49 protein-coding genes (2 of these 49 running past the window's edge) are annotated in these 57671 nt (G+C 29.3%); 5 read left to right on the forward strand and 44 right to left on the reverse strand.

Going from position 1 to position 57671, the window contains the following annotated elements:
- A protein-coding gene (locus FMG_RS09170) for a Spy0128 family protein (protein ID WP_012289938.1) crosses the window boundary here: on the reverse strand, positions 1–2788 show its start. It extends 6740 nt beyond the left edge of the window; 2788 of the gene's 9528 nt are visible here — the first part of the coding sequence; it begins with the start codon at positions 2786–2788; its stop codon lies off the left edge, out of view.
- Between the two features lie 360 nt (positions 2789–3148).
- Between FMG_RS09170 and FMG_RS09510 the strand changes: the two genes are divergently transcribed.
- The 3 genes from FMG_RS09510 (at position 3149) to FMG_RS09185 (ending at position 5981) form a co-directional block, all read left to right on the forward strand.
- Positions 3149–4945, forward strand: a complete 1797-nt coding sequence (locus FMG_RS09510; protein WP_050716648.1) for a thermonuclease family protein — start codon at positions 3149–3151, stop codon at positions 4943–4945.
- Positions 4946–5127: 182 nt separating this feature from the next.
- Positions 5128–5598: a hypothetical protein gene (locus tag FMG_RS09180; protein WP_012289941.1), complete on the forward strand. Its 471-nt coding sequence runs from the start codon at positions 5128–5130 to the stop codon at positions 5596–5598.
- A gap of 98 nt (positions 5599–5696) precedes the next feature.
- A complete protein-coding gene (locus tag FMG_RS09185) occupies positions 5697–5981 on the forward strand; it encodes a hypothetical protein (RefSeq protein ID WP_012289942.1) in 285 nt (94 codons plus the stop codon).
- A 143-nt stretch (positions 5982–6124) separates the two neighbouring features.
- Here FMG_RS09185 and FMG_RS09190 read toward each other — a convergent pair whose 3' ends face one another.
- The 4 genes from FMG_RS09190 to FMG_RS09205 are packed head-to-tail and all read right to left on the reverse strand — an operon-like array spanning position 6125 to position 8296.
- Positions 6125–6826 (reverse strand): hypothetical protein, encoded by a 702-nt coding sequence (locus FMG_RS09190; protein ID WP_012289943.1) that lies wholly within the window; start codon positions 6824–6826, stop codon positions 6125–6127.
- A gap of 3 nt (positions 6827–6829) precedes the next feature.
- Positions 6830–7327 (reverse strand): signal peptidase I, encoded by a 498-nt coding sequence (gene lepB, locus FMG_RS09195; RefSeq protein WP_012289944.1) that lies wholly within the window; start codon positions 7325–7327, stop codon positions 6830–6832.
- Between the two features lie 5 nt (positions 7328–7332).
- Entirely contained in the window at positions 7333–7938 is a 606-nt protein-coding gene (locus tag FMG_RS09200) for a hypothetical protein (protein ID WP_012289945.1), read from the reverse strand.
- A gap of 10 nt (positions 7939–7948) precedes the next feature.
- A complete protein-coding gene (locus FMG_RS09205) occupies positions 7949–8296 on the reverse strand; it encodes a hypothetical protein (protein WP_012289946.1) in 348 nt (115 codons plus the stop codon).
- A gap of 167 nt (positions 8297–8463) precedes the next feature.
- Here FMG_RS09205 and FMG_RS09210 point away from each other — a divergent pair, with 167 nt between their 5' ends.
- Complete coding sequence (locus tag FMG_RS09210) at positions 8464–8904, forward strand: hypothetical protein (protein WP_012289947.1); 441 nt, start codon at positions 8464–8466, stop codon at positions 8902–8904.
- Positions 8905–9054: 150 nt separating this feature from the next.
- On the opposite strand, the gene FMG_RS09215 is transcribed toward FMG_RS09210, so the two are convergent.
- The 16 genes from FMG_RS09215 to FMG_RS09290 all read right to left on the reverse strand — a co-directional run bounded on the left by FMG_RS09215 (position 9055) and on the right by FMG_RS09290 (position 34619).
- Positions 9055–10305, reverse strand: a complete 1251-nt coding sequence (locus tag FMG_RS09215) for an RNA-guided endonuclease InsQ/TnpB family protein (RefSeq protein ID WP_012289948.1) — start codon at positions 10303–10305, stop codon at positions 9055–9057.
- Between the two features lie 310 nt (positions 10306–10615).
- Positions 10616–12157: an AAA family ATPase gene (locus FMG_RS09515; RefSeq protein ID WP_012289949.1), complete on the reverse strand. Its 1542-nt coding sequence runs from the start codon at positions 12155–12157 to the stop codon at positions 10616–10618.
- 227 nt (positions 12158–12384) lie between these two features.
- Entirely contained in the window at positions 12385–15078 is a 2694-nt protein-coding gene (locus FMG_RS09225) for a hypothetical protein (RefSeq protein ID WP_012289950.1), read from the reverse strand.
- 255 nt (positions 15079–15333) lie between these two features.
- The gene (locus tag FMG_RS09230; protein WP_012289951.1) at positions 15334–15612 is read right to left on the reverse strand and encodes a hypothetical protein; all 279 of its coding nucleotides are present in this window, start codon (positions 15610–15612) and stop codon (positions 15334–15336) included.
- A gap of 2 nt (positions 15613–15614) precedes the next feature.
- Positions 15615–16151: a hypothetical protein gene (locus tag FMG_RS09235; RefSeq protein ID WP_012289952.1), complete on the reverse strand. Its 537-nt coding sequence runs from the start codon at positions 16149–16151 to the stop codon at positions 15615–15617.
- Between the two features lie 168 nt (positions 16152–16319).
- Positions 16320–17483: an RNA-guided endonuclease InsQ/TnpB family protein gene (locus tag FMG_RS09240; protein ID WP_012289953.1), complete on the reverse strand. Its 1164-nt coding sequence runs from the start codon at positions 17481–17483 to the stop codon at positions 16320–16322.
- Positions 17484–17542: 59 nt separating this feature from the next.
- A complete protein-coding gene (locus FMG_RS09245) occupies positions 17543–18433 on the reverse strand; it encodes a hypothetical protein (RefSeq protein ID WP_012289954.1) in 891 nt (296 codons plus the stop codon).
- A 115-nt stretch (positions 18434–18548) separates the two neighbouring features.
- Positions 18549–19547 (reverse strand): DNA cytosine methyltransferase, encoded by a 999-nt coding sequence (locus FMG_RS09250; protein ID WP_012289955.1) that lies wholly within the window; start codon positions 19545–19547, stop codon positions 18549–18551.
- A 60-nt stretch (positions 19548–19607) separates the two neighbouring features.
- Positions 19608–20759 (reverse strand): restriction endonuclease PLD domain-containing protein, encoded by a 1152-nt coding sequence (locus FMG_RS09255; RefSeq protein ID WP_012289956.1) that lies wholly within the window; start codon positions 20757–20759, stop codon positions 19608–19610.
- A 124-nt stretch (positions 20760–20883) separates the two neighbouring features.
- Complete coding sequence (locus FMG_RS09260) at positions 20884–23589, reverse strand: G5 domain-containing protein (protein ID WP_012289957.1); 2706 nt, start codon at positions 23587–23589, stop codon at positions 20884–20886.
- A 138-nt stretch (positions 23590–23727) separates the two neighbouring features.
- Positions 23728–29922 carry a SpaA isopeptide-forming pilin-related protein gene (locus FMG_RS09265; RefSeq protein ID WP_012289958.1) on the reverse strand — a complete coding sequence of 2065 codons (6195 nt, stop codon included), beginning with the start codon at positions 29920–29922 and terminating at the stop codon, positions 23728–23730.
- Positions 29922–30530, reverse strand: coding sequence for a SpaA isopeptide-forming pilin-related protein (locus tag FMG_RS09270; RefSeq protein ID WP_012289959.1), 609 nt, complete (start codon positions 30528–30530; stop codon positions 29922–29924). Before FMG_RS09270 ends, FMG_RS09265 begins: the two co-directional genes overlap by 1 nt.
- 1 nt (position 30531) lies before the next feature.
- Positions 30532–31371 (reverse strand): sortase, encoded by an 840-nt coding sequence (locus FMG_RS09275; RefSeq protein WP_041250688.1) that lies wholly within the window; start codon positions 31369–31371, stop codon positions 30532–30534.
- A 74-nt stretch (positions 31372–31445) separates the two neighbouring features.
- Positions 31446–33236, reverse strand: a complete 1791-nt coding sequence (locus tag FMG_RS09280; protein WP_012289961.1) for a SpaH/EbpB family LPXTG-anchored major pilin — start codon at positions 33234–33236, stop codon at positions 31446–31448.
- Positions 33237–33330: 94 nt separating this feature from the next.
- A complete protein-coding gene (locus FMG_RS09285; protein ID WP_012289962.1) occupies positions 33331–34119 on the reverse strand; it encodes a class B sortase in 789 nt (262 codons plus the stop codon).
- 2 nt (positions 34120–34121) lie between these two features.
- The gene (locus FMG_RS09290) at positions 34122–34619 is read right to left on the reverse strand and encodes a hypothetical protein (protein WP_158297421.1); all 498 of its coding nucleotides are present in this window, start codon (positions 34617–34619) and stop codon (positions 34122–34124) included.
- Positions 34620–34788: 169 nt separating this feature from the next.
- Between FMG_RS09290 and FMG_RS09295 the strand changes: the two genes are divergently transcribed.
- Positions 34789–35544 carry a hypothetical protein gene (locus tag FMG_RS09295; protein WP_012289964.1) on the forward strand — a complete coding sequence of 252 codons (756 nt, stop codon included), beginning with the start codon at positions 34789–34791 and terminating at the stop codon, positions 35542–35544.
- Between the two features lie 366 nt (positions 35545–35910).
- Here the strand turns inward: FMG_RS09295 and FMG_RS09300 are convergent, their stop codons facing one another.
- The 23 genes from FMG_RS09300 to FMG_RS09415 all read right to left on the reverse strand — a co-directional run.
- Positions 35911–37047, reverse strand: a complete 1137-nt coding sequence (locus tag FMG_RS09300; protein WP_012289965.1) for an RNA-guided endonuclease InsQ/TnpB family protein — start codon at positions 37045–37047, stop codon at positions 35911–35913.
- A 133-nt stretch (positions 37048–37180) separates the two neighbouring features.
- A complete protein-coding gene (locus FMG_RS09885) occupies positions 37181–37861 on the reverse strand; it encodes a transposase (RefSeq protein WP_041250690.1) in 681 nt (226 codons plus the stop codon).
- The gene (locus tag FMG_RS09890) at positions 37815–38792 is read right to left on the reverse strand and encodes a transposase (protein ID WP_012289967.1); all 978 of its coding nucleotides are present in this window, start codon (positions 38790–38792) and stop codon (positions 37815–37817) included. The genes FMG_RS09885 and FMG_RS09890 overlap by 47 nt, the downstream gene beginning before the upstream one ends.
- Before the next feature lie 70 nt (positions 38793–38862).
- Positions 38863–39717: an IS3 family transposase gene (locus tag FMG_RS09315; protein ID WP_148161039.1), complete on the reverse strand. Its 855-nt coding sequence runs from the start codon at positions 39715–39717 to the stop codon at positions 38863–38865.
- The gene (locus FMG_RS09320; RefSeq protein WP_012289969.1) at positions 39681–40247 is read right to left on the reverse strand and encodes a helix-turn-helix domain-containing protein; all 567 of its coding nucleotides are present in this window, start codon (positions 40245–40247) and stop codon (positions 39681–39683) included. The genes FMG_RS09315 and FMG_RS09320 overlap by 37 nt, the downstream gene beginning before the upstream one ends.
- A gap of 134 nt (positions 40248–40381) precedes the next feature.
- Positions 40382–41008, reverse strand: a complete 627-nt coding sequence (locus tag FMG_RS09325) for a nuclease-related domain-containing protein (RefSeq protein ID WP_012289970.1) — start codon at positions 41006–41008, stop codon at positions 40382–40384.
- A 33-nt stretch (positions 41009–41041) separates the two neighbouring features.
- Positions 41042–41764, reverse strand: a complete 723-nt coding sequence (locus FMG_RS09330) for a hypothetical protein (protein WP_012289971.1) — start codon at positions 41762–41764, stop codon at positions 41042–41044.
- A 23-nt stretch (positions 41765–41787) separates the two neighbouring features.
- On the reverse strand, positions 41788–43506 hold the full coding sequence (locus FMG_RS09335) for a SpaA isopeptide-forming pilin-related protein (protein WP_012289972.1): 1719 nt from the start codon (positions 43504–43506) through the stop codon (positions 41788–41790).
- Between the two features lie 215 nt (positions 43507–43721).
- On the reverse strand, positions 43722–45362 hold the full coding sequence (locus FMG_RS09525; protein WP_012289973.1) for a cell wall-binding repeat-containing protein: 1641 nt from the start codon (positions 45360–45362) through the stop codon (positions 43722–43724).
- Between the two features lie 34 nt (positions 45363–45396).
- Positions 45397–45894 carry a restriction endonuclease gene (locus FMG_RS09350; protein ID WP_012289974.1) on the reverse strand — a complete coding sequence of 166 codons (498 nt, stop codon included), beginning with the start codon at positions 45892–45894 and terminating at the stop codon, positions 45397–45399.
- The gene (locus FMG_RS09355) at positions 45881–48004 is read right to left on the reverse strand and encodes a primase C-terminal domain-containing protein (protein WP_012289975.1); all 2124 of its coding nucleotides are present in this window, start codon (positions 48002–48004) and stop codon (positions 45881–45883) included. Before FMG_RS09355 ends, FMG_RS09350 begins: the two co-directional genes overlap by 14 nt.
- Positions 47994–48722 (reverse strand): hypothetical protein, encoded by a 729-nt coding sequence (locus FMG_RS09360; RefSeq protein ID WP_012289976.1) that lies wholly within the window; start codon positions 48720–48722, stop codon positions 47994–47996. The genes FMG_RS09355 and FMG_RS09360 overlap by 11 nt, the downstream gene beginning before the upstream one ends.
- Before the next feature lie 17 nt (positions 48723–48739).
- Complete coding sequence (locus FMG_RS09725; RefSeq protein WP_148161040.1) at positions 48740–49072, reverse strand: hypothetical protein; 333 nt, start codon at positions 49070–49072, stop codon at positions 48740–48742.
- A 253-nt stretch (positions 49073–49325) separates the two neighbouring features.
- Complete coding sequence (locus FMG_RS09370; RefSeq protein WP_012289978.1) at positions 49326–49844, reverse strand: hypothetical protein; 519 nt, start codon at positions 49842–49844, stop codon at positions 49326–49328.
- 12 nt (positions 49845–49856) lie between these two features.
- Positions 49857–50165 (reverse strand): hypothetical protein, encoded by a 309-nt coding sequence (locus FMG_RS09375; protein ID WP_012289979.1) that lies wholly within the window; start codon positions 50163–50165, stop codon positions 49857–49859.
- 11 nt (positions 50166–50176) lie between these two features.
- Positions 50177–52195 carry a DNA topoisomerase gene (locus FMG_RS09380; protein WP_012289980.1) on the reverse strand — a complete coding sequence of 673 codons (2019 nt, stop codon included), beginning with the start codon at positions 52193–52195 and terminating at the stop codon, positions 50177–50179.
- 12 nt (positions 52196–52207) lie between these two features.
- The gene (locus tag FMG_RS09385; protein WP_148161041.1) at positions 52208–52960 is read right to left on the reverse strand and encodes a hypothetical protein; all 753 of its coding nucleotides are present in this window, start codon (positions 52958–52960) and stop codon (positions 52208–52210) included.
- 58 nt (positions 52961–53018) lie between these two features.
- Positions 53019–54251 (reverse strand): RNA-guided endonuclease IscB, encoded by a 1233-nt coding sequence (gene iscB / locus FMG_RS09390; protein WP_012289982.1) that lies wholly within the window; start codon positions 54249–54251, stop codon positions 53019–53021.
- Positions 54252–54514: 263 nt separating this feature from the next.
- A complete protein-coding gene (locus tag FMG_RS09395; RefSeq protein ID WP_012289983.1) occupies positions 54515–54739 on the reverse strand; it encodes a hypothetical protein in 225 nt (74 codons plus the stop codon).
- A 154-nt stretch (positions 54740–54893) separates the two neighbouring features.
- Positions 54894–55112 carry a type II toxin-antitoxin system RelB family antitoxin gene (gene relB, locus FMG_RS09400; protein WP_012289984.1) on the reverse strand — a complete coding sequence of 73 codons (219 nt, stop codon included), beginning with the start codon at positions 55110–55112 and terminating at the stop codon, positions 54894–54896.
- Positions 55113–55149: 37 nt separating this feature from the next.
- The gene (locus FMG_RS09405) at positions 55150–55776 is read right to left on the reverse strand and encodes a nuclease-related domain-containing protein (RefSeq protein WP_012289985.1); all 627 of its coding nucleotides are present in this window, start codon (positions 55774–55776) and stop codon (positions 55150–55152) included.
- 27 nt (positions 55777–55803) lie between these two features.
- The gene (locus tag FMG_RS09410) at positions 55804–56877 is read right to left on the reverse strand and encodes a hypothetical protein (protein ID WP_012289986.1); all 1074 of its coding nucleotides are present in this window, start codon (positions 56875–56877) and stop codon (positions 55804–55806) included.
- Positions 56871–57671: the 3' portion of a hypothetical protein gene (locus tag FMG_RS09415; protein WP_012289987.1), read on the reverse strand. The gene runs 429 nt beyond the window's last position; only the last 801 of its 1230 coding nucleotides appear in the window; its start codon lies beyond the right edge, outside the window; the stop codon is at positions 56871–56873. Before FMG_RS09415 ends, FMG_RS09410 begins: the two co-directional genes overlap by 7 nt.

Consider the following 57671-nt stretch of genomic DNA (forward strand, 5'->3'; position numbering starts at 1 on the left):
CAAAAACACCTTCTTCGTTAACGTCAACATCTTTTCTGAGTGATGTTTTGGCAATTGTATTAACAATTAAATCAGTATAATCATGTGAATACAAGAAAACAGGATTATTATGATCTTTATTTAAATTAGTCATAATATCGGCTACATTAGATACACCTGATTTACTTGTATGGTTATTTTCAGCTAATGGATTATCAGGTTCACCTTTATAACCTTTAATGTTACCAACATTTTCGCTTAAAGATTCAAAAGCAACTACATTATCTACCTTTTTACCATAATCACCTAAAGACTCCCAAGTGTATTTTGCATCATAAGTTAAAACTTGTTTAGCGTTATAACCTTCATAACCTGTAAAGTTTTCTTTAGAACTATAATTGTACTTAGGTTCAACTTTAGTTTTAACTATCATTAAAGTTCTATCAGTATTCTTATAGTTTTCGATTAATTTAACATCAAGAATAGTTCCATTATTAATTTTTAAACTTCTTGTATTCGGAACAACACCTTTAGGTAACAAGTCGTACCAAATAGCCTCTTTCTGTTCAGGATATAAACCAGACTTTATAACCTCATTCAAATCATTTTTAGATTGAATATTTGTTTGGTTAGTCATAGTGATAGAATACTTCAAATCAACAAATCTATCCCTAATGTTATTTTCTTTACTACCGTCATAAACAAGCTTTTTATCTAAAATAGATCCATGAGCAAACGCTGAAATCATATCATAATGAGCTTCAGTGTTAATAAAACTCATTTGCTTATATAATTTAACATCCATTCTAGCCCTATTCCATACATAATTTGTAGGGGTATCAGTAGATTCAAGTTGCTTATTTATATGGTTTTTAATGTTTTCTGAAGATTTTAATTTTATAAAAGGTTTCATTTCGAATATTACTGCTGGATTTAAAGTTTCATATTCTACTCTAAAATCTACTACATTTTTAGGAAAATCTATTGTTTCACTATTTAAACCCTTACCATCTTTTTTAGTTATTATACATTTACCGGTTTTATAAGAAACTGTCGCATAATCTTCAAAAGTTTTTCCATCATAAGATATTTTTAAATTCAAATCAGGGATTTTAGAATCATCCTTGTCTTGAATATATCCATAATATCCTTGTAATATCTCGCCATATTCAATAGCGTTTCTTTCGTTTTCAAAATATCCACGACCGTCTTGTTGATATTTTTGATAATCATAAACAACAGGCTTTTTGAAAGTTAATTTAGTGAATTCGAAATCATCTTTATCTAAAGATGTTTTATATCCGTCATATCTGACGTTTTCATCTGTTGTTATAACTTTATAAGGAACTTTCTTGTAATTATTAATATCATCACGATTTTTTCCTTGTTCGATAGTCCACTTATAACCAAAAGCACGAGGTCTAACCCAATACTCTAATTCTACATCTTCGCCTTTTTGAAGCTTATTTAAAGCATAGTTGTATTGATGATCTCCTCTTTTATCTACCCAGAAATGACCTTCAGGTGCTAAGAATTGTATCTTACGATATTCTTTGTAATCGCTTGCCGAAGATTTTGTTTGTTCCTTATCATCAACTGATGTCATCACAAAATCAACATTATTAGATAACTTATAATCAACACCATAGTCCATATTCTTATTAGGATATGCTACATAAACTGTCGCATAAAAGTTATAACCGGTAGTAAATCCACTAAAATTATTAGGATCTGTCAAAGTATCGGTATTATTGCCTTTAACAATCTTTCCATCACTTTTCTTATATCCTAAAACTATCGGATTACCTTTAGCTGTCATTGAAGACTTATCCACAACCTTTAAACTAAATGGTTGAGAACCATTAGCTTTCGCATGAATGTCATATGTCATATAAACATAATCTTTATCATTTGAAGGTTTTAATTCACTAGGATAATCTTTAGACCACATTTCACGAGGTCTATAATAAGCTCTTTTACTAGCTTCACTAACCCACGCTCTTGTATCAACTACTGCATTTATTTTGTTAGATGATAAAGACAATTCTTGATTGTTTTTAGTTTGAACTTTGATATTCGCACTAAAATCATCAGTCTTATAGCCTGTAACCTTGTCCTTAATAGTATGAGGTCTTAGGTCTTCAAAGCTCATTTCCATATAGCCTTGAGTTGCTGCTGATAATTTCTTAGTGTTTATAAAAACATAAGAATCTTCCCTTTCAACATAAGCAAAATCTCCTGATTTATCAGGTGCTTCTAATACAGCAAGCTTCGTAATTCCTGTTAGATTACCGTCTCTGTCTCTAAAAATTTTCTTAGGAACAGAAATTTGAATAGATCCTGCTGGATAATCATATCCCCCAGATAACGCATAGTTAATTCTCAATTGAACTTTTTGTAAACCATCATCGTGCCATTTAACATTTAATTGAGAATCGTTGTTATCTTTTACAGCATCTTCTGTAACCCAATCAACTGAAAGTGATTCGATTTTAGAACCATCAGCCTCAACTGCACCTACAGGCTTAAAATCAAATTCTTCAGAAACTTCCGGAACTACTTCGTCTTCACCAGAAAAACTAGACTTAAGTTTTGTTTCATCTAATTTCACAGGTTCGACTAACTTAGGCGGTGCCTTGTTTGAATCTTTAGAAATTTTTTCATTTCCTTGTATAACATTTGTGCTATTTTTTATTACACCTTTTTCTTCCTCGTGATATGCAAGAGATGTAATCGCCGGCATCGAGAACTGAAAAAGCATCATAAACGCTAAAAGAAACGAAAAAATTCTCGTAATTCTTCTGTTCAAATTATTTCTCCTTTCCGTATATTTTTTTGTGAGATTAATGTCTGTTTGTATTGATTAAGAAGTATCTAGAATATTCAGATTATATATAACCATAATATACTCTCCTTTCGATATGTATTTGCATTATTAACTTTTAGTTTTACGCAGTTTCTTGTTTCATCATTGTTATACCCACACAAACCTACATCTGTTAGAAATCTAAAAATACCGCAAACCATATGACAGAAAAACTATCACTAATGATATATTTTTAGCGTTCTTCTCAAAAAAATTCTAAATCATGCAAAATCGTGGGTATAACAATAACGAAATAATAAGGAAAGGAGATTTGGGATTAATTTACCCATATCAATTGAATTTATGAAGAAAAATAAGAGAAATGAAAGAATGTTGAAGTTATTAGCTTGCTGTTTAATTGCAGGAAGCGTATTTCCTATCAACGTATTAGCTGATAACGAAAACCCTATAAAGCTTGAACAAAAAGCTGAAATTAAAGAACAAAGTGACAAAGATATTAAACTAAAAGCTGTTAATCTAGTCAAAGTAAAAGTATTACGAGTTGTTGATGGCGATACATTTAAGTGTATAATTGACGGGAAAGAACAAACCGTAAGGCTAATTGGCGTTGATACACCTGAATCAGTTAATCCAAATAAGGAAAAAAATACCGTTGAAGGAAAAATCGCCTCTGAATATACGAAAAGATACTTAGAAAATCGTGATGTTGAATTAGAATACGATATCCAAAAAACAGATAAGTACGGAAGAGTTCTAGCGTATGTATGGAATGGAGACACGTTATTTAACTTTAAATTAATACGAGACGGTATTGCAAAACCAATGACTATCGCACCAAACGTTAAATATTCAGAAATAATTAAAAACATGGAAAAAACAGCTGTAGAAAACAACAAAGGATTCTTTAACAAAGATTATAAAGAAAAAGACATACTAGACAAAATCACAGTTGAAAGAACAAAGGAAGAATTATTAGAAAAAGATTCTAAAAAATCTGAACAAACATTAGAATATGATTTTAGTACAACTAAATATAATTCTGACAATAGCGTTGAATTTAAAGTCTACAATAAAAATAATAATAAGTTTTTAAAAGATTTTGTATTCACAATTAAAGAAAAAGATAATGAAAACATATTAAAAGAAGAAAAAAGCGATGAAAATGGTAATATTAAATTTACTAATCTTGATCCTAAAAAAGAATATGAAATTTCTTTAAAATCTGTTACAGATGGATATAAAAATCAAGAAAACAAAATATCAGTTAAATTTCCAAAAATATCAGACAAACAAGAAGATACAAACAAAGGATTTGAAGCAACATTAAATGTAGTTATAAAAGACAGCGATGGTAAGTTGATCGGACACATGACAAAATCATCTCCTGATGGTTCTGATATAGTTATTGATTGTAACGAGCCTATCACTTTAGAAAACGGTAAATATACTATCGTTAAATCTACTACCCCTACTGGCGTAACATTAGATAAAGAAAAAAATAAGATCAATGTTTCCTTTGAAAAGGATAATAACATTATTGAAATCTTCTTAACAGTTAAAGAAGTTAAAAATGACAATGTAAAAGAAGATGACAAAACATCAAACAAAGAAAATACTAGAGCAAAACCTAGAGTTACTATTGAAGATACTAAAAAAGGATCACAAAAACACGAAAAAGAAACTCCTGGTATATATGTAAAAAACGAGTATAAAAATAAACCAATTATTGTAAACCAAGGTCAAAAAATAAAATGGGATTCTATATTCGGTTGCAATGATAACTACTCTATTATTGGTGGAAAGTTCTATAATATCGATGCCAATAAAATCGGAAAATATAAAAACATATCTGGTGAAGTATATTGGAAAAACAATACTACAAATGTAAGCGGAAAAACACCAATAAATGATTTTACTGTTGAAGTTGTAGCACATGATGGAGCAACCCCTGATGTTGCCAAAGGTAAAAACAAAGATGCTGATAATTCTAAAAAGGGAAATTCCCCTCAAACAGGCGAAAAATCAAATAAAAATCTACTAATTTCTATGTTTAGTATATCTCTTGCGAGTCTTCTAGGCTATCTATATGTTGAACGTGAAAAGATTAAAAAACTATTAAAAGGTATAAAAGTTAAGTAGTCATATAACCACCACAAAAATAATCGTGCGTTAATCGTGCGATTATTTTTTTATACATATTCTCTCTTGCGATGATTTACCTTTTTTCTTATCTATCTTTCGAAAATAATCGTGAGTAATTCATTATACCTGTTGACAAGTTGACACGTTAGCGTGTATTATATAACTATAAGGAGGATCTTATGTATTTAAATAATGAATTAAATAAATTAAAAGAAAGTTTAGACAAAGAAAACAAAAGGGCAAACGGGAAATCTACTATTAGTTTTACCATTGAAAATAACCTTAAAGATGAATTCAAAGATATATGTGAAAGAAATAATAGCGATATGAAAAACGAAATAATATCATTCATAAAGACAACCGTAGAAAAGGAGAAACAAAAAATGATCGATAACAATAATAAATTAAAAAATATTGCAGAAGAAATTACTGAAAAATTTAAAAAATTAGATAAGGACAGCCAACAATATATTATTAACAGAATAAGTATTTGTAGGCCAACAGAAAAAGGTGATAACGACTTTTTGGAAATCATAAAAGATGTGTTTAATGCTAATAATATAGATATTTCGGAAAAAATCAATTCTGTAGAAGACAAAGCAATGTTTGTGACGTTCTTAAAAATGTTTATGTATAATGCTAGTCTATAACTCTTGAGCTTATCTCCCCATCGTTAATCGACAATATCTCTAATAACGGATATAATATAATTGTATAGCAAATATTATATAATGTTAAGGAGAAGGTTATGGAAAAAAAGCCAATTAGATTTACGGAACTAAGCAAAGAAATTAACAATGAGTTTTCAAAATTAGATAAACAATCACAAGAAAAAATTATCGAAGAATTATCTAAGACTTTGTTAAACGATGCAGATTATGAAACTTTTTTCAAACAATTGATTAATAATTTTCAAAAACATGATATCGACTTTTCTGAACAAATCCAAAACGTTGATCAAAAAGATAGACATGCTTTTTATGTTGCTATTGCATTGCAACTACAAACCACATTCAAAAGACAAAACAAGTAAAAAAACAACCTCGTATAATTGATTATACGAGGTTGTTTTAATGTTAGCTATATAATTATATGGCTATTTGGTAAAACGCTTATATAAAGTCTGTTATTAAGTTGTATGGAGAAAAACCCTATTTTAAGGGGTTTTCTATCAAGTTATCTTAACAAATTAGTATTTTGATCTATATCTATTAATAACGACACTCTATCTTTGCCTTCTTTAATTTCTTCTCTTAATTTATTTACAGAATTTTCGTCAAACCCTATGTTTCGATATCTTTTTAGAAAATTTATATAACCCATTCCATCATCTTTGTCTAATTCTTCTATTGTTTCGAGCAGCATTAGATTTCTATAATATGGAAGTATTATGTTGTATTGAATGACCTTTGTGCCAAAAAGCGTAGATAACCCTAGAAAAAACATCACGCTCATAACAACAAGTAATATAATAAGTTTCACATTTTGTGCCAAACTAATCTTTATATTTAAAATTTGTGTAATTCTTATGAAAAGGGCTATAGTGATAATAAATGAAGTCAATTTTGCAAGCTTTCCACCTTGGTTTGTCACCAACTTTTCAAGCTTTTCATCAACCTTATAACCACTTTTTCGTATAAGTTTAATGAACATTTTGTCTTCATTTGTTATAGTAATCTGTTTCCCTTTGTATGTTACGGTTTTTTCTTTTTTGTTAATAAACATCATAACAAGCATTAATACTGATATCAGAACAAAAAATATTAAGAAAAGTGTCGGACTAGCCTCATCTAAAACCTTTAATTCACCAAAAACAACTCTCAAAACAAATCCAACAAATAATAAATCTGTTAGTGCTAATAATCTGTAATATATCATTTTCTATCTTTCTAAAAAATTATTAATCAACAATCCTTTGATATCCTCTTTTTTAACACAACCAAAATATCTAGAATCCATTGAGTTTCTTCTGTTATCTCCCATAACAAAATACTCATTTTCACCTATCTTCAAGTTAAGTTTGTTTTTGATATCATTGTCTACCATAGTTTCGCCAAATTCATTTTTTTCTACTCCATTCACCTTTAGCTTTCCGCCTTCTATAACGAGGGTGTCTCCAGGGCAAGCTATTATTCTTTTGATTAAATAGCCATAGCCTTGATTTGTATAATTGTCTTTTATAATAGCGATATCATCATGTTTAATTTGGTCTAACTGAATCTTTTTATAAAAGCACATTTCATTTTTAGTTATCGTTGGAAACATGCTTGATCCTCTAACAATCGTTATATCTATTAGAAAAATCTTAAATAAAAATATCATAAGAACAATTACAAAAGTATATTTCAAAATCTTATCCAATCTTTTACTAACTTCCATAAATGCTACCTAATACTTAAAATCCAAATCGCAAACCCTAATAGAAACAAAATAAACCCAATAGTAATTAATTTTGTGTTTCTTTTCATAGCAATTTTTCTTTTTTCTTCACGATCTAGCTCGTCAATATATTCATCAGCATTTTTTATTACTTCTACTAAGTATTCAATCTCTCCTCTTCTAACAACTTGATAGTCTATCTTTTTATCTTCTATAAGATAGTAATTGCTCAAAAAAAGTTCTAAAACACCTTGATTAGCTGGTATTGTTCCAGAATTTTCTATCAAAGATATCTTTAGCTGATTAGATCGCTCTTTTATCTCTACAAATATGCTTAAAGAATCAATGTATGTATTGGCTTTAATTCCTTTTTTCTTAATGTCATTTAGTATTTTGGAAATTAAGATTTTGGCTTTTTCATACCCTGCATTGTCGGTGTATATATTATGCTTTGTATTAATTTGACCTGTCTTTTGATTAAACGTGTTAGTTACAAGCTCTACTTTTATTATCTTTTGTATAGTTCCCATCTCAATATTTTCTTTATTATTAATCGAATTATATCTAATGTTTTCTTCTAGCTGTTCTTTATAATTCTCTTTGTTTTCCATTAAATTCTCCTTATTCAAATAGTTTTTTCATCTTTGGAATTTGCTTTATTAAATAAATCATTTTATCCGATTCCATTAAGTCTTTTATCCTCAACTTCAAAGTTGACCTATCATATATTTCATCTTTAAGACTACAAGCTTTTACTAAAATTATTAAATTTTCAAATAAGTGTTGATCAAACTTATTTGCTAATTCTTCTAAATTATCCCCATAGAAAAACTCATCTTGAATAGTCTCAAACAACTTTTCTCTATCTTCATTTAATTGTTCTAAAAATGTTTGCGTATCAATGTTTAAATAAACTCTTTTGAAACCATTATATGAATGTTCTCTAATCTCTATCGCATTTTTGGACAACGAGCCACCCCATTTCTATCACTCTTGTTATACCCACGAATACACAAGCTTTGGATAAAATTTGAGAAATGATTTGCAAAATATAATATAAAATAGCAAAAAAGATAGCAAAAATACAGGCGTTTTCGGGTATAACAACAATAGGATAAAAAATTTTGGAGAAAAACATGACTAAGAGATTTCAAGTAACACTTAATGAAGAACAAGAAAAGATTTTAAAAGAACATCACAAAAACGTGAAAAACATTATTCCATCTTTCACTAAATATTTACAATATCGTTTAGCAAACCCTATAATATTTAAAGTTAATATCGGCAGCAGTAAATCTATTAAAAATGACGAAATAATAGATTCTTTTGAATTTAGTGAACTATTGAACAATACTAATGAAATAAAAAATGAAATAAAAAACTTTTATTCGAAAAAATTAGAAGAAAGCAACCTTTCCAAAGAAGATTACCTAGAAATTAAAAAAGAGGTTATCGAAAAGCTTGATAACCTTGAAGAAGAACTTGTATCAGAATTTAAAACAGCTAATAAAAATATTTTAAAAATCAAAAAAAAGATTTTTGAAACATATAAATTACCCTCCGATTTTAAGAAGTAGTGGTTGCTATAATGCGACCACTACTTTGTTTTGTGAAACTATTATTGCATATAGTCCTTTAGATCGACTATTTGAATGTCCCTGAACCTCCCATGACTGACGTCACAGGGTTCTAAAAACTTTAAAAATTTCATTTAAGAAGTTTGGTTGTTATGCAACCCTTATTCTTATAGGCGTGCCCAGTTCGCCTCTATTGTATAAGACTGTTAAGTCTACAACTTTACTTTTACTAAGTATATTTAACGCACCATTTACATCTGCATTTAATAGTTTTCCATCCTTTGTTTTATACAATCCTCTTTTGATTCTTTTACCACTAAACATATATTCTTTAGGGTTATCGTCATTGTATAAAGGAATGTTGTCTTTATCAAAAAAACTTGCTTTAGATGTATAACTTTCTTCTTGTTTAGTAAATGCTATGCCATACAAATTACAAAGATATTCTATTTTTTCTCTAAGCTTACCAAACGGAATATGTGTAAATGATTGATTGTTTTTCTTTCCAAGATTGGAACTTCTTTGAAAAGTTTCGTTGTAGCCACACACAATATTTCCAATGTTATGTTCTAAACAATAGCTTATGATTAGTCTAGCTGTTTTATTCATGTAATCATTTATCTTATTATTTCTATTCATAACATTTTTTAATTGTCTATTGGTATACTTTGCTTTATAACCTTGTTTATCTTTTATTCTTTGTAATCTCTTATTTTCTTTGTTATACCATTGATTTATAGATTTTAACTTTCTTCCATCTATGATAAAAGACTTTCCTTGTGATGTTACACAAGTTGCAAGATTGTTTATACCAAAGTCTATCGCTAGTGCTTGTTTTTTATCTAAATTGCTTTGAACCTCTTCTACTTCATAAATATATTGAATTTCAAAGAACCTAGCTTTTGATTTCGGTATTATTCTTATCTCTTTTATCTTTTTATCGATAAGTTTAGGTGGAATGTTAATTTCAATGCTTTTATGTTCTTTTTTAAAAGCATTAGAATAAGGAATAGTTAATTTATTTCCTTTTATCCTCACAAAACCTATAATCAATGTGCTAAAACCATCTTTAGGAAGATAATTAGGAAGTTTTATGTCTCTAAAATTATATTTTCCTTTTTTAGCTAATTTAATTAATCCAAAAAAGGATTTAAAAGATCCATCTACCTCTTTTAAAATTTGTTGAGCCATATTAGAATTTAACATTTTGTAGTTAATACTATTTTTAAGCAACACATAATTTTTTTCATAGTTTAAATATTCACTTTCTTGAAAGTAATATTGTCTTACATTATATATCGCTTCATTTGCTAAATTCTTAGCTATATGAGATAACAATTTTAAATTTTTATAATCTTCCTTAGTTAATTGTTTTACTTGCTGTTTCATAGTTAAATACATTATATTCACCACCCTTCTATAGTGATATTATAACATATTTTACTAGAAATGTACATATACAGTAAAAGTATTTTTAATTTTTAAAATTTTAAAAACCCCATAACTATGGGAAGTCTCGTTCATACAAAGTCGCTACACTTTATACAGTTCTCTTATGAACTTCTTTAGCTTTCACTAAATCACAGACTATATCTTATCCTACAGCTTTATCTGTTTAGGCGAAACCACTTCAAATACCTATAGCTTGTATCCTACTCCGCTCACGATGGATAGTCGTTGAACTTTACTCTATCTTTGTTTTGTGAAACTATTATTGCATATAATCCTTTAGATCAACTATTTGGATATCCATGAAACCACTTTCAGGAATAACGCCTGACATACAGTTTTTAGCGTGATTGTCGATGATGTCATTAACCATTTTATTTATGAATCTCGCATTACCAGCAACCCCCGTTGTTTTACCCATCTTGTGATATTGATCTAATACATATAATAACGGCTTTTCACAGTCACTGCTTAGACCAAGACCTTTCTTCTTAAGTGAAAACTTGAATATATCAAGAAGCTCATTTGCATTATAGCTTTCAAACTTAATCCAATAACCTATTCTTGATTTCAAACCCGGGTTAACATTCATAAGGTCTTGCATATCATTTTCATAACCTGCTAGAATGATTACTAAATCATCTTTTTTATCTTCCATGTTTTGCAAAAGAACATTTACAGCTTCTTTACCGTAATGAACATCATTTAGTGCGTAAGCTTCGTCTATAAATAATACCCCACCTACTGCTGCATCTATAACCTTTTGTACTTTTGGTGCTGTTTGACCTACATATTCAGCCTTTAACGATTCACCATTAACTTGAACGCATCTATTCTTTCTAGTTATGCCTAATTTGTATAATAACCCTGCTATAATTCTAGCAACAGTTGTTTTACCAGTACCTGGTTCCCCGTAGAATATCATGTGATTATTAAAGCCTGAAGTAAGTTGATCGTTACCTAGTTGTTTCATCTTATTTTGGAACATTATTCTGTTTTTAAATGTCTCTATTTGTGTTTTTACTTCTCCTAATCCAATTAAAGAATTAAGCGTTTCTTCTGGATTTTGAGAACCTTCGTAAATATCAAGACCTGTCATATCTTTTTCAAGCTCCTTATCTTTATTTTTTTGTTGGTTTATATCCTTAACAGCTTTTAACTCTGTCTTATAGATAATACCATCACTATTTTCTACCTTTTCGCTAATCAATGAGAAATCTACTCTCATTGCAAATACAAATTCCATAGTCTTAACATACTTAAAAAATCCAACCTTTGATTGTGAAATTAGATTCTCTTTTACAGGAACTAAGTAAATCGCAAAAAGAACTCTATCGTCAAGATCCTTGTCATTCTCATTTACTGATTTGTCGAAAAACTCTAATTTCAATAGTGAATTTCCCCTGTCAAAATTAGAATTAAATCCAACATTATATTTTTCATATGTGCTAATAGAACTTATAGCCCTTTGATCTTCTTTAGTTTCACCTTTAATAATAGCTTTTACTGTGGCATATTTAGGCTGTACTTTGAGCTCAACAGCTTGATAATCCTGAACTTTATCATCAGTTTCTAATGCTCTGTTTATTTCTTTGTAATTGACCTTAAATGCCATATTACTAAGAAAAGCAGGTTTAAGATATAAACCATTGCCAGTTCTTTCAGAATCCAATATATTATCTTTTTCTATATCTTTACCTTCTTTTAATTGTCTAATTAATCTCGCTCTTATTTTGTAGCAATTATTACCTTTATAATCTAGTTTTGTATATTCTCTTAATTCTGTTGCTAAATCTACGCTCACTTAATTCACCACCCATTTTAATTATTGTATTTTATTTTGTATGTTTAATATCGGAAAAATTCCCACACACAAATATATCGATTTTTCTAATATATGTACCGCAAACTATATTTTAAGTATACCATATATTCTATTTCTAGACAGCAAATGACCCTCAACAAAAGTTGAGGGCAATGCTATCCTTTGGAGAGTATATTATGAAACGGATTCTCTATCGGATATAGCTTTTACGCCATTTCGAATCCATCTTGTTCTCTTTTTATATTGTCAGATAAATTTCTATCATCATAAGAATCGTGGTCTAAACCTTCTCGAAGATTTTCAACAGATTCTTTAGCATGTTCTTGTAATTCAATCATTTTATTCTTGATTGTGTTTGTGATTTCATTCAAACCACTATTAACAACCTTTAATTCTTTTTCTATAGATAAGTTCTTTGTCATGTTAGATAGTAAATTATTATATACATCTCTAGGTTCACTTAAAGAACTTTCTTTTATATCAGCTATCGTATTAACAAAACCATCGTCTTTTAGATAATCGTGCTTTTTACAGTATTCTGTTGGATTAAATTGCTTTTGAGATTGGATTAGAAAATCTTGCCTATTATTTTTTAAGCCATCATCTAAAAATGTATTAGCTTTATAAAGTTCTGAAGTATTAACATGCGATATATTTACGCTTGTTATTTCCCCTTTATTCTTTTGTGATAGATTTTCTACTTTATCCATAATATCGCTAACGAATAGCTCTATTTTATTTCTTTCATTACAACCAACCTTAGAATTGTTATAGCCAATTTCAACAGGCTTATCTAACGGAATAATAACCTTGTAATGATTTTCAAGATTTTCGTTATCTACCTTATCTTTTAACATGTTTTCTTCTGTTTCAGCTATATAGCATACAACATTTTCTTTTTCAAATGCTTGTTTAATATTATCGAAGCTTGTATTATTACCATATATATCCATGGCCAAGGCTGTCAATTCGTTATTTTCATCTCTGAAGTCCACAAATCTATCTAGCTTTGATACAGCCTCTAGTGAGTTTTCTGAAAAATCATTGCTATTAACCTTAACCTCGTAATTACCAGTAGTTGCTTGTATAATATCGGGTAATGAACGTTGAGATATATAAGTATCTTGTGATTTTATTGCTTGTTCGTAGTTTTTCATTGAGTGTGCAATATAAACATCTTTACACTTTGATGTATCGTGATTTATATTATCTTTAAGTTTCATGTTGATTTGATCTGCCAAATCACTAGCTGTTAAACCCTCTACAGATGTTTGATTATATTCGTTTATAACATCAGCTATTGTTTGCTCGTTTCTTTCTTTTACGATATTTATATAATTTTGATTAAATGTTATATAATCTATTTTATCTCTATCTGATGTTAAATACATCTTGTCTAGTTTATTAGTTAATTCTTTTAATTGTTTTTCGTGTTCTACTTGAAATTCTTCTTTAATTGTTTTGAAATCTTCTAAAGAAGCGTTTATTAAATCATCAAAGTCTCTATTCAACTTTTCATTAGGAATTACTAATTCTTCTTGTTGTGTCTTTTCGTTGTATTCTACTTTGTTAATTCCCAATTCTATTTTTAATTGTTCTAAGACGTGATCTTTAGTAAGTCCAGCCTCATTACTGTTCGTTCTCATATTGTCTTTGAAATATTCAGCTATTTGATAAGCAAGCATGTTTTTGTTCGTCATAAACATAAACTTTTCAGCTCTTTCACAACTTTGCATTAAAGTTTCACTAGGTGATGGATATTTGCTATTTTCAATACGTTCGCTTAATTCTACTGAATCTGATTCATTTGTTACTGTATCGTTAATACTCTTTGTGTTTCTATTTATTTCTTCCTTAGCAAAGTATTCATTAACGGTTCTGTCGGATATTTTTAGTTTTATACCCTTATCAGAACATATTTCATTGGCTACAGTCTTAACATTTTCTTGATTAATCTCTTTGTTTTGTTCCTTTAAAATACTCATTGCTTGTTTAATGTATTGTTGACTATCGGCTAATGTTGAAGAAATTCTACTATTTATTCTTGTTTCTTCACTTCTACTTATTACCGTTCCAATTTCAGCTAATGAAGAACTTCTAGTATATCTTGCTATAGAATTTATAAAAGATTGTCTTAAATTACTTTGTTCTGGTGTTAAATCATTTAATTTTATCTTATTGTTCGCAAAATCACTTGCAAGCTTTTCTATTTCTTCTATTTCCTCTTTGCTAAACTTTAATGTATCTTTCTTTGTATTTTCTTCTACATTAGTTGTTCCATCTTGAAAAGATTTATTTAATAAATTCAAATTCAATCCGTCTTTAATTCTTGAATATACACGTTGACAAAGATCTGAAATAACATCTTCTGGCTCCATTCCAATATTAGAAGCCTTAACATCTTTATTGACTTTATAAAATATACTAGGATCTTCTACATAAGAACCATAATCTATATTTGAACGCTTTTCGCCTTTTCTTAATCCTAAGAACACCTCTTTTGAAATAGTGTCAAGATCAAAAAATTTATTTAATACTTTACTAGCTTTTTCTCTATCTTCTTTTGTATCATTTAGGTTTAAATCGTTTAATAAACTATTTTTCTTACCTAGAGTATTAACCTTTTCTTCTTTTTTTATATAATCATTACCTATAAGATCACTTATAGCTTTATCCATTTCAATTGGTGATATATTTGCTTTCTTTAATTCATCTAGATGTTGAGTAAGTACGGTCTTTGCTTGTTCTTCTGTAGTTTGAGAAGTTAAGCTGTCCTCATTATAATCATTTTTAAAATCCACATAAAAATCAGCTATTTCTTCAACACTTGATATAAGATTTTTTAGTTCATCATTTAAATTACTTCCTTCGTAATTTTCAAATTTTATATATTCTCCCATACAATAAACCTCCTATTTGATTTCATTATATGTGCTATAAATTAGCTAATTTGTAATGTTAAAAATATATCTTTTTGTCTGGATTAATATAACTTAATAACGCTTATAGGAACGTAGAAAAACAGCCATTTCGATGTACTTTCTTTTTTGCTTTACCCTTTTCAAAGATGAAATATGTGACAGAATAAATTGCATTTAATTATCCCCAAACAAAAAAGTCGCCCCTTACGAGACGATTCTTTTGTTGATATGATTCTACTTTTTACTTTGCATATATTCATCGAAGCCTTTATTAATATATTTTTCAATCTTTTCTGGATCATAGCCAACAACTAAATAATTGTTACATCTTACAACTGGAACACAATTAATCTTGTTTTCTAAAAGAAACTCTTTTGAAACTTCATTTTTAGCTATGTTCAAAACCCTTACATAAGTATTGAAATCCTCTTCTCCTAGTACATCTTTTATACACTTAATAGTTTTATCGTATAAAGGATCATCATTTGTTGTATATACATTAATCTCGAACATTTCTATCTCCCTATCTCATTCGTATTTGACTTTATATTATTTTCTTCCAAATAGCTTTTAAACGAACTCATTAGATTTTCGTAATCTTTGTTCATAGTTTTTATAGCTTTTTCTCTTAATGCTATATAATCTGAAATCTCTTTTTCAGTTAGACTTTCAATCTCGGATTTTTTCATATCAATATCTTTTAAGCTATTCTCATCAGTTGTGATAGTAAACTTCTTTTTCATAATGTTTTCTATCGATTCTTTATATTCTTTTAAGTTATTATAAAGCTCTTTTAACTGAATATTATACTTGTATAATTTAAAGGCATTAGAGTTTTCGCTTCCCTTAATCTTTATATTATTTAAGTCATTGATTATTCTGTACTGTTTGTTTTCTATTTTTTGCGTTACTGCCTCGTTTTTATCTAAAGCTTTTGAATTAGTTATAATACTCAAAGACAACATCAACGATATGACAAAAATACTTAATAAAATTTTTGATAAATTTTCTTTAATAAATTCACTACTTTTTAGTATCTTCTTTGTTTTCAATTTTATTATCTGCTACTCAAAACATAGACAAATAAGTCTACATCGAGATAAATTACTGCTTCATTGTGTATGCTTTTGCAAAGATTTTGCTACTAACAAGTTCTTGTACACTCCACAGTCGTCAATTCCCGACTAGCCATCGGTACATATCTTATATAGCTTTTTTTATTATGCTATTTTATAAGATGTGGTATCTCTTAGATTTAAGCTTGCATTAAGGTCTCTATCGATGATTTCACCACATGTAGGACATTTATATATTCTATCTGATAGTTTTAAATCTTTTTTAATACTACCACAACTATGACATGTCTTACTTGATGGATAGAACCTATCTGCTATTCTTAATTCAATACCATGAAAATTACATTTATTAAATAGTTTTTGTCTAAATTCATAGAATCTTTGATTGCTTATAGATTTAGATAAATATCTATTTTTGATCATCCCAGATATGTTTAAATTTTCAATAACAATGTATGCTGGTTTGGTTTTCACTAGCTCATTTATTATTTTGTTTATATAATCTGTTCTGATATTGCTTAATTTTAAATGTGTTTTTTGTACCTTAGCTATTTGCTTTAGTATGTTTTTATGAGTAGACTCTCCTTTCTTATTATTTTTTAATTGTTCATATTTCCTTGATAAGCATTTTTGCTCATGTCTTAATTTTTTCTCTAATTTAATTATTTTCTTTGACTTGTTTATGTTTTTATAAACATTGCCATTACTTATTACAGCAAACTTTTCTAATCCAAGGTCAATTCCTAGACCAAAAGGTTTTAATATTTGTTTTGGAGGTTCTTCTATATCAACTAGACACGATATATAATATCTACCAGCCTTATATGATATAGCCCCACTTTTTACTACATAATCATCTTTACTTGTGGGTATATAACCTTTTTCTTTTATCTTAATCCAACCTAGTGTTGGGATTTTAATACGATGTCTTTCACATAAACAATCTCCTTTGTTATTTCTAACAAAATACATCTTTACATTAGATTTGTTTTTCTTTTTAAATCTAGGAAATTTAGATTCTTTTTTAAAGAACCTCTTAAAAGCTCTTTCTGCACAAACAATGCTTTGCTTTACAGATTTTGAAGACACATCCCTGATCCATGAATAATTTAGATTATTTGGAATAAACACGTTATTCAACCATTTAGAAAAATTAAAAGCTGTTATAAAAGGCATATTGTTTTTATAGGCTTTCTGATTTTCAACAATATAAAAATTATATATAAACCTACATACGCCCATAGTTTGCTTAATCTTAATAACTTGTTCAGGATTAGGCTTAATCTCTGTTTTGTAGGTTATTAACATTTTATTTCACCCACTTAATTACATTATTCCGCTTTTGTACACTATTTTACATATTTCCATTACCTGTTCTTATCTCCTGATTTTACCTTTTCTTCTTTTTGCTTTGTATCTTTAGTATTAGTATTTTGGATTTGTCCGTTATCCAAATCCATATCTATAATCTTCGTATCATTTGGAACATTTAATTGAAGTTTTCTCAATTTTTTCATTAAGATTGGCTCATTATCTTTTATACCTGTTTGTACTACTTCGTAATATTTAATAATAGAAGCCTCCATATCTTTTGTAAGGTCGGATTTAACAGACACATAATTAGCTGGATAAATCTTAATTTGGGTATCTCCTGCTGGACTTATTTCTTTAACAAAATAGCTCAACGTTCCTTTCCAAATACCTTTACCATAACTCATTTGACGTTTTGGCTCTTTTTCTGTAAAGCTTTGAATTTCCTTATAGTTCTCGTAAGGCATTAGCTTGGTTTCTACAACAAAGAATTTTTTAGAAGGGTCTGATGATATAGAATCAGCTAAGCTATTTTCATCTGCATTACTTATCATATCAGCCTTTTCTTTTTCTTGTTTAGTCATTTCTGTTGTCTCTAAACTATCATCATCTTCAATTTCTCTTTTTTTAAGCCTATCAGATATTTTTGTCTTATCCTGATTTTCTAGCTCCTCATCTTTTTGACCTGACTTACCCTCTTTTTCAAGTTTCTGTTCTTGCTTTATTCTTTCTATTTCTTTATCCCTATCATTCGGTGCTTTTACAAAAAAGATTACAATTAATCCTATGCCTAACAAGGCTAACACAGCAGATGATATTATGAAATAGATCTTTTTCTCCATGAAAATATCCGTTATTCTACCTTGTTCACCTTTTTTGATAAGCACAATTGGATATCCCGTTATTAACCCCGCCAACATTATTAAAAATAAACCTATAATTATCATTTCAATCTCCTTATCATATAATGTTCACTAATGTTATACCCACAAATAAGAGGTGTTGGAAATTTTAGAAAAAATTTTACGAAATATTGATAACAACAAAAAAACAACCAGACTATTAACATCTGGCTGTTTCTCTCTGAACTTCTTTTTTATTACATTTTTCTATACTTTTCATAATATTTTTTGCAATTCTTGTTATTACTGGAACAACAACTGAATTACCAGCCTGTTTGTATAGATGGCTTTTAGCAATATCTGGAAGCTTATAATTCTTCGGAAATCCTTGTAAATTGAACGTTTCTTTAGGTGTTAATTTCCTATATTCGCCTGTATCGGTAATAATAAGAGGCACATTGTGTCCTCCTGTTCCCATATTAGCTGTTAGGGTCGGACAAACACCACTCATATTCTTTCTAACATATTTCCTACGCCATTGATAAACAGTATCTTGTTCATCCATTCCAAATTTCAATTCATCATATTGCTTGAAGCTTTTTTCAGTATAGTAAAACGAAGTATCTTTCTTATTTTCAAAATCTATAAAATCTCTAATTGTTGTTGTTAATTCAATAGGTTTAGGAAACTCAAAGTTATCTAGACAATTTTTATCTCTAAAAGCAACTATGTAGATTCTTTCTCTATTTTGAGGTATATTCCCAAACTCCGTTGCATTTAATACTTTATAGTCTACATAATAGCCATTGCTTTCTAAAGCATCCAGCATTATCCTAAATGTTTTACCTCTATCATGTCCTACTAAGTTTTTAACGTTTTCTAAGAAAATTACATCAGCTTCTACCTCTTTAGCAACTCGTAATGTCTCAAAAAACAAATCACCATTCTTTTCATCTTCTAATCCTTTTCTATATCCCGCTATAGAAAAAGACTGACATGGAAAACCGCTAACAACAACACTTGCCTCGTGAGGTATATCATCTTTTTGAACATCTCGTATATCTCTTGAATCCAAAAATACTTCTGGAAAATTTAATTTATATGTTTGTCTAGCCTTTTCATCAATTTCGTTAGCGTAAATAGTTTCAAATCCTGCCTTTTCAAAACCTATATCAATTCCACCTACACCAGCAAATAAGCTAATAACTTTGTTATTCATTACTTTCTCCTTAATTGCGGCACGCCGCAAATATTACCATAAAAAATAACCAAAATATGATTATTTTTTATACTCCCTTTCAAATTCTTCATAACTACCAGATTTTAAGAAATCTAGAGAATATTCACCATTTATATTTTTTGAAAGCATTACGCTATCTATTCCTATAATATCCAGCTTTGTTTTTGTTAGAATTTCCCCTTCTTTAATTTTTAATATTTCCCTTAAAATCCAATACCCCAATGCTTTATTAGGATTGCTCATCAATGCTTTACCACCTTGTTGTGCGACTTTCATATTTAAAATATCTCCACTTGGTAATTTCACATCAAAAGAATCTGTCTTAAAATCGCTTGTTACATAATTAAAGAATCCTTTCTTGCACCTATGAATCCACGCTGGAATATTTATATACACTTCATTAGGATCTCTCGCTCTCCCATTTGCGTTCCATTGATTAAGCCCAGATTTTAGTTGTACTTCCCCTGTCGAAGGGCTATATAAAGGTAATATTATGTAATCTTTTATTTCACTTTTTTCTTGTAAATCTCCGATTTTTTCTTTATTACCTTGCAATCCTAATAAAAAATCAATCGGATTTTCTAAAATCTCAACATCAAATTCCTCTATTAAAGAATTATTTAATGTATAAAACCTTTTAAAAAGCGTACTTTTTGAACCGTTAAAGCTATATTCATGAATACCATCTTCGAAAGAAATAATCTTATCCTTAGCCTTTACATTGATAATATTGTTAATATCTATAAAATCCATAGGTTCTTCATAGATACCAACAATGCCTGACTTTCTTGTTAGTAAATGATACATTACCTCATCTATTTTACATATTCTTTGTGCTATTAATATTCTTTCGTTTCTCATCTCAGAAACTTTTAAAGCTATTTCTTCTGGCTTTAAACCTGTCAATACATTTGATTCCTTATTAAATTCAGCTATTTTTTGAAGCGTTTTGCCATTATTATGCAAAAATGTTTTTAGCCCTATGCCGACATTGTTTTTCCCAGAATCAATCGTAATATCACTTCTTGCATAATTTTTTGCATTAAATGCCTTACAAAATATATTTTCCATAGCCCTATAATACAAAAACGGATTTACAGAATCAGAAAACAAATTTGACAAAGAACAAGTAACCTGCAACATCTTGATATATAATTGCTTTTGTTCTTCATCTTGATTATCATAAAACATTCCCTTTTACCTCTTATCTAACATTTCTTTAATTATATCACAAGAAGTTGAATAAAATTATGTAAAGCACCCCGTATTACACAAGGTGCTCTATAAGGTTTATATAAAATTTTAACAAGTGGTTTTAGTCTGGGATATAGTCAAGGTTTTCATCTTGTTCATATACCCTTATAAATATTCTGGATGTCGGTTCAACCTTTCCATCTTTATTAAAATCAAACTTGCTATCATATCTTCCTATACCTATATTTTCCACATTATTCTTTAATAAAATCTTTCTGTGTTCTGGAGAATTCATAAATCGTTGTATAATAGAAGAAGCATCTTCATCCCAACTTGCAGCCAATGTTACCTCTGCTCCTAGTTGTCTTTTCATAAATTTTAACCTTTCAGATAATTCTTTTACTTTTGGCGACCAATCGTGTGTTGTTTCGTTAAGAATTGCCGAATCTCTTGCGTGAATTCTAGCTGTTCTTGTTAATGTTTTAGAAACCTTTAATGCGGACAACCCATTCTCTTTTCTAATTCTATTAACTTCAGTTAATATGTCATTTTCTCCTTTGCTAAGAGGTTCATTATAATCTACATTGTAGTAATTAAACAATTCTTCATCTGTTGTTGGAATTGGTTCTATTATATTTCTATCTTCATTTGTTCCAATTTTGATTATTTCATTGATAGGAACTTTTATCGTCTTAATATGCTTAACTGATCTGCTAATTTCTTTATTATTTTTATAAACAACATAATATTCTATTTCTTTTTTCCCTTTTTCTCCCTTTTGAATTATTTCTGTTTTACCTTTATCTAAATACTCATCATATTGTTTTTCCGTTTCAAAATCAATATCTTCATACTCAGTGATTGTTTTAACTACCTCTTTATCTTCTTTATCTTTCTTCTCAACTTTAGTTCCAACTAAAATTATTTCATCTACTGGTGCTTTTATTGTTTTTTCGCTTACTTTCTTCTTGTTAATAACAACACCATTTTTGAATGTTTCTTCATATACTACTTCTTTTTTGCCATCTTTCCCGAATTGCTTAGTCTTCTTTTCGCCTTTTTTCAAAGTTGGATCATTAACCTCTTTAGTTATGTGTTTTATGGATTCAATAACAGTTCTTTTTTTAACTACTACTTCATCTTTTTTCTCAACCTTAGTTCCAACTAAAATTATTTCATCTACTGGTGCTTTTATTGTTTTTTCGCTTACTTTCTTCTTGTTAATAACAACACCATTTTTGAATGTTTCTTCATATACTACTTCTTTTTCTCCATCTTTTCCTTGTTGTTTTGTCTTTCTTTCGCCTTGTTTTAATGTTGAATCTTTAACTTCTTTCGTAGCATATTTTATAGTTTCTTTAACTGTTCTTCTTTTAGTAACTTCAGGGTTTTTAGGATCAACTTTAGTTCCAACTAAAATTATTTCATCTACTGGTGCTTTTATTGTTTTTTCGCTTACTTTCTTCTTGTTAATAACAACACCATTTTTGAATGTTTCTTCATATACTACTTCTTTTTCTCCATCTTTTCCTTGTTGTTTTGTCTTTCTTTCGCCTTGTTTTAATGTTGAATCTTTAACTTCTTTCGTAGCATATTTTATAGTTTCTTTAACTGTTCTTCTTTTAGTAACTTCAGGGTTTTTAGGATCAACTTTAGTTCCAACTAAAATTATTTCATCTACTGGTGCTTTTATTGTTTTTTCGCTTACTTTCTTCTTGCTAATAACAACACCATTTTTGAATGTTTCTTCATATACTACTTCTTTTTCTCCATCTTTTCCTTGTTGCTTAGTCTTTCTTTCGCCTTGTTTTAATGTTGAATCTTTAACTTCTTTCGTAGCATACTGCATTATTTCTTTTACTTTTACCTTTTTAGTTTCTGTTTTAGCAGCACCTAAATCTTTATCAAAAATACTTTCATCAATAGAGTTATTTCCTCCTATTACGATAAAATCCTTATTCTTAGCAATATCTCTAACCATTGTTGAAAAATCAACTCTTGGAGACAAAACTACAGCTCTTTTATCTCTTCTTGCAAGAGACCCTGCAACTAAGTTATCTGCGAAGTTTTCTCCACTTACTACGATGTATTTACTATCAGAAATTTCTTTTGCTAATTTTTCTGATGTTTCATATCTATTAGAGCCACTAATTCTTTGTACATTTGCATACTTTGATAACTCGTTTTCTACACTCTTAGTTATAGATTTTTCTCCACCAACAATATAAATATTCTTTAAATTTTTATTTACATTTAAGTATTGACTTAATCTTTCGTGAACCTCATTTGATGGCGTGATAGCTATTGTTGCATTTTTGATTTGTGCAAGTGCCGAACTTACCAAACCGTCAGCAAAATTTTCTCCACTTACTACAATTAAGTTTTCTTTGTTTTTATCTAATGTCTTATAATTAACATCATATCTGTTTTGACCAGAAACTCTAGTTATTTTAGAAGTTTTTGCCAATTCGTTCTCAACATCTTTTGAAACTGATTTTTCTCCACCAATTATAAATACATTTTTATATCCTTTGTTTCTAATATCTTTTAATGTATTAGAATCTATAGAATCCGCCTTAGTATAGTATATTGGCATATCACCTTTTGCTATTTCGCTAGATGATATACTGTCAGAATATGCTAAGTAATTTAGTACGATACAGCTTTTAGAATCCGAAAACTTATTTGCCACATTTATAGCAACCTCAAACCTATCTCTACCATCTATTCTTACTCCTTGTTTATCTGCTAACGTGTTAAATGGAACTGCTAATGTAGTTGCCAATGACAACATTACCACTGCTTTTAATAATTTTTTGTTTTTCATAAATACTCCTTTTTAAGTTATTTTCGTATATTTATTATATCTAAAAATCAGAGCAGCAACAATATCCTTTATTTCTATATTTTGTACCTTTTGCAAATAAAAAAGAAGATAGCAATTCAACTATCTTCTTCTTGTCAGCTAAGCAAATATTTTTCTCTTTTTAAAGATATATGCTAGCATTATGATACCTAATCCTGAAGCTAAGAACATAGTAGCTCCCCTAGTTCCAGTTGAAGGTATATTTTCTTCTACTTTGTAGTTGTTCAATGTCACAGTATAAACCGGAGACACTTGTTTTGTTAAGTCGATTTCCATATCTTCAGAATATGGTCTAAATCCATTAGGAGCTTTTGTTTCTCTTAATACATATTGACCTATTCTTAGATTAGAAAACTCAATTTCACCTTTCGTATTAGTTACTTTTGATTCGACTTTAGTTAACTTTGAACCATCTTTCTTAAATAAAGTGAATTCAGCATCTTTAAGAAGTTCGCCATTATTATCTTTTTTAATTACTTTTATAGTCTTTTCTATAGGTTCATTGTATAAAGATAATGCAATTGACTTCTTTGCGTTACTGATATTTACTTCGTGTAATCTTGAATCTAGTTTATATCCACTGATAGTTTCTTTTTCACGAATATAATATTTACCATATTCTAAATTACTAAATCCAGCTATACCAGTTGATCCTGTCTTGGATGTCGTAATTAACCTTTTATCCTTGTCTAACAATTCAAACGTAACTCCTGATAGAACCTTTTGATTCTTAGAATCCTTTTTAATAATTGTTACTGAACCATCTTTTGGAATTTGTGTGTTTTTAAATGTGAATGAGTTATCCTTATTCACTACATCACAAACCAAAGGAGTATTAGACAATTGATATCCAGTTGGTGCCTTAACCTCTGTTAATGTATATTTACCTTTTTTATCCAAATCTTGTATCTTTAACTTACCTTCATTTGAAAGTTTCATTGTATAGTTATATGAACTATCTTTCTTATACACACCATCAGATACCTTTGTAATATATACATCTTTTCCATCTGGGTCTTTTAATCTAAATTCTGCATTTTTTAGTTTTTCTGAATCTACTATCGCCTTTCCTGTTTTAGAATCAACTTTAGTTACAGACAAATTATAAAGCTCTTTTTCATTATAGATTGTTAGCTTTTCTATTTTATATGTGCTTGTTATCCTAGCTTGTTCTAAATCAGTTTTTAGTATATATCCTGCTTTTGTTGATTTTTCTCTAACGTAGTAATTACCATACTTTAAGCCCGTAAATTCAGCTATACCTTGCGAATTTGTTGTTGCTGTCTTTACTACTTGTTTAGTGCTATCTAATAACTCAAACACTACTCCTGATAAAACATCACCTGTTTTTAGGTCTTTTTTCGTTATTCTTACAATTCCATCTTTTGGAATTTGTGTGTTTTTAAAAGTAAAAGAGTTATCCTTATTCACTACATCACAAACCAAAGGAGTATTAGACAATTGATATCCAGTTGGTGCCTTAACCTCTGTTAGTGTATATTTACCTTTTTTATCCAAATCTTGTATCTTTAACTTACCTTCATTTGAAAGTTTCATTGTATAGTTATATGAACTATCTTTTTTGTATACACCATCAGATACTTTCGTAATATATACATCTTTTCCATCTGGGTCTTTTAACCTAAATTCTGCGTTTTGAAGTTTTGTTGCATCTGTAATTGCTTTGTTCGTTGTTGAATCCACCTTAGTAACCAAGATATTATATTTTTCAATAGGTTCGTTGTACATGTTGATTAGCTTCGTATTATTCTTATCGTTGTCTAATTCTACTTCGCTTGATTTTGGGTTTACCGGAAGCTTATATCCTTCTGGAGCTTTTATTTCTTCAAAATAATAACTTACCTTTTCACCCAATAACGAGCTACTTAATCTGTTTACTCTTACTGAGATTTCACTTTCCCCTGATTTTCCTATATCTAAGATATTATTAACAGATTCAGCATCTGAAGGATTTTCTAATTGGTCTTTAAGAACCAATTCCTCATATCTATTTTCTTTTTTATTAAAATATAAATTAACTTGTTCTGTTTTTACAATTGATCCTTTATCTATCTTTCTATAAAGCTTAAACAAAGCACCCTTACCTATTTGTTTTTTAGAATCTGTTCCAAACTTCCAAAGAGTTAATGAGCCAAACTCCCTCCTATTATATACTGTAATATCTAGTTCTTTATAATATGAGTATATTTTTGCTTCTCTAACAGTACTATTTAAAGCATAACCCGCTATCGGCTTCTTTTCTCTAATAAAATATTCTCCGTATTCAAGACCTGTAAACTCTGCTATTCCTTCGGCATTAGTTTCTTTAACTCTAATTGTTCTTTTATTACTATCCAACAATTCAAAAACAACACCCTTTAATTTATTGCTTTCATTATAGGTATCGACTTTATGAACCCTAATAATACCATCTTGTGGCTTTGGAGTAGGTTTGTTTTCAAAACTTATCGTGTTCTGTTTTTGTTTTACGTTAAATGTTAATGGAGATGACGATAATTCATAACCTGACGGTTGTTCTAACTCTGTTAACTTATACATACCGTTTTGATATAATCCAGATATTTTTATCGTTCCATCTTTACCTAGCTTCATTTCTGTTTGAGGATAATCGGCCTCGTAATCTACAACATAATTACCCTCGCTAATCTCTTTAAATACAACTCTATTTCCTTCTGAATCTTCTAACTTAAACTTCGCAGAATTATTCTTTATTAATTCTTTATTAGTTGAATCTATCTTCCTAATTGTTAAATCTATTGGTGTGTCAGGCTCATTGTTCATTTCAATAAACTTCATTAGGTCAAGATCAATATCAGTTCTACTAATTTCAAAATCTACCGGATAATTAGCTTTTTTATATCCTGCTGGAGGTTTAATTTCTCTTATCTTATATCTACCTGGTTTTGAAATTCCATTTATCTCGGTAGTAATACCATTGGACAATCTAATCTTTGTGTTATTAGAATAATTATCTACCGTATACTTGGATTCTTCAACTTTATAAGGGAATGTGAAATTATACTCACTCTTTGTTACTTTTCTATTTTCTCTTAGGTGAACAACATTACCATTTGGATCTATTAGTTCAAATTCGGCATAATACCTTTTAGATTCTGGTATTGCATTTCCAGTTCTTGAATCCTTTTTGCTAAAAAGAATCTTAGTTGTTCCAGAGCTTGGAGGCGGCGTTTCCTTGTTTTTCTTCTTGTTTGTCATCTCGAAGTTTTCATAAGACCCTTCAACAACCCAGTCTTTATCAGTTTCTGGATTATAAGGCATAGAATATCCATCTGCCGGACTAACCTCTTCAAAACTGTATTTATAATCGCTTCCAGCATCCTTTATTTTAACACTTATCTGACCTCTTGCATTTGTTGTCATATAAGGTGCTTTTAATCTTCCGTATATGTCAAGACTTCCTTCAATATATTCGCCATCTCCAATAGAAGCAACTTCAATTTCAGTTTTTCTACCATTGTAATGTTTATAAAGTTTAAAGACAGCTCCTTCTATAGGTGATCTACTTTCTTCATCCTTTTTGTCTAAAATCAATTTAGTTTCTTTAGGTTCAGGCTCTGGAGTAGGAGGCTCTGGAGTAGGAGTCCTAAAGTTCGGAAAACTTAGTGACCCTATTTCTTGACTATCTGATACGCTAACAGTTTGAGTCGTAAAACTCTTATTATAACCACTTGGTGCATCGACTTCTTCAACCTTATAAGTTCCTTTCTTAGTTAATCCTAAAATCCCAAAAGAACCAGTACTTGAATCCAGCTCAAAATCTCTATTATAAGAAGATTCATCAGCTAAATATGCGTTTGCCATGCTGCTATTTGGATATTTGTTAGCCCATACTATATTTCCATCCGGATCAGTTACTCTAAATTTGGCTGTACTTGTCACATAACCTGTTATAGGCGTGTTAGTATATCCATCCGTTTTTGTAACTAGTATAGCATAATCACCTTTCTTAGGTGGTCTTACTGGTGGAGGAGGAAGTATTTCTTTTCTTACATTTCTAAATGTTACTCGATATCCATCCTCATCCGGCAATTTTATAGTTTGTGTCGAATCAATTTTTTTATAACCTGTAGGTGGCCCTACCTCTTCTATTTCATACGTTCCCGCTGGTAAACCATCAAATGTTAGAATTCCACTAGATCCTGTTGTTTTATATTGTGTAGGAGCAGATTCTCCCCAAGTTAGTAATTGAGTTACTTTAAATGTTGCCCCTCTTAAGGCTTCACCCGTACCGTCATCTACTTTTTTAACTCGGAAACCGTACTTGCCACTACCACCACCAGTATCGTCTCCACCACCTTCATCTATTGTTGTCGTAACATTTATATTAGCACCAAAGAATCCATATCCTGCTTGAGTACTTTGAGACGGAGAAACAACTGCGAATAATGCCCAAGAACTACCATCAGTATCTAATAGCCTTACTACAACACCTTCGTGATCACTTCTTGCTCCTTCATTAGCGTAATTTGGATCCCATAAAAATTGATCGTTTACGCCTGCATGTGCACAGTTTAAACTTAGTCCGAAACCTTGTTTAATAATCATATCTGCATTTCCTGAACCCGTTGCTGTCTGAGCACTCACATACGAATTTCTGCTATAATATTGTGTTCCTCTTTCAGTACCCATTTCTCTACTAATTCTATCAGCGTCTGCTTGAGAAAGTTGATTTTGCAAAATCATCTTAACTGTTGTCCTTATTCTTTGTTTAGAATCACTATAAGTGTTAGTTGCATAAGTTTTCTCGTATCCTGGTTCTGGAAACCTTGCTCCGTAATCATTTACGTCTCTTGTGTTATTATCCCCTCTTAGATGCCACCAATCTCCTTTTCTAGGAGTTGATGTAAAATAAATTACCTTTTCAATTTTCTTTGATGGCTCGCCTGCAAAAGAAATCAATGGTTTTATAAAAGATGTTAATGAACCTATTGTGTTGGTTATTTCCTTCATAAGAGAATTAGACATTTTTATTTCAATTGAATCGGCTTGGGCTGGCTTTAACGGTAATTCTAGTACGCCTTCTTTTTCGTAATAAGTTACATCATTTAAATTTACTTCATGACCGTTAACACGAATCTCATCTATAGAATTTGCTTTGATTGATTTTTTTGATTCACTATCTTTTGCTAATACAATCTTGGTATCATCAGACATTGTATTAATTGATGCTTTACCGCTGACTACTACATCCCCTTTTACTGAATCATTTTTATCAATCTTAACTTCTACATCTGTCTTTGTTTTATCAATTTCATCATTAATTCCTAATAAAAACTGAATACGTGTTCTTCCTAATCTAGCAAAATCTTTTTTGTTTTCTTTATCTTTTATATCGCATGGATATAATATGTTTTTAGGAACATATAATAATCCTGACTCTTTTTCATATATTACAGTTTTTAAAAGAGTACCAGAACGGTTTGAATCTGCAATTATATATTGTAATAACTGTGAATTTTCTATTTTCGCTAAGTTAGGTTTAGCAACATAATAATTTGCATTTTCATCTACTTCGTATAATGGGATTATACTATCAAATTGCCCCTCTACTGCCATCCAATCATCTGATATTCCGTCACCATCTCTGTCTTTCCAAAGCTCGTCTAGATTTCGAGCTTTTGTTTTTCTCATATTAATTACTGTATTTGCAACAGTGACAATATCTTTAGCGACTACGCTTGTACCTTGACCTACTTTTGTTCTATCTGACTTTAAAAGGATTTCAGCAATTATCTTCGAATCCTCAATACTATCTTTAGTACTTTTATCTCTCTTATCTTCTTTATCAGCTTTTTCGTTTTCTTTTTTTTCTTTTTCTATACTAGAACTAAAATCATCTTGTTTAGCCTCTTCATCAACTTGAGCCGGTTCGCTATTAGATTTTGTAAAATTTGCAGATATTTTAGCATTTCTAATAACAGGAATGTTTGCCTTCCCTTCATGAACTGGTAAATCCAAAACCTTTTTATCGCTTGTTTCCATCTTAATCGATTTTGTATCATACCCAAAGTTTGGCTTTACTAAAACCATAATATTTGAACCCTTTTTATTAGTTATTGATTTGTTTCTAGTTTTTTCAAACAACAACGTACCATTTTCTGTGTTTTCTATAGTAATTGTTGCTAGATTCTGTTCATTTCCCGCAAAGGAAGTTGTAGCTCCAACAAATGAAGATATTACTGATTGAAAAATCAGCATTAACGTTAATAAAAAAGTTATAAAAGTTTTACTAATTTTCTTGAAAATATCCATTATTTCTCACCTACCTTTTTCTTTTTTGAATTAACAATCGAAAATACAATAGGGAAAATTAAAGCTATTGCCCCCAAAAGGTAGATCAAGTCTAATCCTCCTGTTTTATATATCTGTGTTGATTCCTTTGGAGTCTCTTTTGATTCTGTCGGAATCTCTTTTGTTGTTTTAGGGTAGATCTCAAAAACATCACCCTTGTTTTTAACTGGTATTGGAGTTTTTATCGCCACAACCTTATTATCTTTTAAATAACCTTTCGGTGGCGTTTTTTGCTCAAACAAAAATTCACCATTAGGCAATGTCTTTGTAAAAATATATGAGTTTTTAGATACTTTAAATGTATCTAGCACATTATTATTTTTATCTTTAATAACCCAAACACCAGAGTTTAATGCTTTTCCACTAGATGTTGTTGCTGTAAACTTTATCTTGTTAGTATGATAAACTGTATCATTCTTTTTCTTGTGTTTCTCATTTTTAACATCTTCTGTGATTTTAGTTTTCTCTAAATCTTTAGCATAAGATTTGTTAACTGGAGAAAAACTAAGTGAAAAGCAAAATGTTACAGCCATTACTGTACAAATTAATTTTTTGTTAATTTTGAACATTTTACCTCCTAGTCTTTTTGGTTTTCATTCTTTTAATTACAAAGCTTATTATTAACCCAATTAAAATTAAGATTATTAATAGGTTTATAGAATTAGCTAAAATTAAATTATTAAAAAAATCTTTAGATTTGCTTTTATTAATTTCATTTAAAATCTTAGAATCTGTATTATCTGCAACTTTAGATAATCCAGCAGAAATAATCAGTCTTTTATTATTAATAAGATAAGGTGTACAAGTTACTAAAGTTGATTGATTAAATGGCTTGTCATTATATATTAAATTACCTTGTTTTGGATCTATTACTTTTATTTCATATACCTTGAATTCTAATAATTTCTTACCATTATCAATATAAAACCTATCGCCTTTATCAATCTTATCTAAATTCTTAAAGATATTTTGATTAGTATTTAAAGTTCCTCTGTGACCTGTTATTACCATGTTTGCATTTTGATTTGGGTCTAGTGATAAAACTTCTTGATTAACTTTTTTGTGATTTTTTATATCTTTTAACATAGTATTTCTTGATAATAGTACAACACCTCTATCCAAGTTTAAATCAAGCATACCCTCTATATCTTTATATATCGGTATTTCTTCATTTATCTTTGGAATACTAATTATACCAATAGGCTTATCTTTTTCTAGTAACTCGTTTATACCTTCTCCTCTTATGACATTATCAAGACCTGTGTTATCTGAATCTTTTTTAGATTCTTTAACTTCCTGCGATTTAAATGATTTTATAACTATTCTATTATTAATTTTATACTTGATATTTAACCCTATAGGAATTAAAAGCACGATAATTCCTAAAATTAATAATACCTTTGATAGCATATTTGACTTTGTATCTTTAATATAAATCAACCTCCGAAATTATCGTGTCTTTTTTCCCTTATTTCTACCTAGTATTATCTGCTTTGTACTGTTTTTCTTTCTTGTCTTTTTACTACAAAATAGCTTGCTGCTAGTAAACCAATACCGATAGTGGCAAATATCATAGCACCTTTAGTACCTGTTCCTGGAACAACTTCTTCTTTACTAAAGTTTTTAACGTTTTGTAAAGTGATTGTTTCAGTTTTTTCGTTGATTGTGAAAGGTATAGAATCCTCTTTAATTCTATAGTTATCAGGTGCTTCGATTTCGTATACAACATATTCACCATATGGTAAGTTTTTGAATTCTACAACGCCATCTTTAGCTGTAACTACATCTGCGTATTCTTTAGCTGTACTTGGTAATACAAATGCTTTAGATGATTGTGCTTCTTTTAAATTCTTAACGTTTTGGAATTTAATTGTTTCTGTAGTTTTATCTCCCGGTTTAACTGGTACAAATGGTTTTTCAGTATCTAATCTGAAAATTCTGAATTTTGCACCATCTAGTGGAGTTTTACCATCAGATTGTGTCTTAACAAATTTTACAGAACCAAAATGTGGAGTAGTTTTTGTTTTGTTTGATGTTTTTTTATGTTCAACATCTGGTTGACCGTCTTTACCATTGTTATAGAATAAGTCGTAATCATTTTCGATAGTTATTTTTGTTACAACAGTTCCTTTAACTTTAGCCTTAGCATATACATTAATCATTTTACCTGGTTCTAAATCTTTAATTTTAGATTTAAGATCTACAGTTAATTCATTGCCTTTAATAGTAACAATTTTAGCTAAGTCTTCTTTTGTAACAACATTAAGTTTATCGTTACCTGTTTGAGTAACCGATAAAACATCTAACAATTGCAATCTGTCATCTAATTTATCTTTCATTTTGAATACTGTATATTCTTTAATGTCAGTAGGAGCTTTTACTTTTAAATTGTACACATAAGGTGTTTCAACGTTAATTGTATTTTCTAAAACTTCTCCTTGTGGCTCAACAATTCTTTTTTCTGGAACTGGTGAAAGATAGTTTACTAACTTCTTTACATTTGTAATTGTTGAATCTTTAATTACAGCCTTGTTATTTTCTTGTGTAACTGTAAATGTGTTAACATTTTTATTAACTTCGTGTTTTTCGGCTGAAACTGTTTCAACTAACTCATATTTACCTTCAGGTAGATTATTATAAACAACTTTACCATCAGCTTTTGTTGTATAAGTTTGTTTATTCTTATCTTGTGTTTCTTTTGGAATAGATTCCCATTCAGTAACTTTATTGTCATTACCAATTGTTTTTGGCTTATGAGTTTGTCTTAACTCAAATGTAACATGTTCCAATGGACTAACTGTATCATCGCCATATTTGATGAATTCAGCACCAATGTTTAACGGTCTATTTTTTGTTTGGAATTCAAATGATTGAGTTTTTGATTCAACACCTTTTTCAATTCTAGGAAATTCAACTTGTGCTGTTTTACCGTCATCTCTTATATCTAATAAATGACCTGCTGCACGTCTAATTGGCTTTAATTGATATACACCTTTTTCATTTACCTTTACTTGTGCAGTTCCGTTTTTCAAAACAACCTTTTGAATTGATACCGGTGTTTTTTCGTTTACTGTTTCACCTGTGTTCGTTACTTTCTTAGTTCTAATAACTTCGTATTCAGCTCCATCAGTTTCGTTATTTGCAGCTTTAATATTGATTGTATACACTGGCTTTGTGTCTGCCGCAAATGAATTGATAGGAACAACTGATGTTAAAAGCATAGCTGATAAAGCTAAGCCAGCTCCTATCTTTTTAATGCCATTTTTAAAATTCATTAAAAACCTCCTTAATTTTTACAAACATGGCTATTTTGACTTTGGCAAGGTTTAGAATTGCACTAAACTACATCTATTCTTGCCATATTGACCATTACAAGTCAGTAGAGTTGTAATAGTCTATGTTTATGTTTTTTAATCTTTCTGGACTATAGCAAATTAAAACAGACCTTATTCCATCGTCTGACCACGTTGTAGAATGGCAAGTGGAAAGTATTAAAATTTTTCCGTTATTAAATTGAATGTTTTCAAAGTTTTCATCAGTGTATTTTGATAGATTCTTAATATTTAGTTTCCAGTCAACAAAATCCTTCGATGTTTTAAAATTAACATCTAGATAATTGAACTTATTTTCTGTTGAGTAATTGAGAAAAGCCACAACTTTGTATTTATTTCCTTTAACCTTGTTTTCAGTAAAGTATACAGTTTGATGACTGTTGTAATAATTTTTGTCGGAATAATTTGTAATATCATGAAAAGCATCAGTTCTGCCATAGCCTAGATTATGTCCAAAAATAGATTTTATATTGCTTTCTGGATTGTATTTTGGAATAAACGGAGTTCCTGCTAAAGAGTATTTCTTTTTGAAATTCTTTCTGAAATAAAAATCTGATTTCACAACAGGAGTATTTATATTTGTTCCTTCAATTGTCAGCCATCCAATGTAATCTTTATTTGCTTTTGTTAAAGCATCATTGTCGATAATTGAGCTAGTTTTGTTAAAAGATATATCCTTCAGATTTTCTGGCTTTTTAAAATCTGCCAACTCTGTCTTTTTTATATATTTATCATCTTCTACATTTGACACGAATTGCTCTGCATTATACAGCCCGACTATAATCAAAATTGATAGAATTAATGATATTAGAATTTTCTTAAACATTTTTAGTTACCTTTAATCTGATTGCTCGGCCCTTTGTCTTCTTTAACAGATACTGTTTTCCCTTTTTTATCTTCGACAACTATCTTCCCGCACTCTTTTTCTTTTATTTCATTTTTCTTAGGTCTTACAGCTAAAGATTCGCCTCTTTCTTTCTCAGGTGTAGACGGCAACACTTTTTCATCTTTCGTAGCTTTCTTTATTCCTGTCTCGTTCTTGTAGCCATTAGTTTTAGACTCATTTTTATCTTTATTGGTAACTTTAATTTGATTGTTATCTTTATTTATTTCTAATTTAGGTTTTGTCGAATTTTCTTCTTTAACTCTTTCTTTCTGCTTTATGATATTGTCTTTCTTTTCTTTTTCTTTTTTCTTTAAACTGATGAACGAAGCACCTTTTTCAGGTTCGAGTACATTTTCATCGTTTTTAGAATCTTTGGATGAACAACCCGCTAAAAGAAGCATTGTAATTAAAGCCATAACTAATAATTTATGTTTTTTCAAAATATTTTCACATCCTTCCACCCTTGTTATACCCACAGAAGATACACGATTGAGAAGTTCCAGATAAACAGGCAAGAGCAACTGTCATAAACAACAAAATAACAATGTAACAAGCTAATTTATAACGGGTATATAATAAAAACAAAAAAAGAAAGCAAAGGAGAAAACCATGCACAACCAATATGTAGACGATTTAAATAGAGGTAGCCAAGTAGCTTACGAGTTTTTTAGAGTTTTAGGAAATGTTACATCGTATTTAAATCAAAACTTAATGAATCTTAATAAACATTTAAATATAGGAAACAACGAAAATAAAGACAAATATTCTGAAGTTTTAAAATCATATTCTGAATTAAATCCCGATGATTATAACATCATAAAAAGCTATGACAATTTACAGGATTCTTTGACTAAAAATGAAAACAGAGAAAACAATATCGAAAACAAAAATATCGATGAAGGTGATATCGAATTTAATCACTTATATAAGAATTTATCTAATGTTGAAAAACTATTAGAAAAGCTTAAAGAAAACTTTAATGTCGAAGATTTTGAAAAACTAAAAGAAGAATTATCAACAATTACAGAAGATTTTAACTCTAGCATTGACGAGCTATCAAAAAAAATAAGCGATGACTTTTATAGTGGGAAAATATCAAAATTAGAGTATACGGATTTAACAGATAAAATTGACAGCGTTTGTTATGAAATAAAAAACATAAACGCTTCTGAAAAAATTGAAGAAAACTTTCAAAACATTTATGACAATATGCAAGACTATAACCTAGATCAAAATAGCCTTGATTATATAGATTATAGGGATTATAACGACTTTTACAATGTCGAAAATGATTTTAACGAAAAAACATTAGATAAAGAAAACAAAAACATATTAGATAATGATGATGTTGAAAGAGAAATATAAAAGATAAGTTTTTGGGAGAATAGAACAAGTTTTTAGGAGAAGAAGAGGGTGTGTCAGAATGATTAAATTTTGATACACTCTCTTATTTTTTCATAATTTCCTATAACTTTGATGAATACTCAAACCCAAGCTGCTTATTTATTAATACAATTTTTACGTTTAACGCAATTTTTTTTGAAAAAGAGCACACAAAACTAAGCCTAGTGAACTACCCACCACTTAAAGCTTAACAGCTTTTGAAGTGGGGGCTTCTTGCTTCATTCTCTACTGCGATAAATCTGATTGATAAATCAAAACAGATTAATCGTCTTACACAAAGTCCACAAGCGTAACTTCGGCTAGTTCCTAGCCTACGAATATATTATTTTAGGCTACCATTTCTTTTAGTAGTCTTAGTCCTTCTTTTTTTATGTTTATTGCAGCGTTCAAGTCTCTATCAATGACATTTCCGCACTCACAAATATAAGTTCTTTCGTTTAATGGTATTTTCTTTTTAGCACCACAAACACTACATATCTGACTTGACGGAAACCACTTATCGACTTTGATAAAGTATTTTCCTCTATCATTTAGCTTGTATGCTAAGAAATTTAAGAACATACCATATCCGTTATCCATAGTGGCTTTTCCGTTTTTAAACCCTTTATTAGACATATTTCTCATATTAAGATTTTCTACACATACGATATCATAACGATTGGCTATCTCGTTAGACTTTTTGTGCAGATTATCTAGTCTTTGGTTTGAGATATGTCTATGAATCTTATTGACCTTTTTAAGTTGTTTTAAGTAGTTATTTGACTTAGTTTCGTTCTTTTTAGAGCCTATTTTACGAGACAAACGTCTTTGTTCTTTCGCAAGTTTCTTATGACTTTCACGATAAAATTTATGATTATCTCCTACATTACCAAAGCTATCCATATACAAACCATCTGACTTATAATCTAGTCCTATACAATTATCAAAGTTAGTAATCTTGTCTATATTTTCTTCATACTCAAAGATAACAGACACAAAATAAAGACCATCTGTAGTTTGAAAAATTGTTGCTGATTTTAATTTCCAATCAGATTTAGGTTGTCTATGAATCTTAGCTTTAACAAAGCCTGCTTTCGGTAGTTTTATTGCGTTATCCGTAATAGCTATAGTTCCATTTTGATTATTAGTAGTGTATGATTTTCTTGATTTCTTTAATGACTTAAACTTAGGATAACCACCCTTTTTATTGAAAAATCTCTTATATGCAAGTTCTAAGTCAAGATATACATTGGCAAGGGCTAATGAATCAACCTCTTTAAGATAAGGATATTCAGATTTATATAAAGCAGGTGTATTTTTAACAGATTTTCCAGTTTCTTTATATGATTTTTCTCTATCACAAAGCATCAAGTTCCAGATTTTTCTACAACATCCAAAGCATTTAGAAAAGTATATTTCTTGTTCAGTCGTTGGATATAATCTGTATTTTATTGCTTTGTTTTTTACTCCTTTTTTCTTTCTCATCCTTTTCTCCTTGCTTATGCTATAAATTTGTTATAAATTCAATAGTTACGCATTGTTCACCGAAATTCATCCCCCACCTATAGAGGATGGGGGATTTTTTTCTCAATGCGTGTTAAAAAATCTCGTTTTTTAATTAAGAGGCTTTTGTATATTTGATTATTTCGTATTGATTATTCAATAATTTTTTATGTAACTTGTTTAAATTAATTCCAAGAACTAACAAGTTAACATCACAAAGTACTCCTTTTAGTCCTCTATGTCTAAATCTATCGTATTCAAGTCCTTCTTTCATTTTTGAAAACATTCCTTCAGCTTGAATTGATCTATTCAATCTCTCGTCTATACCTTCTTCAGAGGTTATGTTTTCGCATGACTCTAATCTTAGTTTGTTGAATTCTTCGTTATATCTTAAGGATTTTGTTTGTGGATTATCTTTTTTTGAATATTTGTTACACTGTTTTTGGTAAGGACAGTTGTTACATTCAAAACATCTATATACTCTTTGAACTTCTTTAAATCCGCTTTTTCTTGTGTATACTCTATCTTTTTGTCTTATTAATTTCTTATTGTTAGCACAAATGTAGTAGTCATTATCTTCATCATAAATCATATTTTCTCTTTTGCTTATATCTTTTTTGAATTTTCTTGTTTTTGATATTTCGTAGTTTGATGGTTTTATGAAGGCTCTAAGGTTATGTTCTTTTAGGTATGTGTAATTTTCTATTGATTCGTATCCTGAGTCACATACTATTTTGTCTAATTTCTCTTTATATTTTGGACTTAGTTTTCTTAAGAACAATGCAAGTGTGTGCATATCGCTTGGATGGTGTGAACCGTACACTCCTACTACAAATTGACCTGTTGATGCAAGTTGTATATTGTATGCTGGTTTTAACTTGTATATTGTATGCTGGTTTTAACTGACCGTTTTTCATATGATCTTCTTTCATTCTCATAAAGGTTGCATCATGGTCTGTTTTTGAATATGAATTTCTTTCTCCCATTATGTTTAGATGATTTTCATATTCGTCTAATTTATTTATCCAGGATTCGTAAGTTTCAAAATCTCTTTGTATTTGTGTTTTTCTTTTTCCTCTTACACAGACAAATTCTATGTTTTTAGCGTCTTTTTTTACTGATTTAAATTCTTGTTCTATTAGACTTTTTACGGTTTTTAGAGGTGTTTTAAAATCTAAATTAAAATGGTTTATGATTTTAATTCTTAGATTTTCTTGATATTTAAGAATAGCTTTTTCCCACACAAATGTATATCTATTTACGTATGCTTCTACTTTTGTTCCATCGATGTATATACTTGATAGGTCTATGTGTCCATCTTCAACAAGTATTTTAGTATTTTCTGATAGTATTTCTTCAATGAATGGCTCTAGTCTTTTTCTATATCTGTTAATTGTTGCGTGATCTGGAGCTTTTTTGCCATTAAGCAAATATTTAGCTCTAAGGTCAAATTTACAAAACTTTTCTATTTCTCTTGAAGAAAATTTCCCTTCACTGTAGCAGTAGATTAGAACTTGAAGCATTGTGATTGGGTCAACAGCTGGTTTTCTTCCTAAATTGGAGTACGATTTTATTAGTTTATTTAAATCCATCCTTTCTACTAAATTTTGTACTAAACCAACTTTCCCATCATCATCAAAGCAAGTTTGTGTGTTAAAGTTCAAACTTAGTTGCAAAACTGAACGATTTAAGGTAAGCTTATTTTGATAAAATGATTTGGTGTTCATAACTTTATTTTATCAAAAAAAAAACGGCTCGCATATGATGTGTACCCATAAAACTGGACACAATATTTAATTAATTAGTTGTAGTGGATGCTAACCTATACTTTGTAGGTGGCATCCATTTTGTTTTCTTCTGAATTCTTTCGTTATTGTAATAATAGATGTATTTTTCTATTGCTTTCGAAAATTCTTCAAAAGAGTTATAGCTCTTTTCGTAACCATAATAAACTTCATTTTTTAATCTTCCAAAAAATGTTTCCATAATTGAATTATCATAACAATTACCTTTTCTTGACATTGATTGGATAATACCATGTTTCTTGAGCTCTCTTATATAATATTTATGTTGGTATTGCCAACCTTGATCTGAATGCAATATTAAGTTATTTAGTATTGGAAATTTGTTAAATGCTTTCATTAGCATATTAGATATTTGCTCTAAATTAGGACTTAAGGATAAGTCATAAGAGATTATTTCATTTGTATACATATCAAGTATTGGAGAAATGTAGCATTTACCCCATGAAAAGTTAAATTGAGATACATCAGTACTCCATTTTTGTAATGGCTTATTAGCTTTAAAATTTCTGTCTATTATATTATCAGCAATCTTTCCTACTTTCCCTTTGTATGAATGATATTTTTCTCTAGGTCTTTTGCCAAATAGTTTTAATTCATGCATTATTCTCTGTACTTTTTTATGATTTATTGTATATCCTTGATTCAATAATTCCCTATATACTCTTCTTACACCATATCTTCCTTTATGATTGTTAAATATATCAAATATTTTATTTTCTATATTTTTATTTCTAATCTTAACAGCATCAACTTTATTAATTTCAAAGTAGTATGTTGATTTTGGCAAATCAATAGCTATTAAAAGATATTTTAGTCTGTAGCCTTTTTCTTTGAGTTTTTTGACAATCGCTGCTTTTTCGCCTTGAGTTGCGCAGCGTAGTTCTTTTCTCTCAAGGCGATTTCTTTTTTTATTATTTCATTTTCTGCCTTTATATATTCATTTTCTGCTCTCAATCTTATGAGTTCTTCTCTTTCGGATTCATTAAGTTTTTTTGCTTCATGGATATTCGTTTTTTTCATGGTTGTATTCTTAGGTTTACGACCTTTCTTTTTATTTACAAGACCATTATATCCATAAATTTTATACTTGTTAACCCATGAATAAAGTTGTCCACGATTAATTCCTATTTCAATTGCTACAGAACCTATTGTGTTTCCAGCTAATACTTTGCTTACCACTTCTAGCTTTTCATCAGTTGTCCACTCGATATTATTTCCATGTTTTAAAATTTCTGGACCATGCTTTTCTTCTAACTTAAACCATTCTTTAATTGTGTCATGAAATCTCTTTTCTTTAACTCCTTCAGGTGTATCCGCCCATCTTCCTTCTCTGTACAACTGTACGCATTCTTTTTTAAATTCATAACTATATTTCATAAAAATACCCTCCTTACTGGTTTGTCCAGTAAAGAGGGTACATATCAATATGCGTAGGCCGTTTTTTGCTTTATTCTATTTTGCAACAGTACCTTACTTTACAACTACTTGTACTCCTTTGAGTATGTCGAATGTTATTTTTTTATTTCTTTTAAATTTTTTACATGCTCTCTATTACTTATATTTAGTTTGTTTTCTTCGATTAACTTCAATATATTATCAACATCTGTTTCGTTTATTATTTCTGTTGATGAAAGTTCTTCAATATTTTTAGCTACTTGTGATATTTTGCAAACTACAGAATTTTTCACTTCAAATTTGATTTCAGCTTCTGGTGAAAAAGCTACTATTGAAAAATATCTCATGTCAGGATAAGAATCTTGTATAATTGATTCAACTGCTTTTATGTGGGCGTAATTTTGCAAAATAGGATTCATGAAGTTTGTTTTATTTCCATAAATATTTTGCGTCCACTTTTTTGCGTGTTCTGATCCATAAATCCAACCTTTATAATTTTTGGTTTCGACTGAAAATATACCATATCTTGAAACGACTAGGTGATCAATTTGTGTAGTTTTTGTATTACCTTGTTTGTTTTCTAAAACAAGGTTGTTTATAATTCTGTATTTTTCTTTATCAAGACTATTTAGTTTGATTTTTACAGCTGATTCACCCATAGCACCCTTTAGACGTGGTAGCAAGAGTTTAAGAATTACACAAAAAGCTAAAAATAATCCTAAAATGATGTAGATATTGTCCATAATAATTTCCTTTACATAAAATATATATTCTTTTTAGTCTACTACTTTACAACTACTTGTACTCCTTTGAGTATGTCCACGCATACTCCACATTGTCAGATAGTCTAACTCTGGATTAGCACATAACGTGATATCTAGTCCACGCTTCAAACCTACACGAAGCATACCCATTTGAGCTGCATCAAATTCAGGCTTTGCATATACGCTAACATCAACACCACTCTCTAACCCATATCTGATTTGTTGCATTTGTCTCCTGCCGAAATCAGGTTTAGCATATACACTAACATCAAGCCCTTTCTCCAACCCCAACCTTATTTGTTCCATTTGCCAATTATCAAACTCTGGCTTAGCATAAATACTAACATCAAGCCCTTGTTCCAGACCTAACCCAATTTGTTCCATTTGCCAATCATCAAAATCAGACTTAGCATATATACTCAAATCAATCCCTTTTTCTAAACCGAATCTGATTTCTTCCATTTGCCAGCTATTAAATTTTGGCTTAGCATATACACTAACATCAATATCGCCTTCTAATCCCAATCTAATCTCTTCCATTTGCCAGCCGTCATATTCAGGTTTAGCATATATACTAACGTCAACACCGTTTTCTAACCCTAGCCTAATTTGCAACATTTGCCAACTATCAAAATCAGGTTTTGCATACACACTAACATCTAGTCCTTGTTCTAATCCTAGTTTTATTTGTTCTACTTGCAATTTATCGAATTGCGATAAATCTAATTCCGTCATTATCCTCTCCCCTTTTTAAATTTTTATAAATCAAAATCATCCATTATATCATTTTGATTGTTTCCTTTTTTCTTCTTATAAAAGAAGAATCCTACGCCTCCTAATAAGGCTACACCTAATGCTCCTAATACTAATATTATAGGAGATTTCTCTTTATTTTCAGATTTAACTTCCTGATTAGCTATTTCTTGCTCTAATTTCTTGTCTTTGTCTTTATCTCCCTCGATAAATCCTTTTTCTACTGTATTATCTTCTTGAACAACAGGAACTGCTTTTGCTTTCATGTTTTTATCAAAATTTACAGTAGCATTTGCAAACTTTTTATCTACAGTTATGGTATTTGATTTATTATTTCCCATTACAAAATAATAAGCCCCGTATTTTAAGCTATTTAACACTAATTCACCTTTATCATTAGATTCAAGTTTTTTCAATAACTTATCTGTATAACCATCGTAAACTTCATAATATGTTTTTTGTTTTTTTTCATTTGTTATCTTAACCATATTATTTTCAATGGTGAATTCTTTCTTTTCATTATCTTCTTTTAATGTAACATCAAAAACCTGACCTGCTTTGAAAGTTTGTCCGACTTCTAAAACCTTTAGTTTATAATTACCTTTTTGTAGTGCGTTTAAAACTATAGTTCCTGTTTGATCACTCATAGCCTCTCCCACTACCTTTTTGTCTTTTTCTAGGGAGACTTTAATGTCGCTAACAGGCTTTTTGTTTTTATCGACTAATTTGATATCAGCTGATGAAGTCTTAGATTCAATCTTACTTGCCCCTACATTAACTTGCGATGTGTCATTATTTGATGATTGCGGAGTGCTAGTTTCAAAGTTATATCCCATAGATTTGTCATATTCATAATACGATTGATTACTAGGTGTACTTTCAAGAGGTCTATCAGCAGCCTTAACACTTCCTAACTTTTCAGAAGATTTTGGTGGGTTATATGAAAAATCTTCGTTTGTACTATTTGTAGAATGGTTGTTAACGGTTCCATTTGAGTTTTCTCTAGATTGTTCTGCACTCGGGTTATTTACAGAATTATTTGATGTTTCATCATTATTATTTTGATATACAGGATTAGTTATCCCCTCAACGTAGTCTTTTATAGAGTGATCATCATTTTCTTTAATTTCTATAATTGATTTTTTAATTCTTTCGACAGCATTTTCAATTATTTCAAAAGTTTTTTCAATATTTTTATCATTGTTTTCTAATTTTAGTTGTTTGTCTAAAATATTTACTAATTCGCTTAAATAAAATTTTTGCGAGTATGTTATTTTAGGCATTATCTCATCTATATCTTTAACCAACTTTTCTTTTCTTGGTAGATAAATACTATCTAACATTTCATCATTAATTTTGTTTGATATACTACTATCGTCTACGTTATTGTCGTTATCTTCCTTTTTGTCTTCCTTTTTGTTTTCTTTGTTATCCTTTACATCATTAGATATGTAACCGTTAGATATTAAATCATCTTTTGGAGGTTCAACTGTTCTCTTATCTTCGACTTCAATATCTTCAAATTCTTCTTTTACTTTTTCATATAAATTATCTAATCTTTCATTATTACGTTGATTTTCTTTATCCTCTAGATATTTCAAAATATCTTTATAACTATTTTGCGTGTTTAATTCGACTGTATCGTTTGCGTAAACGTTGTATGGCAAACAAGAACCCATAATAATTGCTAGTGCCATAACTTTTGATAATAATTTCTTATTCATTGAATTTCTCCTTATTTCCAATATCCTAATTTTGTTATACCCACAAATAATTGTTATTTTGGATAGTATAGAAAAAATACATTCAAGGCTAGAAATGAAGGACAGAAATTCTGTCACTGAACAAGCTTTATCACTTTTCGCCAGCGAAAACCCCGATTTTACGGGGGAATTAAAAAAAAGAAGGAACTAGGCGTAATAACCTAGCTCCTTTAATCTTATCTTTTCGCTTTTCTATAACCCGCATTAATTGCATCTTGTTCTGTTTCGAATAGCACTAAATTCTTATCGCTTATTTTATCGTAGGACGCTTGACCCGGCATGTGATAAATCTTACTTTTTCTATTCCCACGAATTACGCCTCTACCTACAGGCTTTGTTTGCTCATTTGAAGGTTCCTTTGTGGATGTATTATTGTCTACAACTCCACCTTTCCACAATCCTATATTATTATCTTTTGCTGTTTTTTCAATTTGTCTAAATTCGTTTACATATTTAACATCTGGTGGAAATACTGATACTTGTGCGAAGCCATTAGCCAAAAGCATAGCGTTGAAACAATTGTTTGTTAATACTTTTGTATCTATTTTTGAAGTTGGCTCATTTATCCAAACATATCTTAATAGTCTTGAATATCTATCTCTTTCGGAAACATCCTTTTCTAAATATACAGTCTTTCCCGCTGGTAGCATTTTTTTAGTATAAGCACTTGCCTCTTTACCAAAGTATTCTACACCTTTTTTCGGATGCTTAGTTTCCGGTGTATTAACTAATACCATTCTGATTTTTTCAGAAACACCATTTTGTCTCTTTACAACAATTATATCTCCGTCTACAACTCTTTCTACAACAGCTTTCTCAAAGTTATATAATTTCTTTTGAGGTTGTTTTGTATCTTTTTTAGAAGGTCTTACTGCTAATTCTTCGATCGTTTTGTTTTGTAAGATATTGTCTTCGACTGAAGCTTTTCCACCAACTATAACAATCTTTTTCAAACCGTTTAAATAATCTTTTGAAGATTTATTTAAGTTCTTATTAGATGTTAGTATTATCGGTGCATTGTATTTCTTAGTTAGACTTACAGCTGATAAGCTATCTGCAAACACATTCGCATTTGATAAAATAGCTGTATCGTTATTAGTAAATGATTTCTTGGCAATTTCTAAAGCTGTTTCATATCTATCTTTACCTGAAATTCTTTCTCCTGTGAAACCATTTAATGGCAACAAGTTTTTCCCGCCTATTGCAATCTCATTTAATTCAGATTTTGGATAATTAACACCGTCACTTAAGACCATAACAGACTTATGACTTGCCATATATCCTGCTGCTGCTAAGGCATCTGGGAAGTTATTACCACTAACGATTAGTAGATTTTCAGGATCAACGAACTCTTTAGTCTTTTCCATGACTTTGACCGAAGTATCATATCTGTCTCTTCCAGCTAGTCTTTCAATTTTTGCGTTCTTTGTTATTGACTTTATTTCCGGTTCAATTCTTTCCTTATTTAACGCTTTTTCTCCACCTACGATATAGACATTTTTCGGATTTAACCTTTCTATCTCCGATTTTGTCTCTGTGTCAAGCTTATCAGATGACGATAATAACAGAGGTGCATTTAGAGCTGCTGCTAATTGACCAGATGATAAAGCATCTGGGAAATCAAAACCATTAGCAATTACAACGTTATCGGAACTTTCAAAAGAACTTTTAGAAATATTAACTGATGTTTCTATTCTGTTTCTTCCAGAAATTCTTTCAACCTTTTCTACACTTGCTTTTGTGATTGTCGGTGCTATACACATTGACAATGCTAGAGATGTAGCAAGAACTCTCTTCATTAAATTTTTCTTTTTCACACTAAACTCCTCTAATATATTTAATATAATTTTATCACAAAATCTTCGCTAATTTACTTCTGTCAATTAGAATTACATTAGTTTCTTTAGCAAGATTTTTAGCAGGTTTTGTAAAATAGCTATTTGTTAACACCATAGCTGTATCTGTTTTATAGAAAGCCTTCGCCGCTATAACCTCTTGTATAGCTTTAACACCTACATTCCTGTTATACCTTTTAATCTGAATTGCGATAGACTTTTTATTTTTTGTCGCAATTAAATCTACCCCATAATCTTTCGTAGCTTTTGTAAGTTTAGTTGTATATCCCATCTTTTGAAATTTTGCATCTATCAGATTTTCAAACTCTATACCATCCATATAATCTATTTTAGAAAAATCATAATTCTTGTATCTGTTTATTTTTAATTTTCGCTTTAATCTTTTAAAAAATAATTTTATAAGAGTTAAAAAAAGACTTACACAAACCAAAACAACCACTATGAAAAGAACGGGGTTATCATCAAAAGCCTTATACAAACTAGATAAATCCATGATTTTTAGCCCTGTTGTAGCATAAAATGTCTAAAATCTCGAAGATTTCCTCTTTATCTTTTATAGATAAATTTGGATAATGCTTAAATAAGTAGCTTCTGTAAAAGTACATAACAGCTTTTGAATCTACTTTTTGTTTTTCCGTTTTTCCATTTTCCTTAACAACTTTGTAATCAAATGGTTCATTTACAGAAATGACTTCGTAAAGCTTATATAACTCTTTTGCTATTTCGCAATATCTTTCAAGATTATTTTCAAATTTTTCCATTTTATTCTTTTGATAGTCTTGTATATGATTACTACCTTTAATTTTTCTTGTTGAAAACTTCTCATGATATTCATTATATCTTTCATCTAACTTGTCTTTTTCAATCATAGTCTCAACTTCATTTACAGGCAATGGATTATTAAGTATGTATATATTTAATAATCTAATTGTGTCTATAACATTTTGTACTGTGAAATTCTCATAGAATAACTCTGAAATATACTTAAACAATGTATTGTTTCTTTGACCTTGTTCAATGTTGTATATATCATATTTGTTTCTCGCCATAGGATATAAATAAATTGGCAATTCTACCAAATTAGAAAACATATCTTCAATAGATCCTCCGTTGAGAAAATATCTATTTTCGTTTTCTCCGTATATTTTGGCATAACAATCTTTACCTCCAGCTTTTATATCTACTGTTATTCCTATTGGAGTAACTTGTCTTACAACGTTTGTGAAATCATATTTTCCTTTTTTAAAGTAAAAGTGATATCCGTTAGGTGTTCTCATTATAGTTGTTGGAACTTTAAGATCTTTTAGTAGTTTTACTAATTTTTCTCCTTGCTCTATGTTATCTACATCTACAAGAACTAAGTCATCTGGAATGATAAGACCATAATCTGAATATTCTAATACTTGATTGTATGATAATGGTTTTTTATAATTAAAATCCTTAATTGGAATTTTTGAATCTTTACATAATGGAATAAATCTTAATTGCATTAAATTCTCTCCTTTTACATATTCACTTGCTATTTTTTTCGCTAGATTTATATAATAATCTTTGTCTAAATCGTTATAATCATCGGTTAAATTAATCGCTACTCTAGGATTTGGTGGTAGCGAATTAACTAAAACATTTGTGTTTCCTTTTATTTTATATATATTATTGTATTTCTTATCTTTACTAGCTAATATCCTAATTGAGAAATTATGAGATATATTGATATTTCCTATGGCTTGTACCACTTCATCAAAACTCTCGCCAATATTTCTATATATTAAAAACTCTTTTAAGTCATTACATTCATTAATATAGCTTTCTACACTTTCATTATTAATTAAATGATTTATTACAGCTTTTTTTACCACATCGCAGTCTTCATATATTTTGGCTTTAGATAAATCCATCCCGTATTTTAAAATATCGCCTTTTATTTTTATTTCTTCTCCTTGGGCTAGATAATTGTTTATGTTTTTTTGAAAAAACTTTGTAAAATACTTTGTAGAATATTGTAACCCTAATTGATTAAAATATTTGTCCGTAAAATCTAAAACCTTATCTTTTATGTCTTTATTTACTAAAAATATTACACCGTCTGTATTAACGTTGATTAAAATTACGCCTTTAAATTTAATCAACATGAGAAGATACCTAAACATAATATCTTCTCCTAAATAACAAATTGCTCTTCCTTTTTCTAAATCATAATATTTGCTAGATTTTTGCAAAATACTTCCGTAAAAATTATTTATTAGTGGTTTTAGAGATTTATTGCCATTTTCATTTTTTTCTTTTAATAATCCTTTAAAGATTTTCCTAGATTCATCTGAGAAACTATCTGGAAATAAATCATAATTACAGATTAATGATGGATATTGTGAATCTATGTCTATATTAATTATAGAATAACTATCGTTAGAATTATATATAGAATTATTAGTCGCAGCGTGTATTCCACCAGATTTTAGATACACATAGAAATTCTCTACATATCCTGAATCTTTTAGATTATATTTGATATATTGTTTCTCTGTTGTTTTTTGTGCTATTTCAAAAAAAGCCTTTATTTCTTTCGGAAAATCTTTTGTGAATTTTTTTAAATCAATTTTCACATTCCACCAACTTTCCGATTAATTCTCTATCTGTCATATTTAAAGCATCTTTGAATTTATTCAAATACTGAACTCTAGTTTTATAGTAACCATTTCTTTCATTTAACAATTTTATGTATACATTAAATTGCTCTTTTACTTTATCCATAGGATTATCATAATTTAAATCACTAATTAAATGATTATTAATCTCTTCTTTAGATAAAGTATTTTTAAAATTATTTTTTAAGTCTATCATTTTCAAAAACGGAAACTTAGGTTCTTTAATTTTAATATTTGTTTCATAGTCAAAAATTTTATACCCTCTCACACCTTGTTTAAGGAGGTTTTTTACATATAGAAGACCATTTATATCAAGAGAATATAAAAGCCCCTTTAAAAGCCAAATATCACGATATTTTATGTCAAAACCTAATAATTCAATATCTTTTTTATATAATAGATCAGATACTTCTTTTCTACTAAATTTAAATAACAAAATATTATCAGTATTGGTTATTTTTTCTATTTCTCTTTCAAATATAATTTTTTCTATAAAAGAATCAATTTTATAAAGAGCTGTATAGAAAATATCCTCGTAAATGAAGCAGTCAAACAAGCAATACATTTTTCCTTTTTCTTCTAGAAAATCTTCGTAAATATTTTTATTTAATATCTCGTCATATTCATTTGTAGAAAATGTTATGAATTTTTGTAAATCACTTAAATAATCTTCCAAAATTTCCTCCTAAAAAATTAAGCCTTCGGTGATGAAGGCTTTTTTAATAAATGTATTGTCGACAAAATAATAATCTCAATCGATACTATTATTGAAATAATCTCTGCTATAGTTAGATTTTGATTTTTCATTAATGAATTAATAACAAAAGCTAAAACAATTATTGAAGTATGCCCTACTACAAAATACATGAATTGTTTTCTTTCAACTGTCTTTTTTGTGTTAAGCTTTTTTATAAACTCTCTAACAGATTTAACTTTAGTCTGTTTACTATTGCAATAATTACCATATATCCTATATGACAAGACCCTTAAAATTGTAAGAGTAATTACTATTACAAGATTTGACATAGGCACTAAGAAGCTAATATAGTTTAAGAAAATGCCATACACAAAAAATATTGCTATTTCAAAAAAACTTTTTTGTAAGCTATCTATTAATATTAAGGTAAACTTTCTAGAATTTTTTCTTAAGTTAAAAACTACCAAAACATTTAAAAGCAAAGTTATTAAAACAAACAAATATTTTAAATTGTTGAATAAACAAAATATTAATAGTCCGTTACCCAGTCCATATATAGCTGATATGATTAATAATTTAAAACTATCTTTCAAGGTCGTTGAAGTATGGTCTTGGATCATTGACATCTTTCATTCCGTCTCCATCTGAATCTATGAAATCATTTTGTAGAGGGTGAGCATCTATATAATCTGGTATTCCATCCATATCTGTATCTCTATTATAATATTGTTGATTGTTATATTCTAAATCTTTATTTTGTTGGTATTCTCTCTGTTTGTTTTCTAATTGCTTATTTTTCAATGAATTTAAAAACATTAGAAATGATATATTGTTTATGTCATTAAGGCCATCATTGTTTTTGATAAGCTTATTTATCTGAGATCCATTAGTAATGTGATTAAGCTTTATTTTGTAGTTTGATTGAAGAAACTCATCTATTCTATCGTATAGCTCGTTATCATCTAATTTATACGCTTGTTCATTATTAAAATAGCTATTATTGTATTCTTTAGCTAAATTTAAAATCAAACCTTCTTCATCTTTAATTGTTGTCTTGTTGTTATCTTCATTAATTTCGTTTGAAATATCAAATATTTTCAAATTTATACCTCCTTATTTTAAAAACACGCCAATAACTATCGTAACGATAAACGGAACCATTGCATAAGGCAATACCTTTGTTAAAAACGGTTTGTCTTTTTTGTAATTCACATAAGCTCTTATTCCAAAAGTCATTATAGATCCAAAGATTATAAGATTTGAAATAATTATCTCAAACAAATTCTTATTAAAGAAAAAGAACAAAATAGCTAAAACGATTAAAATCGCTGTACCATAACCCACAAATTTAACATCAGACATATTTTCGTAGGTTGCTTTGTAAATCTTTTCAAAAAATCCTGTTTTTTTATTATCTTGCATTTAATACCCCCTTATTTCTTAGTCATTCTTTTAGGGAAATCTACAGATATATTTGTTTTGCCATCTTCTTCATTTACACTAAAAATAGCACTGTATTTTTCGCCTTTTTTACTCTTTAATCCTTTTACCATAACCCCTGAAGACGAACATAATTGCTTTACAAAATCATCTGTTATTGATTTTTCTTTAATACCGAAACTTTCGAAATATTTATTTTTCTTCCATATCTCAAAACTACAATCTTCATTTTCGCAATCGTATTTCAACCCTTGATTTAAGACCTTTTTGCCACAGAAAGGGCAATCGCAAACTTCTATTCTTAAATCATCCAAATCTTTTACCCTATCTATTTCATTTAATATATATTTTTCTATGAAATTTAAGAAGGTTTCTTGTTCTATATTACCTAATCTTACTTCTTCTAATTTTTCTTCAAGTGCAGCAGTTAAACCAACAGTTTTTATTTGTTTTGATAAAAGTTTGTACAACAATCTTGCTATTGGAGTTGATGTTAATGTCTTTTTACTTCTTTCTATATACTTGTATTCAACAAGTTTTTCTATTATTGAATCTCTAGTTGCAGGAGTTCCAATTCCTCCTTTGTATTTTTCGTCAATGTCTTTCAGATTTTCCATAGATGATACAATTGTTGCATCCGTAAATCTTGGTTTAGGCTTAGTTTTTGTTTTCTTAATTTCAAGATCACATTGGAAGTTTTGACCTTTGTTTAAATCCAAATTATCATTGTATTGTAATTTATTGTATTGAATTTTATTAAAACCTTCTTGTGTAGATTTTCGTTTTTTTCCAGAAAACTCATCATTAAGCTGAATATCTTGTTCTATATATTCGAAATCTTTCATTGTGGCTTCAATCATTCTTCTAGAAATTAAATCGTAAATATTTCTTTCATCTTTAGACAAATTGTCAATTTCTTTTGTTTTAGTATTTACAATTATAATTGCATAGTGTGCATCTTTTTGTGCTTTCTCATCATTAATACACTTTTTAGCCCCTTCGATATCATCTTTTTCTATAAACCACGCTAAGTATAAATTCTTTAGTGTTTCAGAGAACGATTCTTCTAAGTCTGCCGGTAAATATTCCATATTACTTCTCGGATATGATGTTATCCCTTTTAAGTACAAACTTTCTAAAATATTTAATGTTTGTTTCAAAGTATATCCATATTCAACATTGGCTTGTTGTTGCAAAGTAGATAATTTAAATAATTTAGGTGCTTTTTTCTTTTTCTTTTCTTCTACTATATCTACTACTGTAAAGTCTTTTAAATCTTTAAATCTATCACACTCTTCAGGAGTATCGAACTTTCTTTTAAATTGAAATCCGTTATACTCTCCAACGAGGTTATATATATCACTTTCTTCGAAGTTTTCTATCTCTAAATCTCTTTCTATGATTAAACATAAAGTAGGTGTCATTACACGACCTATTACAAACTTTCTGAAAAATTTAAACATATACAATCTTGATAAGTTCATACCTATTAGCCAGTCTGCCTTACTTCTTGAATCTGCCTCTAGGTAATATCCGTCATACTCTTTTATGTCTTTTCTTTCCTCTAAAGCTTTTAAAAGTCCGTCTTTATTCGTTGTATTACACCACATACGAGTAACCTTTGTTTTGTTCTCGTCTATATCTAAGTGATTATATAGAAGTCTAAATATTAACTCTCCTTCTCTTTCAGCATCGCAAGAGTTAATTATTTCATCGTATTTATTACTTTTTATTAAATCTTCAATTTTTTTAAATTGATCTTTATTACCTGTTAGTTTATATTGGTATTTATTTGGAATCATAGGTAAATCATCTATACTACTATCAGCCCATTTTTTATCCCATCCTTGATTTTCGTATTCATTCGGCTCTTTTAAGCCAAATAAATGACCCCAAGTCCATGTTACATGACAATCTAAAACATCATAATAGCCATCTTCCGGTGTAAATTTACCAATAGAATCCGCTATTTTCTGTGCCATGTCTTTTTTTTCTGCTATTATTAATTTCAATTTGTTCTCCTATTATTGCGGCGTTTCTACATTAAACGAATCATCTTCAATTTGTTCTTCGCCATCAGTCTTTTGTTCTACTGTCTTTTTATTCGATTCAGTTTCTATCGAATTATTTTGATATCCTGTTTGGTTTTCTAATACCAGATTGGTTCCTTTCTCTACTATAACTACATCATTTTTCCCTAATGTAATTAACTCGTTTGAATTTTCCATATCAAAAGAATCTGTTGGTACATCTGGAATTATCGGGTATATTAATACTCCTTTAATATTTCCTTCTACTTTATACGATCCAGCTTTTACATTGCCTTCTCCTACACGATATACACCAGCTTTGATATTATTAGGATTACTAGGCTTAAACTTTAGTTTTTCTATCTTAAAGCCATCAACCTCAATTAAATCACCGTTTTCAACCTTTAATATCGTATCGTGTTTGTATACTTTAGTTATATTACCAGCTGGTTTATTAACTTTAACAATAGGTTTTTCTATTAGTCTTTTTAAGTAAATATCGCCTTGCTCTATATCTTTACCAACCTCGATATATTTATATGTGCTTTTTACGGGTGTTGTCTTTATTCGAGTTGCAAAAGCTGTATTATCAAGGTTCATGGATAACTTTTCTTCCGGTATTTTAACCAATTCTCCACTACCAATATATTTAGTTGGAAGTTCTACCTTTTTATCCTTGTTACAACTTGTCATTATTAATATTAGTGCTATGACAGATACTGCCATTAGCTTTTTATTCTTCGTCATACTAACCAAACAAGGAAATCCCGACTTCAGTCGTGGTTAGGATTTTCCTAATCCTTGTTTATCTCCTTTCTACTAATACTGTTTTCCTCGGCTCTATAAATTCTAATTTCTTACACGATATAGAACCCTTATTTACCTTGTTTCCAGACAAATCCCTAATATGGAATTGTCCTGAACTTCTTCTTCCAAATATAAAATATTCTTTATCTTGATATTTCACTCTATCAAATAACCTAAAGCCTTTAACTAAATACGAGGCTTGGTTATTTTTCTTTATACCGCCTTTAAGATAATTTGCTTTGTGTATTTGTCTATTATGGCATCTAACTTTCTTAAAATAAAAAGTAGTGTCTGATAGCTTAGCACTAAGATTATTTGCTATACAAAAGGCATCAATTTTATGTTCTTTAGGTAGGTTATTTTCTATCCTTTTATTCTTAGTTAAATATCCATAAGTTAAACTCACATCATCATATATCTCTTTTAACCTGTTGTATAAAGCCCAACGCATAATACCCATAAAAGCTGAATCTTTTAAAGACTTTCCTCTCTTGATATTAAGCTTAATCTTTCCTTTATGATAAGCATTATGACAACTCTCACATAGAGTAATTAAGTTGTTAGGACTATTACCTCCGGTTTGTCTTGATTCAATATGATGAACATTTAATATAGGGTCTTTGCTCTTTCCCTTACAATGTTGGCAAGTATGGTTATCTCTAAACAATACATATTCTCGTATATTCCAAAATCCTAATTGTTCGCCTTGTTGATATTCAACACCCGATATATCGGGGTTTTTAATCTTTTGCATATCAAAACTTGCAACCTCTACAATAATCTTTTTGATTGGAATAATACTACATACATCAGATATTATCTTTAAGTGACTATTAACCTTGTGTCTAATACTAGGTGCAAGCCAACCTTTTTTCTTTGATGATACTCTGTTATTAAAACGAGCTTTTCTGTGTCTTAGTCTATTTCTTCTAGTTCTTCTGCACTCACGTCTTGACGATAGTTTTTTAACTATATCATTACGCAGTTCATACTCTGCTGAAAATATTTCTTTGTTTTCAGTAGAAGCCGATAAACCTATATACTTAGATCCAGAATCAACTCCCAAAGTTATATCTTGAACATTATTATCTGTTCTATACAGTAGTTTTATTGTGAATGGTGTTCTTTTTACTACATTAGCTTTCTTATTCCTTAATAGCCTTCTTACCTTACCAAACCTTGTGGTTGGCATTAAGGGTTTATTATCAATATTTAAGACATATACAACCATAAGGTTCTCCTTTCAAAAATTAATCTTATGTTTAAAGCTATAAGCCAGCACATAAGAGCTGTAATGTTACCTTCGACAATGTTATCTTGTAGTTTTGTATATGCAACACCGACCACAACCCCTTAGGTCTTTTAATCACATATCTTAGAGCAAGGAACTAGGTAAAACATTCCTTGGTAACTATATATTTACAAGTAACGTAGCACATAACATAAGTGCTTAGTCTAATCAACTAGGGCTGTTTGTTAAGACAAGCCCCGACTTTAGTCGTGGGGTAATTGACTTGAAAAATCTCCTACCATTTCAAATACATTATCAATCGTCTTGCATTTATTTAACACACATTCCGCTATTAATATTTGTAAATCATTTTCTGCTTGCTTTAAATCTTTTTTTGCTTGGTCTAAATCACTTTGTTTCTTCTCAACAATATTTTTCTTTTTCTCTATTCTTTTTTCTTGATTTTCAATTTTTGTTCTAAAATCCATAAAATCCTCCTCATTATCTTTTACCTATCCTTGTTATACCCACAAAACGAAGATGTTTTGAAAATAAAAAAATGTTATTTGTAGATTAATAACATGTATTGTATCTACAAATAACATTCGGTTTGTGTTTAGTATTTTCCCTATTATATAGCCCTTATATCCCTAATTCTTTTTTAACTTCATCATCATTATAAAATCTCACATTTTCTTTGTTCATAAGATAGTCTTGAACAATCTTTTCGCCGTATTCCTGCTCAATTTTTTCTAATAGCGATTCTCTTATCCAATTTGATAAAGACATGTTTTTTTCTTTCGAAACATTTGTGAAAAGCTCCTTATCAGACTCGCTTAACCTGATAGTTATAGTAGTCATAAAATCACTCCTTTGTTGTGTTGCATTATCAAAATATCTACAATTGGCGAGTAGTAATATTTCTAATGTGTTCTCTATTGCTGATATTTAGCTTATTTTCTTCAATCAGTTCTACAATCTTTTTTAAATCATTTGGATTTAGAATTTCTTTATCCGAAAGTTCTTTAATATTTCTAGAAACTTGTGACATCTTGCAGATAACAGAATTTTTGGTTTTAACCTTTACTTTGGCATCTGGAGAAAATGCAACAACAGAAAAATATCTCATGTTTGGATAATACTTCCTCAAAATTGATTTAACAGCTTGCATATGTGCGTAATTTTGTAAAACAGGATTCATAAAATCATTTCTTATTCCATGGATATTTTGAATCCACCTCTTGCCATACTCAGAACCACAAATCAATCCTTTGTAATTTTTTGTTTCAATAGAAAAAATACCATAAGTTGAGATAACGAGATGATCGATTTGCGTAGAATAAGTATTTCCACCCGAATTTTCTAATACTAGATTATTTATAACGCTGTATTTATTCTTATCAAGACTACTTAATTCCATCTTAACCATAGCCTCTCCCATGTACCCCTTGATCCTTGGCCACAAGCTTTTCAAGACTAGGCAAAGTACAAAAAATATTCCAAATGAAATATACAAATCTCGCATATATCCTCCCGTATCTCTTATTCTTTATTAGAATTGTTTAGATTTTTCAACTTTTCTATAAATCTTTTCAATGCTAACTTGATCTACACCTCTTTTTTCAGCAACTGTTTGACAAGCGTTCATTACTCTAATACTATAAGTTCCACCGTCACTTACCGACTCTTCAAGTGTTTGGCTTTTCAAATCATCTGAACTAACAACAGGGGTAGTTCTTTCTATCTCGTCTTCTACTTCGTAGTATATTTTCTTATCCAAATCTGTTATATCTTCTACTCCACCTTTAAACCTCATATCTAGAATATAGTCCATTCCTCTACCCATGAAGTTTTCTGAACCACCTTCTAAATAATTAGCGAAAGCTATCGTTCCGTAGAATTTATCTACATCCCTTTTGTCATCATAGAAATAGAAATTAACAGGTTTATTTTTTAATTTTTTCTTTTCTAAAATATCATCGCAAATTCTTCTTAAATCTTTTTCATCCTTTTTATCAGTCAATATATAGAATTCAGTTAGTTTATACTCGTAAAAAACATCTTTATTAGGTTTGTTTTCATCTTCAACCTTTACCTCATCTATTTTATTTCTTTGATCTTCCTCAAGCTTCTTTACTATTGTATACGACAAAGATTCAACCTTTTCTTCCTTTTGTTCTTCTGTTTGTGGAAGGTCTTGTTCTGGTGGTAAGTATGTTGTTTGTCTATATTTAAATAGAACAGCAAAGTTTAACACCAAAGATATAACTATAGCACCTATAATTATAAATCTATTAACTTTGAACACATCAAAATCAACATTATTTTCATAATATTTAATAAAAGTTATTACATATGGAACAGCTAGTATTAATACGTTACACGAGATAACAATCTTTAATATACTTATTACACTTACCATATATGTTGGACTTAAGTACAAAATCTTATATGAAAGAAATGACACTATAATAGACAAAGCTACATACAATAGTATCGGTGATCCATATTTAAATATTTTAGCATTTTCATCCTTTTGTAATTTAAATATACTTATAGAAAGAGTAATATATATTACAGAAAATATACTTACAATTACTGCTGCTGCTATTAGCGATTTTAACATTTATCTACCTCTTTTCCTTCTTTTTCTTTCATCTCAATATAATATTTCTCCAAATTATCTAATGACATTTCTTTAGGATAATCTATGTCTCTAGAATAAATATCAAAACTTAGCTTTCCTACGCCATTTCTTTCTAAAAAATACTGTGATACAGCGTATTGATAACCTTCTAATATTGATTCTTTTCTATTAAAACTATCTACCATTTTTGCATCTTTAATGAATTCTTGATTATTCGAAAGCTCTTTTTGTCTTTTTCGCCTTTCTTCTGAATTTGAGCATTTATCCAACCCATATTTTTCTCTAAAGTCTCTTTTTATTTCCTTTTCTTCTTCTGTTGGTTCCAAAAGCTTTTTATCTAAAACCTCATTAATGAACTCATAATCCATACAAGTTCCTATATAATTTATATGTTTTATTAGATGTCTTTCCAAATAATCTGTTCTAGCTCTTTTTACTGCCAACCCAGAAACTTCGCTTATTTTATCTCTTCCATATTTGGAGTTAAAATGAATACTTGACTTCATTATTCCTCCTGATTCTTTTTTCCTATCTGGTAATTGAAATTCATAGAGAGAGGAATCGAATATACTATAAAGATATCTTTCTATTTCCGAAAACTTTTTTCTTTTCTTCAAGTCTGAATCTGATGTTTGATCCCAGCACCAACGTTTTTTTTCTACAGGATTGGTAGATGATAGAATGCAATAATACGTCTCTTTTCCCTCATAATTACCTTTAGCATATTTTGTATTCCAACGAAATCTATTTAAATCGTATAAAAACGTTTCGTA

The organism is Finegoldia magna ATCC 29328 (assembly GCF_000010185.1).
Classification (GTDB): domain Bacteria; phylum Bacillota; class Clostridia; order Tissierellales; family Peptoniphilaceae; genus Finegoldia; species Finegoldia magna_H.

Coding starts and splice junctions, on each gene's coding strand:
- FMG_RS09285 (WP_012289962.1), bottom strand. CDS start 34,119: ATGTTTAAGAAAATTCTAATATCATTAATTCTATCAATTTTGATTATA.
- FMG_RS09320 (WP_012289969.1), bottom strand. CDS start 40,247: ATGAAATATAGTTATGAATTTAAAAAAGAATGCGTACAGTTGTACAGA.
- FMG_RS09280 (WP_012289961.1), bottom strand. CDS start 33,236: ATGAATTTTAAAAATGGCATTAAAAAGATAGGAGCTGGCTTAGCTTTA.
- FMG_RS09225 (WP_012289950.1), bottom strand. CDS start 15,078: ATGGGAGAATATATAAAATTTGAAAATTACGAAGGAAGTAATTTAAAT.
- FMG_RS09255 (WP_012289956.1), bottom strand. CDS start 20,759: ATGTTTTATGATAATCAAGATGAAGAACAAAAGCAATTATATATCAAG.
- FMG_RS09375 (WP_012289979.1), bottom strand. CDS start 50,165: ATGCAAGATAATAAAAAAACAGGATTTTTTGAAAAGATTTACAAAGCA.
- FMG_RS09405 (WP_012289985.1), bottom strand. CDS start 55,776: ATGCGAGATTTGTATATTTCATTTGGAATATTTTTTGTACTTTGCCTA.
- relB (WP_012289984.1), bottom strand. CDS start 55,112: ATGACTACTATAACTATCAGGTTAAGCGAGTCTGATAAGGAGCTTTTC.
- FMG_RS09385 (WP_148161041.1), bottom strand. CDS start 52,960: ATGACGAAGAATAAAAAGCTAATGGCAGTATCTGTCATAGCACTAATA.
- FMG_RS09180 (WP_012289941.1), top strand. CDS start 5,128: ATGTATTTAAATAATGAATTAAATAAATTAAAAGAAAGTTTAGACAAA.
- FMG_RS09325 (WP_012289970.1), bottom strand. CDS start 41,008: ATGGACAATATCTACATCATTTTAGGATTATTTTTAGCTTTTTGTGTA.
- FMG_RS09250 (WP_012289955.1), bottom strand. CDS start 19,547: ATGAATAACAAAGTTATTAGCTTATTTGCTGGTGTAGGTGGAATTGAT.
- FMG_RS09245 (WP_012289954.1), bottom strand. CDS start 18,433: ATGATAATTATAGGTTTATTTTTAATAATGTTGGCGGGGTTAATAACG.
- FMG_RS09260 (WP_012289957.1), bottom strand. CDS start 23,589: ATGAAAAACAAAAAATTATTAAAAGCAGTGGTAATGTTGTCATTGGCA.
- FMG_RS09185 (WP_012289942.1), top strand. CDS start 5,697: ATGGAAAAAAAGCCAATTAGATTTACGGAACTAAGCAAAGAAATTAAC.
- FMG_RS09725 (WP_148161040.1), bottom strand. CDS start 49,072: ATGTCAAATCTTGTAATAGTAATTACTCTTACAATTTTAAGGGTCTTG.
- FMG_RS09350 (WP_012289974.1), bottom strand. CDS start 45,894: ATGGATTTATCTAGTTTGTATAAGGCTTTTGATGATAACCCCGTTCTT.
- FMG_RS09275 (WP_041250688.1), bottom strand. CDS start 31,371: ATGCTATCAAAGGTATTATTAATTTTAGGAATTATCGTGCTTTTAATT.
- FMG_RS09885 (WP_041250690.1), bottom strand. CDS start 37,861: ATGCACACACTTGCATTGTTCTTAAGAAAACTAAGTCCAAAATATAAA.
- FMG_RS09240 (WP_012289953.1), bottom strand. CDS start 17,483: ATGTTAATAACCTACAAAACAGAGATTAAGCCTAATCCTGAACAAGTT.
- FMG_RS09265 (WP_012289958.1), bottom strand. CDS start 29,922: ATGGATATTTTCAAGAAAATTAGTAAAACTTTTATAACTTTTTTATTA.
- FMG_RS09190 (WP_012289943.1), bottom strand. CDS start 6,826: ATGATATATTACAGATTATTAGCACTAACAGATTTATTATTTGTTGGA.
- FMG_RS09210 (WP_012289947.1), top strand. CDS start 8,464: ATGACTAAGAGATTTCAAGTAACACTTAATGAAGAACAAGAAAAGATT.
- FMG_RS09215 (WP_012289948.1), bottom strand. CDS start 10,305: ATGTATTTAACTATGAAACAGCAAGTAAAACAATTAACTAAGGAAGAT.
- FMG_RS09270 (WP_012289959.1), bottom strand. CDS start 30,530: ATGTTCAAAATTAACAAAAAATTAATTTGTACAGTAATGGCTGTAACA.
- FMG_RS09230 (WP_012289951.1), bottom strand. CDS start 15,612: ATGTTCGAGATTAATGTATATACAACAAATGATGATCCTTTATACGAT.
- iscB (WP_012289982.1), bottom strand. CDS start 54,251: ATGGTTGTATATGTCTTAAATATTGATAATAAACCCTTAATGCCAACC.
- FMG_RS09890 (WP_012289967.1), bottom strand. CDS start 38,792: ATGAACACCAAATCATTTTATCAAAATAAGCTTACCTTAAATCGTTCA.
- lepB (WP_012289944.1), bottom strand. CDS start 7,327: ATGGAAGTTAGTAAAAGATTGGATAAGATTTTGAAATATACTTTTGTA.
- FMG_RS09200 (WP_012289945.1), bottom strand. CDS start 7,938: ATGGAAAACAAAGAGAATTATAAAGAACAGCTAGAAGAAAACATTAGA.
- FMG_RS09335 (WP_012289972.1), bottom strand. CDS start 43,506: ATGAATAAGAAATTATTATCAAAAGTTATGGCACTAGCAATTATTATG.
- FMG_RS09410 (WP_012289986.1), bottom strand. CDS start 56,877: ATGTTAAAATCGCTAATAGCAGCAGCAGTAATTGTAAGTATATTTTCT.
- FMG_RS09510 (WP_050716648.1), top strand. CDS start 3,149: ATGAAGAAAAATAAGAGAAATGAAAGAATGTTGAAGTTATTAGCTTGC.
- FMG_RS09330 (WP_012289971.1), bottom strand. CDS start 41,764: ATGACGGAATTAGATTTATCGCAATTCGATAAATTGCAAGTAGAACAA.
- FMG_RS09295 (WP_012289964.1), top strand. CDS start 34,789: ATGCACAACCAATATGTAGACGATTTAAATAGAGGTAGCCAAGTAGCT.
- FMG_RS09300 (WP_012289965.1), bottom strand. CDS start 37,047: ATGAGAAAGAAAAAAGGAGTAAAAAACAAAGCAATAAAATACAGATTA.
- FMG_RS09395 (WP_012289983.1), bottom strand. CDS start 54,739: ATGGATTTTAGAACAAAAATTGAAAATCAAGAAAAAAGAATAGAGAAA.